Origin of the sequence: Hydrogenophaga pseudoflava, assembly GCF_031020795.1 — a bacterium.
GTDB lineage: Bacteria > Pseudomonadota > Gammaproteobacteria > Burkholderiales > Burkholderiaceae_C > Hydrogenophaga > Hydrogenophaga pseudoflava_A.
On record NZ_JAVHJP010000001.1, the window covers coordinates 55,732 to 111,744 of the forward strand.

52 protein-coding genes, 1 pseudogene and 1 riboswitch (2 of these 54 cut by a window edge) are annotated in these 56,013 nt (G+C 68.5%); of the genes and pseudogenes, 25 read left to right on the plus strand and 28 right to left on the minus strand.

Annotated features, from left to right (window positions below; genetic code table 11):
• The 6 genes in view from zwf to RCO38_RS00285 are tightly spaced (at most 36 nt apart) and all read left to right on the plus strand, a layout consistent with a single transcriptional unit that may run on beyond the window.
• A protein-coding gene (gene zwf, locus RCO38_RS00260) for a glucose-6-phosphate dehydrogenase (RefSeq protein ID WP_308326268.1) crosses the window boundary here: on the plus strand, positions 1-1,086 show its 3' portion. The gene continues 384 nt to the left of window position 1, outside the view; only the last 1,086 of its 1,470 coding nucleotides appear in the window; its start codon lies beyond the left edge, outside the window; it ends in the stop codon at positions 1,084-1,086.
• Between the two features lie 2 nt (positions 1,087-1,088).
• Positions 1,089-1,793, plus strand: coding sequence for a 6-phosphogluconolactonase (pgl, locus tag RCO38_RS00265; protein ID WP_308326269.1), 705 nt, complete (start codon positions 1,089-1,091; stop codon positions 1,791-1,793).
• Between the two features lie 5 nt (positions 1,794-1,798).
• Positions 1,799-3,625, plus strand: coding sequence for a phosphogluconate dehydratase (gene edd / locus RCO38_RS00270; protein WP_308326270.1), 1,827 nt, complete (start codon positions 1,799-1,801; stop codon positions 3,623-3,625).
• Between the two features lie 22 nt (positions 3,626-3,647).
• Positions 3,648-4,286, plus strand: coding sequence for a bifunctional 4-hydroxy-2-oxoglutarate aldolase/2-dehydro-3-deoxy-phosphogluconate aldolase (gene eda, locus RCO38_RS00275; protein WP_308326271.1), 639 nt, complete (start codon positions 3,648-3,650; stop codon positions 4,284-4,286).
• A 36-nt stretch (positions 4,287-4,322) separates the two neighbouring features.
• Positions 4,323-5,912 carry a glucose-6-phosphate isomerase gene (gene pgi, locus RCO38_RS00280; RefSeq protein ID WP_308326272.1) on the plus strand — a complete coding sequence of 530 codons (1,590 nt, stop codon included), beginning with the start codon at positions 4,323-4,325 and terminating at the stop codon, positions 5,910-5,912.
• Positions 5,912-6,280 carry a methylglyoxal synthase gene (locus RCO38_RS00285; RefSeq protein WP_308326273.1) on the plus strand — a complete coding sequence of 123 codons (369 nt, stop codon included), beginning with the start codon at positions 5,912-5,914 and terminating at the stop codon, positions 6,278-6,280. Before pgi ends, RCO38_RS00285 begins: the two co-directional genes overlap by 1 nt.
• A gap of 31 nt (positions 6,281-6,311) precedes the next feature.
• On the opposite strand, the gene RCO38_RS00290 is transcribed toward RCO38_RS00285, so the two are convergent.
• The 4 genes and pseudogenes from RCO38_RS00290 to RCO38_RS00300 all read right to left on the minus strand — a co-directional run bounded on the left by RCO38_RS00290 (position 6,312) and on the right by RCO38_RS00300 (position 8,782).
• Complete coding sequence (locus tag RCO38_RS00290; RefSeq protein WP_308326274.1) at positions 6,312-6,686, minus strand: putative quinol monooxygenase; 375 nt, start codon at positions 6,684-6,686, stop codon at positions 6,312-6,314.
• Positions 6,687-6,744: 58 nt separating this feature from the next.
• Positions 6,745-7,362 carry an HD domain-containing protein gene (locus RCO38_RS24230; protein ID WP_374694512.1) on the minus strand — a complete coding sequence of 206 codons (618 nt, stop codon included), beginning with the start codon at positions 7,360-7,362 and terminating at the stop codon, positions 6,745-6,747.
• A 501-nt stretch (positions 7,363-7,863) separates the two neighbouring features.
• Positions 7,864-8,055, minus strand: a pseudogene (locus RCO38_RS24235) (VOC family protein); the annotation flags it as partial.
• Between the two features lie 10 nt (positions 8,056-8,065).
• Entirely contained in the window at positions 8,066-8,782 is a 717-nt protein-coding gene (locus RCO38_RS00300; RefSeq protein WP_308326276.1) for a hypothetical protein, read from the minus strand.
• A 33-nt stretch (positions 8,783-8,815) separates the two neighbouring features.
• A riboswitch (FMN riboswitch) is annotated at positions 8,816-8,991 on the plus strand.
• Positions 8,992-9,093: 102 nt separating this feature from the next.
• Here RCO38_RS00300 and ribBA point away from each other — a divergent pair.
• A complete protein-coding gene (ribBA, locus tag RCO38_RS00305) occupies positions 9,094-10,203 on the plus strand; it encodes a bifunctional 3,4-dihydroxy-2-butanone-4-phosphate synthase/GTP cyclohydrolase II (RefSeq protein ID WP_308326277.1) in 1,110 nt (369 codons plus the stop codon).
• 6 nt (positions 10,204-10,209) lie between these two features.
• Here ribBA and phhA read toward each other — a convergent pair whose 3' ends face one another.
• Positions 10,210-11,088, minus strand: a complete 879-nt coding sequence (gene phhA / locus RCO38_RS00310) for a phenylalanine 4-monooxygenase (RefSeq protein ID WP_308326278.1) — start codon at positions 11,086-11,088, stop codon at positions 10,210-10,212.
• Between the two features lies 1 nt (position 11,089).
• Positions 11,090-11,398 carry a 4a-hydroxytetrahydrobiopterin dehydratase gene (locus RCO38_RS00315; protein WP_308326279.1) on the minus strand — a complete coding sequence of 103 codons (309 nt, stop codon included), beginning with the start codon at positions 11,396-11,398 and terminating at the stop codon, positions 11,090-11,092.
• Between the two features lie 145 nt (positions 11,399-11,543).
• Here RCO38_RS00315 and RCO38_RS00320 point away from each other — a divergent pair, with 145 nt between their 5' ends.
• Entirely contained in the window at positions 11,544-12,014 is a 471-nt protein-coding gene (locus RCO38_RS00320) for an Lrp/AsnC family transcriptional regulator (RefSeq protein ID WP_374694513.1), read from the plus strand.
• Between the two features lie 73 nt (positions 12,015-12,087).
• On the opposite strand, the gene creD is transcribed toward RCO38_RS00320, so the two are convergent.
• From creD to RCO38_RS00335, 3 genes are all read right to left on the minus strand, one after another.
• Complete coding sequence (gene creD, locus RCO38_RS00325; RefSeq protein WP_308326281.1) at positions 12,088-13,431, minus strand: cell envelope integrity protein CreD; 1,344 nt, start codon at positions 13,429-13,431, stop codon at positions 12,088-12,090.
• 87 nt (positions 13,432-13,518) lie between these two features.
• On the minus strand, positions 13,519-14,880 hold the full coding sequence (locus RCO38_RS00330; protein ID WP_308326282.1) for an MATE family efflux transporter: 1,362 nt from the start codon (positions 14,878-14,880) through the stop codon (positions 13,519-13,521).
• Complete coding sequence (locus RCO38_RS00335) at positions 14,873-15,343, minus strand: MarR family winged helix-turn-helix transcriptional regulator (protein ID WP_308326283.1); 471 nt, start codon at positions 15,341-15,343, stop codon at positions 14,873-14,875. The genes RCO38_RS00330 and RCO38_RS00335 overlap by 8 nt, the downstream gene beginning before the upstream one ends.
• Positions 15,344-15,395: 52 nt before the next feature.
• On the opposite strand from RCO38_RS00335, the gene RCO38_RS00340 reads away from it, so the two are divergent.
• Entirely contained in the window at positions 15,396-15,950 is a 555-nt protein-coding gene (locus tag RCO38_RS00340) for a PaaI family thioesterase (protein ID WP_308326284.1), read from the plus strand.
• Positions 15,951-15,969: 19 nt separating this feature from the next.
• On the opposite strand, the gene creC is transcribed toward RCO38_RS00340, so the two are convergent.
• From creC to RCO38_RS00380, 8 genes are all read right to left on the minus strand, one after another.
• Positions 15,970-17,409 (minus strand): two-component system sensor histidine kinase CreC, encoded by a 1,440-nt coding sequence (gene creC, locus RCO38_RS00345; RefSeq protein WP_308326285.1) that lies wholly within the window; start codon positions 17,407-17,409, stop codon positions 15,970-15,972.
• A 4-nt stretch (positions 17,410-17,413) separates the two neighbouring features.
• Entirely contained in the window at positions 17,414-18,112 is a 699-nt protein-coding gene (creB, locus tag RCO38_RS00350) for a two-component system response regulator CreB (RefSeq protein WP_308326286.1), read from the minus strand.
• A 34-nt stretch (positions 18,113-18,146) separates the two neighbouring features.
• A complete protein-coding gene (locus RCO38_RS00355; protein ID WP_308326287.1) occupies positions 18,147-18,440 on the minus strand; it encodes a hypothetical protein in 294 nt (97 codons plus the stop codon).
• 100 nt (positions 18,441-18,540) lie between these two features.
• Positions 18,541-19,389, minus strand: a complete 849-nt coding sequence (gene aroE, locus RCO38_RS00360; protein WP_308326288.1) for a shikimate dehydrogenase — start codon at positions 19,387-19,389, stop codon at positions 18,541-18,543.
• A gap of 103 nt (positions 19,390-19,492) precedes the next feature.
• A complete protein-coding gene (locus RCO38_RS00365) occupies positions 19,493-20,506 on the minus strand; it encodes a TRAP transporter substrate-binding protein (RefSeq protein WP_308326289.1) in 1,014 nt (337 codons plus the stop codon).
• 35 nt (positions 20,507-20,541) lie between these two features.
• Positions 20,542-21,834 carry a TRAP transporter large permease gene (locus RCO38_RS00370; protein ID WP_308326290.1) on the minus strand — a complete coding sequence of 431 codons (1,293 nt, stop codon included), beginning with the start codon at positions 21,832-21,834 and terminating at the stop codon, positions 20,542-20,544.
• 4 nt (positions 21,835-21,838) lie between these two features.
• The gene (locus RCO38_RS00375; protein WP_308326291.1) at positions 21,839-22,345 is read right to left on the minus strand and encodes a TRAP transporter small permease; all 507 of its coding nucleotides are present in this window, start codon (positions 22,343-22,345) and stop codon (positions 21,839-21,841) included.
• Entirely contained in the window at positions 22,342-22,869 is a 528-nt protein-coding gene (locus RCO38_RS00380; RefSeq protein ID WP_308326292.1) for a gluconokinase, read from the minus strand. The genes RCO38_RS00375 and RCO38_RS00380 overlap by 4 nt, the downstream gene beginning before the upstream one ends.
• Positions 22,870-23,019: 150 nt before the next feature.
• Here RCO38_RS00380 and RCO38_RS00385 point away from each other — a divergent pair, with 150 nt between their 5' ends.
• The 8 genes from RCO38_RS00385 to RCO38_RS00420 all read left to right on the plus strand — a co-directional run bounded on the left by RCO38_RS00385 (position 23,020) and on the right by RCO38_RS00420 (position 31,578).
• On the plus strand, positions 23,020-24,057 hold the full coding sequence (locus tag RCO38_RS00385) for a LacI family DNA-binding transcriptional regulator (protein WP_308326293.1): 1,038 nt from the start codon (positions 23,020-23,022) through the stop codon (positions 24,055-24,057).
• A 320-nt stretch (positions 24,058-24,377) separates the two neighbouring features.
• Positions 24,378-25,580 (plus strand): ABC transporter substrate-binding protein, encoded by a 1,203-nt coding sequence (locus RCO38_RS00390; RefSeq protein WP_308327297.1) that lies wholly within the window; start codon positions 24,378-24,380, stop codon positions 25,578-25,580.
• Positions 25,581-25,660: 80 nt separating this feature from the next.
• On the plus strand, positions 25,661-26,533 hold the full coding sequence (locus tag RCO38_RS00395; RefSeq protein ID WP_308326294.1) for a carbohydrate ABC transporter permease: 873 nt from the start codon (positions 25,661-25,663) through the stop codon (positions 26,531-26,533).
• Positions 26,534-26,540: 7 nt separating this feature from the next.
• The gene (locus RCO38_RS00400; protein ID WP_308326295.1) at positions 26,541-27,371 is read left to right on the plus strand and encodes a carbohydrate ABC transporter permease; all 831 of its coding nucleotides are present in this window, start codon (positions 26,541-26,543) and stop codon (positions 27,369-27,371) included.
• Positions 27,372-27,391: 20 nt separating this feature from the next.
• The gene (locus tag RCO38_RS00405; protein WP_308326296.1) at positions 27,392-28,435 is read left to right on the plus strand and encodes an ABC transporter ATP-binding protein; all 1,044 of its coding nucleotides are present in this window, start codon (positions 27,392-27,394) and stop codon (positions 28,433-28,435) included.
• 4 nt (positions 28,436-28,439) lie between these two features.
• Entirely contained in the window at positions 28,440-29,174 is a 735-nt protein-coding gene (locus tag RCO38_RS00410) for an SDR family oxidoreductase (protein WP_308326297.1), read from the plus strand.
• A gap of 25 nt (positions 29,175-29,199) precedes the next feature.
• On the plus strand, positions 29,200-30,603 hold the full coding sequence (gene dalD, locus RCO38_RS00415; protein WP_308326298.1) for a D-arabinitol 4-dehydrogenase: 1,404 nt from the start codon (positions 29,200-29,202) through the stop codon (positions 30,601-30,603).
• A 39-nt stretch (positions 30,604-30,642) separates the two neighbouring features.
• Positions 30,643-31,578 (plus strand): AraC family transcriptional regulator, encoded by a 936-nt coding sequence (locus tag RCO38_RS00420; protein WP_308326299.1) that lies wholly within the window; start codon positions 30,643-30,645, stop codon positions 31,576-31,578.
• Here the strand turns inward: RCO38_RS00420 and RCO38_RS00425 are convergent.
• On the minus strand, positions 31,562-34,621 hold the full coding sequence (locus RCO38_RS00425) for a transglycosylase domain-containing protein (protein ID WP_308326300.1): 3,060 nt from the start codon (positions 34,619-34,621) through the stop codon (positions 31,562-31,564). The two genes, RCO38_RS00420 and RCO38_RS00425, sit on opposite strands and share 17 nt — an antisense overlap.
• Before the next feature lie 111 nt (positions 34,622-34,732).
• Between RCO38_RS00425 and RCO38_RS00430 the strand changes: the two genes are divergently transcribed.
• The gene (locus tag RCO38_RS00430; RefSeq protein ID WP_308326301.1) at positions 34,733-37,015 is read left to right on the plus strand and encodes a penicillin-binding protein 1A; all 2,283 of its coding nucleotides are present in this window, start codon (positions 34,733-34,735) and stop codon (positions 37,013-37,015) included.
• A gap of 12 nt (positions 37,016-37,027) precedes the next feature.
• On the opposite strand, the gene RCO38_RS00435 is transcribed toward RCO38_RS00430, so the two are convergent.
• The 4 genes from RCO38_RS00435 to RCO38_RS00450 form a co-directional block, all read right to left on the minus strand.
• The gene (locus RCO38_RS00435) at positions 37,028-38,008 is read right to left on the minus strand and encodes an NAD(P)H-dependent flavin oxidoreductase (protein WP_308326303.1); all 981 of its coding nucleotides are present in this window, start codon (positions 38,006-38,008) and stop codon (positions 37,028-37,030) included.
• A gap of 29 nt (positions 38,009-38,037) precedes the next feature.
• Positions 38,038-39,828, minus strand: a complete 1,791-nt coding sequence (locus RCO38_RS00440; RefSeq protein ID WP_308326304.1) for an acyl-CoA dehydrogenase — start codon at positions 39,826-39,828, stop codon at positions 38,038-38,040.
• A gap of 73 nt (positions 39,829-39,901) precedes the next feature.
• A complete protein-coding gene (locus tag RCO38_RS00445) occupies positions 39,902-40,831 on the minus strand; it encodes an electron transfer flavoprotein subunit alpha/FixB family protein (RefSeq protein ID WP_308326305.1) in 930 nt (309 codons plus the stop codon).
• A 12-nt stretch (positions 40,832-40,843) separates the two neighbouring features.
• A complete protein-coding gene (locus RCO38_RS00450) occupies positions 40,844-41,593 on the minus strand; it encodes an electron transfer flavoprotein subunit beta/FixA family protein (protein WP_308326306.1) in 750 nt (249 codons plus the stop codon).
• A 394-nt stretch (positions 41,594-41,987) separates the two neighbouring features.
• Here RCO38_RS00450 and RCO38_RS00455 point away from each other — a divergent pair, with 394 nt between their 5' ends.
• The 3 genes from RCO38_RS00455 to RCO38_RS00465 all read left to right on the plus strand — a co-directional run bounded on the left by RCO38_RS00455 (position 41,988) and on the right by RCO38_RS00465 (position 44,874).
• A complete protein-coding gene (locus tag RCO38_RS00455) occupies positions 41,988-43,004 on the plus strand; it encodes a TRAP transporter substrate-binding protein (protein ID WP_308326307.1) in 1,017 nt (338 codons plus the stop codon).
• Positions 43,005-43,090: 86 nt separating this feature from the next.
• Positions 43,091-43,582, plus strand: coding sequence for a TRAP transporter small permease (locus RCO38_RS00460; protein ID WP_308326308.1), 492 nt, complete (start codon positions 43,091-43,093; stop codon positions 43,580-43,582).
• Positions 43,579-44,874 carry a TRAP transporter large permease gene (locus RCO38_RS00465; RefSeq protein WP_308326310.1) on the plus strand — a complete coding sequence of 432 codons (1,296 nt, stop codon included), beginning with the start codon at positions 43,579-43,581 and terminating at the stop codon, positions 44,872-44,874. Before RCO38_RS00460 ends, RCO38_RS00465 begins: the two co-directional genes overlap by 4 nt.
• A gap of 13 nt (positions 44,875-44,887) precedes the next feature.
• Here the strand turns inward: RCO38_RS00465 and RCO38_RS00470 are convergent, their stop codons facing one another.
• From RCO38_RS00470 to RCO38_RS00480, 3 genes are read right to left on the minus strand one after another with little or no spacing between them, the layout of a single operon-like run.
• On the minus strand, positions 44,888-46,168 hold the full coding sequence (locus RCO38_RS00470) for a mechanosensitive ion channel family protein (RefSeq protein WP_308326312.1): 1,281 nt from the start codon (positions 46,166-46,168) through the stop codon (positions 44,888-44,890).
• Positions 46,162-46,935: an enoyl-CoA hydratase gene (locus tag RCO38_RS00475; protein ID WP_308326314.1), complete on the minus strand. Its 774-nt coding sequence runs from the start codon at positions 46,933-46,935 to the stop codon at positions 46,162-46,164. The genes RCO38_RS00470 and RCO38_RS00475 overlap by 7 nt, the downstream gene beginning before the upstream one ends.
• A 9-nt stretch (positions 46,936-46,944) precedes the next feature.
• Entirely contained in the window at positions 46,945-47,898 is a 954-nt protein-coding gene (locus RCO38_RS00480; protein WP_308326315.1) for a histone deacetylase family protein, read from the minus strand.
• A gap of 26 nt (positions 47,899-47,924) precedes the next feature.
• Between RCO38_RS00480 and RCO38_RS00485 the strand changes: the two genes are divergently transcribed.
• The 4 genes from RCO38_RS00485 (at position 47,925) to mltB (ending at position 53,147) form a co-directional block, all read left to right on the plus strand.
• Positions 47,925-48,854: an AAA family ATPase gene (locus RCO38_RS00485; RefSeq protein ID WP_308326316.1), complete on the plus strand. Its 930-nt coding sequence runs from the start codon at positions 47,925-47,927 to the stop codon at positions 48,852-48,854.
• Entirely contained in the window at positions 48,851-49,843 is a 993-nt protein-coding gene (locus tag RCO38_RS00490) for a DUF58 domain-containing protein (protein ID WP_308326317.1), read from the plus strand. The genes RCO38_RS00485 and RCO38_RS00490 overlap by 4 nt, the downstream gene beginning before the upstream one ends.
• A 98-nt stretch (positions 49,844-49,941) precedes the next feature.
• Positions 49,942-51,951 (plus strand): transglutaminase family protein, encoded by a 2,010-nt coding sequence (locus RCO38_RS00495; protein WP_308326318.1) that lies wholly within the window; start codon positions 49,942-49,944, stop codon positions 51,949-51,951.
• Entirely contained in the window at positions 51,948-53,147 is a 1,200-nt protein-coding gene (gene mltB, locus RCO38_RS00500; RefSeq protein ID WP_308326319.1) for a lytic murein transglycosylase B, read from the plus strand. Before RCO38_RS00495 ends, mltB begins: the two co-directional genes overlap by 4 nt.
• A 13-nt stretch (positions 53,148-53,160) precedes the next feature.
• Here mltB and RCO38_RS00505 read toward each other — a convergent pair whose 3' ends face one another.
• The 3 genes in view from RCO38_RS00505 to RCO38_RS00515 are tightly spaced (at most 45 nt apart) and all read right to left on the minus strand, a layout consistent with a single transcriptional unit that may run on beyond the window.
• On the minus strand, positions 53,161-53,997 hold the full coding sequence (locus RCO38_RS00505; protein ID WP_308326320.1) for a transglutaminase family protein: 837 nt from the start codon (positions 53,995-53,997) through the stop codon (positions 53,161-53,163).
• 45 nt (positions 53,998-54,042) lie between these two features.
• Positions 54,043-55,002, minus strand: a complete 960-nt coding sequence (locus tag RCO38_RS00510) for an alpha-E domain-containing protein (RefSeq protein WP_308326321.1) — start codon at positions 55,000-55,002, stop codon at positions 54,043-54,045.
• A 12-nt stretch (positions 55,003-55,014) separates the two neighbouring features.
• Positions 55,015-56,013 carry the 3' portion of a circularly permuted type 2 ATP-grasp protein gene (locus RCO38_RS00515; protein ID WP_308326322.1) on the minus strand. The gene runs 441 nt beyond the window's last position, so only the last 999 of its 1,440 coding nucleotides appear in the window; the start codon falls outside the window, past its right edge; it ends in the stop codon at positions 55,015-55,017.

Below are 56,013 nucleotides of genomic sequence, written 5' to 3' on the forward strand. Positions count from 1 at the left end.
ATCTGCGCGAACCTGCACGGCGCCGGCCTGATCGACGAACGCGCCCGCGTGGTGCTGGAAAAGCCGCTGGGCCACGACCTGGCGTCGGCGCGCCAGATCAACGACGACGTGGGCCGGTACTTCCAGGAACAGCAGATCTTCCGCATCGACCACTACCTGGGCAAGGAGACGGTGCAGAACCTGATGGTGCTGCGCTTCGGCAACAGCATCTTCGAGCCGCTCTGGCGCAGCCCCTACATCAAGAGCGTGCAGATCACCGTGGCCGAGAGCGTGGGCGTGGGCAGCCGCGCCGGCTTCTACGACGGCACCGGCGCCATGCGCGACATGATCCAGAACCACCTGCTGCAGCTGCTGTGCATCGTGGCCATGGAACCGCCGGTCTCGCTCGACCCCGACGCCGTGCGCGACGAGAAGCTCAAGGTGCTGCGCTCGCTGCGCCCGATGACGGTGGCCGACGTGGCCAAGGACACGGTGCGCGGCCAGTACACCGCCGGCGCCTCCAACGGCGAGGCCGCCGTGGGTTACCTGCAGGAAGCGAACATCCCCGAGGGCAGCACCACCGAAACCTTTGTCGCGCTCAAGGCCCACATCAACAACTGGCGCTGGGCCAACGTGCCGATCTTCCTGCGCACCGGCAAGCGCATGGCCGCGCGCCAGTCGGAGATCGTGATCGAGTTCGCCGACCTGCCCTTCACCATCTTCAGCGACTCGGCCCACAAGTCGGTCAACCGCCTGATGATCCGCCTGCAGCCGGAGGAACACATCCAGCTGCAGATGATGGCCAAGGAGCCCGGCAGCGGCATGAAGCTGCGCCCGGTGAGCCTGAACCTGGACCTCGAATCGGCCTTCACCGAGCGCCGCGCCGAGGCCTACGAACGCCTGCTGATCGACGTCACCAAGGGCCGCCTGACGCACTTCATGCGCCGCGACGAACTGGAAGCCGCCTGGGCCTGGGTCGAACCCATCATCGACGGCTGGCAGCAACTGGGCGAGAAGCCCAAGGCCTACACCGCCGGCAGCTGGGGCCCGGCCGCCTCGTCCGCGCTGATGGCGCGCGAAGGTTCCGCCTGGGTGGAGGAAGCCTGAGCATGGCCGTGACCGAACACGCCGGCGCCACGCCCGCCGCCATCGCCGCCCACATCGCCGATGCGCTGCGCGCCGCCATCACCGCGCGCGGCCAGGCCAGCCTGGCGGTCTCGGGCGGCAAGTCGCCCATTCCCATGTTCGAGGCCCTGCGCGAGCAGGACCTGGATTGGTCCAAGGTCTGCATCGTCCTGGTCGACGAGCGCATCGTCCCGCGCGACCACGAAGCCAGCAACACCGCCCTGGTGGCCCAGCACCTGCTGCAGGGCCGGGCCGCGGCGGCGCGCTTCCTGCCGTTTTTCCGCGAGCTGGCACCGCCGTTCAACGCCGAGGTGCTGGACGCCCTGGTGGAAGACGCCACCCGGCGCATCGAAGCCCTGCCCTGGCCGCTGGACGTGGCCGTGCTCGGCATGGGCGAAGACGCCCACACCGCCTCGCTGTTCCCCGGTGCGCCCGGCTACGCCCGCGCCATCGCCACCGACGCGCGCCTGGCCTGGGTGGTGCCCGAGCAGGCCCCCGTGCCCGCGCCCCACGCCCGCCTGACCTTCACGCTGCACGCCCTGCTCGCTGCGCGGGAACTGTTGCTGTCCATCGCCGGGGAGTCCAAGCTCGCCGTCTACCACCGCGCGGCGGAGAAGGCCGACGAAGCCCTGCCCGTCTCGCTGATCCTGAACCAAACACAGGCGCCCGTGAGCGTCTGGAAGGGATGACCACCATGAACGCCACCCTGCACACCACCCTCGAGCGCGTCACCCGGCGCATCACCGACCGCAGCGCCGGCCTGCGCGGCGAATACCTCCAGACCGTCGAGGCCTCGGCCCGGGCCGGCACACAGCGCGCGGGCATGGGCTGCGCCAACATGGCCCACACCACGGCCGCGCTGCCCGCCAGCGACAAACTGCGCATCCACGCCGAGAAGGCACCGCACCTGGGCGTGGTCACCGCCTACAACGACATGCTCTCGGCCCACCAGCCCTACGAGCACTACCCCGAGCTGCTGCGCGCCCACGCCCGCTCGCTCGGCTTTTCGGCACAGGTCGCGGGCGGCGTGCCCGCCATGTGCGACGGCATCACCCAGGGAGCGGCCGGCATGGAGCTGTCGCTGTTCTCGCGCGACGTGATCGCGCTCTCCACCGCCGTCGCGCTTTCGCACAACGTGTTCGACGCCGCGCTGATGCTCGGCGTGTGCGACAAGATCGTGCCCGGTCTGTTCATGGGCGCGCTGCAGTTCGGCCACCTCTCCACCGTCTTCGTGCCGGCCGGCCCGATGACTTCCGGTCTTTCGAACGACGCCAAGGCCAAGGTGCGCCAGCAGTACGCACAAGGCCTGGTCGGCCGTGACGCGCTGCTGGAGAGCGAGGCCCAGGCCTACCACGCGCCCGGCACCTGCACCTTCTACGGCACCGCCAACAGCAACCAGATGCTGATGGAGATCATGGGCCTGCACCTGCCGGGTTCGTCCTTCGTCAACCCGGGCACCGGCCTGCGCGAGGCGCTGACCAAGGCCGCGATGGACCGCGCATTCGCCAACACCGGCCGCACCGGCCAGCCGGCGATCCGCCTGGCGGACATCGTGACCGAAAAGACCATCGTCAACGGCATCGTCGGCCTGCTGGCCACGGGCGGCTCGACCAACCACACCATCCACCTGATCGCGATGGCGCGCGCCGCCGGCATCCTCATCGACTGGGACGACTTCGCCGAGCTCTCGGGCGTGGTCCCGCTGCTGGCCCGCGTCTACCCCAACGGCAAGGCCGACGTGAACCACTTCCACGCCGCGGGCGGCATGGGCTTCCTGATGCAGGAACTGCTGGCCCACGGCCTGCTGCACGACGACGTGAAGACCGTCATGGGCGAAGGCCTGGCCGCCTACACGCAGGAACCCTGGATGGACAACGGCGCGCTCGCGTGGCGCCCGGTGCCGAAGGCCAGCGCCGACACGGCCGTGCTGCGCCCGGTCAGCGAGCCCTTCAGCGCCGACGGCGGCCTGCGCCTGCTGCAGGGCAACCTGGGCCGCAGCGTGGTCAAGGTCTCGGCCGTGGCGCCCGAACACCGCGTGGTGCGCGCGCCCGCCGTGGTGGTGAGCGACCAGCAGGACCTGCTGGCCCTGTTCAACGCCGGCCAGCTGGAAAAAGACCTGATCGCCGTGGTGCGCTACCAGGGCCCGCGCGCCAATGGCATGCCCGAACTGCACAAGCTCACGCCGCCGCTGGCGGTGCTGCAGGACAAGGGCTTCAAGGTCGCCCTCGTCACGGACGGCCGCATGAGCGGCGCCTCGGGCAAGGTCCCGGCCGCCATCCACCTCAGCCCCGAGGCCCTGGCCGACGGCCCGATCGCGCGCGTGATGGACGGCGACATGATCACGCTCGACTGCGAGCGCGGCGTGCTGGAGGTCGAGGTCGATGCCGCCACCTTCGCGGCCCGCCCGGTGCAGCACCCCGACCTGGCCCACAACGGCCACGGCACCGGCCGCGAACTCTTCGGCCTGTTCCGCCGCCAGGCCTCCACGCCCGAACAGGGCGCCTCGCCCCTGTTCGGCTGACCCTCATACCACGGATTTCTCCATGACCACCACCTGCTTCACCCGCCCCGCGTTCACCTCCCGCGTCGTTCCCGTCATCGTGCTGCAGGACCCGGCGCACGCCGTGCCGCTGGCACACGCCCTGCTCGAAGGCGGCATCGACGTGATGGAGATCACCCTGCGCTCCGACGCCGCACTGAAGTCCATCGAGGCCGTCGCCAAGGCCGTGCCGCAGATGCACACCGGCGCCGGCACGGTGACCCGTGTCGCCGAGGTGCAGCAGGTGATCGACGCCGGCGCGAGCTTCGCACTCTCGCCCGGTGCCACCGACGCGCTGGTCAGCGCCGTCAAGGCCGCCAACCTGCCCTTCATCCCCGGCGTGATGACGCCCGGCGAGGTCATGCACCGCCGCGAACAGGGCTTTTCGCTGATGAAGCTCTTCCCCGCGCAGCAGGCCGGCGGCCTCGGGATGCTCAAGGCGCTGGGCGCACCGATCCCGGACGTGATGTTCTGCCCCACGGGCGGCGTCAGCCCCGAGAACCTCAGGGACTTCCTCAAGCTGCCCAACGTCGCCATGGCCGGCGGCAGCTGGCTGACCCCGGCCGACGCACTCGCGGCCGGCGACTGGGCGCGCATCACGCGCCTGGCGCGTGAGGCAACCGAACTTGCTTCGCAGGTATAAACGGGCGGCCACAGAGGCCAGAGAGGAACCACCACCATGACCAATCCCGCCGCCCTGCCCGCCTGGCAGACCCTCACCGAGTTCGCCGCCCTGCCGCAGCCGCACCTGCGCGAGCGCCTGGCCCAGCCCGGCCGCGATGCGATGCAGGCCGCCGCCGACGGCACCGGCATCCGCCTGGACTACACCCGGCAGGCCTTCGACGGCGCCATTCTGGCCGCCCTGCTGCAGCTGGCGCGCGAAGCGCAGGTCGAAGCGCAGCGCGACGCCATGTTCGCGGGCGAGGTCATCAACACCAGCGAGCAGCGCGCGGTGCTGCACGTGGCCCTGCGCGGCACGCCCGGCGCCACCGGCGACGACGCTCCCTGGGGCAGCGAGATCCAGCAACTCGTTCAGAACGAGCTGGACCGCGTCTGCGCCTTCGCCGAGCGCGTGCGCGCCGGTGAGGTCAAGGGCAGCACCGGCGCCGCCTTCACCGACGTGGTGAACATCGGCATCGGCGGCTCGGACCTCGGCCCGCGCATGGCCGCCGACGCGCTGGCCCCGCTGTGCAGCGACGGCAAGACCGGCCTGCGCGTGCACTTCGTCAGCAACCCCGACGCCTGGGCGCTGCACAGCACGCTGCGCGGCCTGGACCCCAAGACCACCCTGGTCATCGTCGCGAGCAAGACCTTCACCACGCAGGAAACCATGACCAACGCCGCCAGCGCCCGCCGCTGGCTGGAAGACGGTGGCGTCACCGGCGCGGCGCAGAGCGCGCACCTGGTCGCCATCACCGCCGCACCGCAGAAGTCCAGCGCCGCCGGCTACCCCGCCGAACACACCTTCACCTTCTGGGACTGGGTCGGTGGCCGGTACTCCGTGTGGTCCGCGCTGGGCCTGCCGCTGGCCATGGCCATCGGCGCAAAAGCCTTCCGCGAATTCCTGGCCGGCGGCCAGGCGATGGACGCGCACTTCCGCTCCGCCCCCCTGGAACAGAACCTGCCCGTCATCCTGGCGATGAGCGGCGTGTGGAACCGCAACTTCCTCCACTGCCCGACGCAGCTGCTCAGCTGCTACCCCAGCCGCCTGGTGCGCTTCGCGCCCTTCGTGCAACAGATGGACATGGAGAGTAACGGCAAGCGCACCCACAAGGACGGACAACCCGTGGAGACTGGCACCGGCCCCATTCTCTGGGGCGGCCTGGGCATCGACGGGCAGCACGCCTACTTCCAGCTGCTGCACCAGGGCACGCACCGCGTGCCGGTGGAGTTCGTCGGCGTCGAGACCGAAGACACGCCGCTGCCGCTGGCAGCCGAACACCACCGCGTGGTCAACCTCAACCTGCGCGCGCAGTCGCAGGCCCTGGCCGTCGGCCGCAACGCCGCCGACACACTCAAGGCCCTGATGGCCGAAGGCCAGACCGCTGAGCAAGCCGCCCCGCTCGTGACCCAGCGCGCTTTTGCGGGCGACGTGCCCAACAGCGTGCTCTGGATCGACCAGCTCAGCCCGCACCGCCTGGGCGCCCTGATCGCGCTGTACGAACACAAGGTGTTCGTGCAGGCCGCGGTGTGGGGCATCAATGCCTACGACCAGTGGGGCGTGGAGCTGGGCAAGACCATGGCCAAATCAATGGAAAAGCAAGGCTGATGCGCATCGCCCTCGTCGCCCACGACCGCAAGAAGGACGACATGGTGGCCCTGGCCACCGAGTTCGCTCCCTTGCTGAAGCAGCACACCCTCATGGCCACCGGCACCACCGGTGGGCGGCTGCAGAACGAGGTGGGCCTGACGGTGGAACGCCTGCTCAGCGGCCCGCTGGGCGGCGATTTACAGATTGGCGCGCGTCTGTCGGTGGGCGAGGTCGACGCGGTGATCTTTCTGCGCGACCCCATGACCGCACAGCCCCACGAACCCGACATCAACGCCCTGGTGCGCGCCTGCGACGTGCACAACGTGCCGTGTGCGACGAACATTGCGACGGCGCGGATGCTGCTGGGCGAGGTGGGACGCCGCTGAGCCTCGACGGCGGCGCCCGGCGAAACGGCGCTCAGGCCCCGCCGCTGCGGCGGATGCCCTCTTCCAGCACGAAGAACTGCGGGTTGAGGCTGGCCATCGGCCCGCGCAGCTTCTCCACCTCCGCCGCCGGCGCGTGCACCTCCAGGCGGACGATCTTCGCGATCTTCAGGGCCTCTCCGAGCAGTTCACCCACGTTCTGCAGATGGGCCAGCACAGCCGCCGCGTCGTCATAACCCTCGCGGCAGTGGGCGCTGTTCCCGTTGAAGGAGAAGGCGTAGTGCACGCAGCCGGGCTCGGTGCGGGTCTTCGCCACAAACTGCGGTCCCAGCGCCTTGAACGCGTCGAGCTGGCCGTCCTGGACTTCGAAGTACGGCACCAGGGTGCAGCAGGTATCGAGGGTGAACATCCTTGTCTCCTTGTGTCTTGACGGGCGGGTCGCCCGCAAAACATTCTGCACTCGCAAGCTATCGGCGTGTTGCCTGCGTCAGGTTCTCCCGCGCCCGCCCCTCGAACCGCTCCCTGAACCACGCCGTCCCATAGATCACCGGCCGCTTGAGAAACCCCGCCAGCACCTCCTTGCGCTTGCGCCGGTACAGCCAGCCCGGCACCCAGCGGTACTCCTCGCACACCTGCGCGTCGTACTCGGCAAAGCGCGCCGGGTCGGCACCGAGGATCGCAAGGTCGATGTCGACCAGCAGGCGCGCGTCATCGTCCACCGGCTCGGCGTCGTGGCAGGTCGCCATGATCAGCGCGTGCACCCGCTGCTGCACATCCCGGCCCGCGCCGGCCAGCGCGAGCGATTCAACGGCCCAGTCGGCGCTGCGCTGCTCGTTGCCCTTGCCTTGCGGGTCGTAGACCGCGTCGTGGAACCACAGGGCCAGCTCGACCTCGCCGGGCTGTTGCGCCAGGTCCAGCGCCGGTTCCAGCAAGGCCAGGCATTCGCGCAGGTGTTGCTGCGAGTGGTAGTGGCGATGCGGCTCGGCCCAGGCGTCCATCAGCTTCTCCCACAGGCCCTCGGGCGCGCTCAGGCCCAGCGCCGCCCAGGCGCGCCGCCAGGAGCGCTGCGGCAAGCCCTCATCGATGAGCGAGACACGCCAAAGCCCAGTGGCGGTGGAGGCGAGGTCCAGCGTGTGGGTGTGATGCCCCTCCTGGTTGGCGAGCGCGAGCCTCAGGCTGTGTTGCCCGTCGGCCCGCTTCGTGACGTGCACTGGCGGACTTGAAGAGGTCAGGGTGCGCAGCAGCGGCGCCGAGGCGGCGCGAGATGGTGAGCCGAGTTCGATCGACACAACGCTGCGGAAGCCCGCCGCCTGCTGCAGCGCGCCCTTTCGCTCATCGGGCCACTGCGCCGGGCGCTCGTTCCCGGGCGAGACGAACACCATCGGCAAGGCCGGGTCGTCACTGGCGCTCGCCACCGGAATGCCGGCTCCGGCGGGCAGGACCTGCGCCAGGTACGGCGGCCGGTAAGCCCAGGTGGGCACGCCCGCGGCGTCCAGATCGCCACGGACCGCCACCCCGAACGGACAGGCCTGCGTCGAACGCCACTGGCTGCGTTCCCACAGGCGCGTGCGGGCGACGTGCGCACTGCGCGCCTCGGTCTCGCTGGTGAGCCAGAGCAGTTCGAGGTAGAGGTTGTCGAAGGCGAAGCAGGCGTTGGCCGTGCCCTGCCCCGGGTGCGCGCGACGGTAGGTTTCACTCAGGCCCAGTCGCCTGAGCGCGCCGATCTCCGAGCCTTCAGGGTCAATGAACAGGAAGATGTGGTCGATGGCCAGGGTCATCGCAGGCCGTTCAGAGCAGCGCCTTGGCCGCTTTGATGCGCAACTCCATCGCCACCGACGGGTCGTTCATCACGTCGAGCAGGAACTGGCGCGGGTCGTCGTGGCGTCGCATCGCGCTGGCCGGTGCGGCCGCCGGGGTCACGACCGCGGGCACCGGCGCCTGCACCGCCGGCAGGAAGGGCGAAGGTTCGGGCGTCAGCCGCGCCACGGCAATCTGGAACTCGGCGCGGGTGACCGACTTCAGGCGCGCAAGCTGGTCGGCCTGCGCCTCCTCGCCCGGCGGAACGTCGAGCGAGGGGTCGTCGCCAAACACGGCGGCCAGGTCGGGCGCGACGAAGGCCGACCAGCGGCCGGTCTCTGCCTGCAGCTGCGGCACACGCGACGGTTCCACCTGCAGGCCAGGGTCGGACGACGGCCAGCAGCGGCGGCGCGCCGGCGCCACCTCGCCCAGGTAGCGGTCGCACAGACCGTCGAGGAAGGCGGCCGCCGTGTGGGCCGGCACCGGATCGGCGAGCGAGAACCAGAGTTCGAAGGCGTCCACGCCGTTGACCGCGATGGCCGGTGCAGGCAGGTCCAGATCGGCCTGCACGCCGCGCCAGACGGCCGACAGCGGCGCCCAGTCGGACGGGCCACAGAGGGCGAGCACCAGGTGGCGCACCCGGCCTTCGGCGGCCGCGTCGGGATCGGAGGCGAAGAGTCGCTGGCGTTCGGTGTCGAGTCGGTTCATGCGGGCAATGGTAGCCGCGGGCATAATTCACCCCGACGTTCTCAGGGCGGGGTGAAACTCCCCACCGGCGGTGTCCGAGGCTTCGGCCGAGGGAGCCCGCGAGCGCCTGCTGGCTCATGTCGGCAGGGTCAGCAGACATGGAAGGCCATGCCCCGCGCAGCGCCGAAGCCATGGCCGACGGTCACAGTCCGGATGAAAGAGACACGCAACCCAACCCAGCCACGCGCTCGTGCAGCGCCGGGGCTGGCTTGGCTTTGTCGCGCCCTGCGAGCGGTGTTCCTGCAACCCGTTCAACCCTGACGACCGAAGCCATGTCCGAATTCCAGCTCGCCCCCATCCCCGAACTCGTGGCCGACATCGCGGCCGGCCGCATGGTCGTGCTCGTCGACGACGAGAACCGCGAAAACGAAGGCGATGTCATCATCGCCGCCGACAAGATCACGCCCGAGGCCATCAACTTCATGGCCCGCTTCTGCCGCGGCCTGATCTGCCTGACGCTGACCGCCGAGCGCTGCGACTTCCTGCAGCTGCCGCCCATGGCCTCGCGCAACGGCACCAAGCACAGCACCGCCTTCACCGTCTCCATCGAGGCCGCCACCGGCGTCGACACCGGCATCTCGGCCGCCGACCGTGCGCGCACCATCCAGGTCGCCGTGGCGCGCGAGAGCGCCCCCACCGACCTGGTGCAGCCCGGTCACGTGTTCCCGCTGCGCGCCGCGGCGGGCGGTGTGCTGATGCGCGCCGGGCACACCGAGGCGGGCTGCGACCTTGCCGCGCTGGCCGGCCTGCAGCCGGCGGCGGTGATCTGCGAAATCATGAAGGACGACGGCACCATGGCGCGCCTGCCCGACCTGGTGGAGTTCGCCCAGCAGCACGGCATCAAGCTCGGCTCGATCGCCGACCTGATCCGCTACCGCAGCCAGAACGAGCGCCTGGTCCGCCAGGTGGCGGTGCGTCCGGTCGCCACGCCCTACGGCGAGTTCGACCTGCACACCTACCAGGACGAGTTCGGTGGCGCCCACCTGGCGCTGACCTTCGGCCAGTGGAACGCCGACGAACAGGTGATGGTGCGTGTGCACGAGCCGCTGTCGCTGATGGACTGGCTCGACACCGCCAGCAGCCCGCACTCCTGGCCGCTGCAGGCTGCGCTCGGCGCGATCAAGGCCGAGGGCAAGGGCGTGGCCCTGCTGCTCAACCCCACCGAGTCGTCCGAGGACCTGATCGCCGCAGCCCGCCAGCCGCGCGCCGCCAAGCAGCGCAGCGAGCCCGGCAACGACGCCGACCTGCGCACCTATGGCCTGGGAGCCCAGATCCTGCGCGACCTGGGCATCTCGCGCATGAAGGTGCTGGGCAACCCGCGCCGCTTCCCGAGTATGGGCGCCTACGGCCTCGTCGCTGAAAGCTTCGTCTCGCCGGCCTGATCAGGCCTAGCGCGCGCGGTGGTAGCTGCCATCGCCGCGCTGGAACAGCACGTCGTCGGGCAGCAGGTCGCCGGGCTGCAGCTCGCGGGCGTTCAGCGCGCGCTGGTACAGCGGCGCGAAGTCGACGCGGGTGAAGTCCAGCAGCTCGTCGAGGTCGCGGATCACGAAGTAGCTCTCCTGGAAGTCGTCGATGCGGTAGTGCGTGCGCATCACGCGTTCCAGATCAAAACGCACCCGGTTGGGCGAGGGACTGTCGAGGCAGAACACCGATTCGGTGAACGACGAGGCGATGCCCGCCCCATAGATGCGCAGGCCGTCGCGCTGCTGCAGCAGACCGAACTCGATGGTGTACCAGTACACCCGCGCCAGCTGCGGCAGGCAACCCAGCTGCTGCGCGCGCAGCCCGCCCTGACCGTAGGCCTGGATGAAGTCGGCAATGGCCGGGTTCATCAGCATGGGCACGTGACCGAACACATCGTGGAACACGTCGGGCTCCTCGAGGTAGTCCAGCTCGTGCGGCTTGCGGATGAAGTGGCCCGCGGGAAAACGCCGGTTGGCCAGGTGTTCGAAGAACACGTCGTCGGGCACCAGGCCCGGCACGGCCACCACCTGCCAGCCGGTGCGCTGCATCAGCACGTCCGAGAGGCGCCGGAAGTCGGGGATCTGCTCCGGGCCGATGGGCAGGTCCTTCATGCCCTGCACGAACTCGTCGCAGGCGCGGCCGGGCAGCAGCCTGGTCTGGCGCTCGAACAGGGTCTTCCAGGTGGCGTGTTCGGCGGCGCTGTAGTGGTCCCAGCCCTGGTCGATGGTCCAGTCGGCGTTGGCGGGGCGGCCGGCCTCGCCGGCAGCCAGGCCGTGTTTGGCGGCAACGGGTTCGGCCAGCATCTCAACCTCCGTTGCGCTGGAACGCGGCGTAGGCGCCGTCGGCGGCCTTGGCCCAGGTGATGTCGCGCACGGACAGGCCGTCGGCGTCGTGGGTCGTGAGCGTCACGTCCACGCGGTTGTAGACGTTGAACCACTCGGGGTGGTGGTCCAGCCGCTCCGACACCGCGGCCATCTGGGCCATGAAGCCGAAGGCCTCGGCGAAGTTGGCGAAGCGGAAGCTGCGCGAGATGGCGCCGCGCTCGGGATGGTGGGTCCAGCCGGGCAGGCCGGCGAGGTGGTGCTTCAGGGAATCGGCGTCCAGCGGTGTCATGGTCTGTCTCCTTTTGACGGGCTCTGCAAGGCCCGAGAGCTGTGCAGTTTGCGCCGCCTGGCGGACAATTTGCTCTCGTTTGTGCCCACGATCACCCGCTTTCACGAGAGACCCTTTCATGAACGAAGACATCGGCAAGGATTCCTTGCACGCCGCCGCCCTCGACCGCCTGGACCGGCGCATACTGGCCGCGCTGCAGGCCAACGGCCGCATCAGCAACCAGGAACTGGCCGGCCTGGTGCACCTCTCACCGGCGCAGTGCAACCGGCGCCACCGTCGGCTGGAGGCCATGGGCGTGATCCGGCGCTACGAGGCGCGGCTGGACGCCGACCGGCTGGGCCTGGGCGTCACCGCCTTCGTGCACATCTCGATGGAGCGCGGGCAGCACAAGGAGGTGCTGAAGTTCCAGCGCACCGTCGGCAAGATGCCGCAGGTGCTGGAGTGCTACGCGGTGACCGGCGACTTCGACTACGTCTGCAAGGTGGTCGCGCACGATCTCAAGGGCCTGTCCGACTTCCTGCTCGGCACGCTGGCGCAGCAGCCCGGCGTCAGCGGCGTGCGCTCGAGCATCTGCCTCAACGAGCTCAAGTGCACGGGCGCGCTGCCGCTGGAGTGAATCCAGGCGGCGCCCGAGCCAGGCGCCGGCCAGCAGCGCCATCGCGGCGCGGCGGTGCGAACGCTCGCAGGTTTCACGCATGGGCGCCCGGCTCGCGGCCGCCCATCACGCTGTACCAGTCGATCTTGCGCGTGGCGACCATGACCGCGGCCAGCACGCCGAACAGCAGCAGCGAGCCCATCACCAGGGCGTTGTCCTCGGATTGCAGGATGCCGTAGAGCACGCCATAGAGCGCCACCAGCAGGCCGCTGATGCCCAGCGCGGGGCGCCAGCCGCCGAGCACGTGGCGCAGGTAGTGCGTCAGCAGCGCGATGCAGGCGGCGCTGGCGGCCAGGTAGGCGACGAAGAAGCCCAGCTGTTCCGACAGCGAGAGCAGCAGCAGGAAGAACAGCACCAGGGCCGCGCCGATCATCAGGTACTGCATCGGGTGGATGCGCCAGCGCTTGACCATCTCCAGCACGAAGAAGGCGGCGAAGGTCAGCACGATGAACATGAGGCCGTACTTGGTGGCGCGCTCGGTCAGGCGGTAGACGTCGACAGGGTCACCCAGCGACACCGAGAAGCTGTCCATGGTCACCCGCTCCTTGCCCTGCGACAGGAACTGCTGCTGGGCCTGGGTGGAGAGCGACGGCACGCTCCATCGGGCCTCGAAGCCGTGGGCGTTCACCGTGCGCTGGCGCGGCAGGAAGTCGCCACCAAAGCTCGGGTGCGGCCAGGCGGAAACCAGGCTGACCTTGTTGTCGTCGGCCAGCGGCACGAAGCCGATCTGCCCAGTGCCGGCCAGGTCCGTGCCCAGGGTGAAGTCCAGCGTGGCGCCGGGCTGCAACAGCTCGGCGCCGAGGGCTGCGGCCAGGGGGAGCGGCAGATCCGCATCGGCGGGCGCCGCGGTGACCGTCAGCGTCTGCCCCGCGAGCGTCAGTTCAGGCTGGCCCTGCAGCCCGCGCAGGTCGCTCACGCCGAAGGTCAGCCAGGGCTGGCCCAGCGTGATCTGGCCGCCCTTCTCGCGCGGCGCCACACCGTTCCACACCAGACGCCCGGCGCTGTCGTGCCGGCTGTTGTAGACCGTGACCGGAAAGATGCTGCGCCAGCGCACCTCGGTCGTGAGACGGCTGCGCGTGTCCATGGTTTGCGGGAACACCGTCGCGACGCGGTGTTCCTTGACTGTCTCTTCGCGCTCGATGTGGCGCGCCACGTCGACCACCACCTTCCGGGTGAAGGTCTCGGTGTAAGGCACGTGCAGCACCGGCCCGGTGAGGGTCTGCGTGCCGGCGTGGGCCCGGGCCACCTCCTGCGCGGCGTCGTGGCGGTTGGCCGTTCGCTCGGCGATGACCTCGCGCACCATGGACAGGGGAATCAGCAGCAGGACCATCAGAAAGCCGATGACGGCGGTCTTGCTCAGCAGGGGAAACCGGTTCACTTCTCGCTCCTTGTGTTGGGATGGAGCGATTCTTCAAAGCGCCTGTGCGGCGCCCACGCAGCCTGTGTGAAGCGAATGTGAAACGGATCAGGCCTTCTCCACACCCCAGGGAGTGAGGCGAACGAAGACCACTGAACTCACGCCGTACACCGCCATGCCCGCCGACAGCAGCGCGAAGATGGTCCAGGTGGGTGTCTGCCACATCGCCAGCAGCAGGCCACCGCCGGCCACCATCACCAGCCGCAGCGTGCCCGCCAGCACTGGCCCCACCGCCTTGCCCGCGCCCAGCGACGAGAAGTACAGCGACAGGCCCAGGCCGAACAGGCCGTAGACCGGGCCGGCCCACCGGAAGTAGCCGGCCGCCGCGTCCAGCACCGCCGGGTCCTGGGAGAACAGGCCGGTCCAGAGGTTCGGCGCCAGCGTCACGATCAGGCCCAGCCCGCCCAGGATGGCCGTCGCCAGAGCGGCGGCCGTCCAGGCCGCGCGGCGCGCGCGGGCGATGCGGCCGGCGCCGATGGCCATGCCCACCAGCGGCACCGAGGCCACACCCACGGCAAACGCCACCGGCACCAGCAGGAATTCGAGCCGCGTGCCGATGCCGTAGCCCGCCAGCGCGTCGGTGCCGAACTGCGCCACCAGCCGCGTGAGGATGAGGATGGTCAGCACGGTCTGCAGCGGCGAGATGCAGGCCACCGCACCCACGCGCAGGATGTCGGCGAACAGCGCGCGCTCGAAACGCGTGGCGCGCATGTCCAGCGCGATGCGGGCCCGGCCCGAGGCCAGGTGCCACCACAGCCAGGCGGCCCCGGCCCCGTAGGCAACCACACTGCCGGCCGCAACCCCCGCCATGCCCAGGCGCGGGAATGGCCCCCAGCCGAGCCCGAGCACCCCGCCCAGCGCCACCTGCAGCAGCGCCACGGCAAACAGCGTCACCGAGGGCGTGGCCATGTTCCCCGCGCCCCGGATCACCGAGGCCAGCGTGTTCACCAGCCAGACGAACACCGACCCGAGAAACGCCACGTGGGCATAGGCCATGGCCTGGGCCAGCGCCTCGCCCTGCCCACCCAATGCCGACAGCAGGGCCTCGCCCAGCGTGAGCATGGCCACCATGTAGACCACACCGGCGGCCAGCGCGATCCACACCGCGTACACCGCCAGCGCGTTGGCTCGCGCGGCGTCGCCCGCACCCAGCGCACGGCTCACCGCCGAGGACACGCCGCCCCCCATGGCCCCGGCCGACAGCATCATCTGGAACATCACGAAGGGAAACACCAGCGCCATGCCGGCCAGCGCGGGCGAACCGAAGCGGCCGACGTAGGCGGTTTCGGCAATCGCCGCCAGCGCAGTCGCCAGCATGGCCACCATGTTGGGCAGCGCGAAACGCAGCAGCGTCGGCAGGATGGGCGCGGTGAGCAGGGGATTGGGCGCGGCCGCGCCGGGTTCACTCATCGCCTTCACCCCCGGCCGCTTCGGGTGCAAGCTTGTCCATCGACGCGTCGATCAGCGCGTGCAGTGCGACCACCTGGTCCTCGCCGAGCAGGCGGTTGATGCCCGTCTGGGCCACCTTCCAGCGCCGCTTGGCCTCGGCGCGCTTCTCGCGGCCGGCGGGCGTGAGGCTGACCCGGCGGCTGCGCGCGTCCTCGCCGGCCTCCACCACCACCCAGCCGGCGTCCACCAGCGGCTTGAGGTTGCGCGTGAGCGTGGAGGCGTCCATCTTCAGGCCTTCCGCCAGTTCGCCGGGTCGCACCGGCCCGAGCTTGTCGACGTAGGAGAGCAGCGAGTACTGCGTGGTCTTGAGCCCCACCTGCGCCATCTCGGCGTCGTAGAACTGGCTCACACGGCGCATGAACTGGCGCAGCTTGAGGTTGGTGCAGCCCTGCGGCAGGGTTTTGGGGGAGGTGCTTGCGGTCATGGAATGATTGTATCTACAATGATTGCATATGCAACTGTTTTGAGGACATGCCATGGACACCGAAAACATCCGCCTGCGCTGGGAGCAGGAAGAAGCCGCCGTTCGTCAGCGCATCGAAGCCGGTGGCGGCAAGGCCGGCGTGGCCCGGCCCGAACAGATCGCCGGCAAGACGGGGCTGGAGATCATGCAGGCACTGCTGTGCGGCGAGCTGCCCTACCCGCCCATCAGCGAAACCCTGGGCTTCTTCCTGATCGAGGTCGGCGACGGCCATGCGGTGTTCCAGGGCGAACCGCAGTTCAAACACTACAACCCGCTGGGCACGGTGCACGGCGGCTGGTACGCCACCCTGCTGGATTCGGCGCTGGGTTGCGCGGTGCAGACCAAACTGCCCGCCGGCACCGGCTACACCACGGCCGAACTCGGCCTGAACATCGTGCGCGCCGCCAGCGACCGGACCGGCCCGCTGCGCGCCATCGGCAAAGTCATCCACAGCGGCCGGCAGATGGCGACCGCCGAGGCCCGCATCGTCGGCCCCGACGGCAAGCTCTACGCCCACGCCACCACCACCTGCTTCATCTTCGACGCGGCGGCGCGCGCCGGCCGCTGAGCCGCGGGCCGGCGGCGGGTCAGACCGGCAGCGTCCAGCTCGCGCGGCAGCCGCGCGGATGGTCCACGTTCTCGATGCGCAGCGCGCCGCCGTGCAGCTCGCTGACCTCCTTCACCAGGCACAGCCCCAGGCCCGAACTTTTTTCCTGCGTGTCGGCGCGCGGCAGCGAGTAGAAGCGCTCGAAGATGCGGTCGGCCGCGTAGTCGGGCACACCCGGCCCCTCGTCGCGCACCGACCACGCCACCTGCCCGTCCACCCGCCGCGCCGACACCGCCAGCGCGCCACCCTGCGGTGAAAAGTCGATGGCGTTGTCCAGCAGGTTCTGCAGCGCCTGCGCGATCAGGAAGCGGTCACCGCGCACCGTGGCGCCCTCGTCCAGCGAGGTCTGAATCTGCAAGCCCTTGCGCCGCAGCCGCGGCTCGGCCGTGTGCAGCAGCTCGCGCGTGAGCGCCGTGATGTCCACCGGCTCCACCGTGCGCAGCTGCCGCAGCTGCTCCACGTCGGCCAGCGCCAGCAGCCGGTCGATCAGCTGCTGCAGGCGCTCGGTCTGGCGCTGGATGTTGCCGGCGAAGCGCTCGCGGTCGGCCTCGGGCATCGGCTCCTGCAGCAGCTCGGCCGCACCGCGGATCGCTGCCAGCGGGCTCTTGAGCTCGTGCGTCAGCGTGTGCACGTAGTTCTCGACATAGGCCTTGTCTTCGAGCTTCAGGCGCATGCGCTCCACCGCCTGCGCAAGGTCGGCGAACTCGGTGTTGCCCGAGAGCCGGCCCATGCGCGGCAGCTCGGCCCGCTCGCCGCGCGCCACCGCGTTGGCGTAGCCGCGCAGCCGCGAGAGCGAGCTCGCAATCCACCAGGTGAACAGCAGGCCGATCGCCAGCGACAGCCCCAGCAGCACCCAGGACCAGTGGAGGATGCGGTCGCGGCTGCGCTGGATGTAGGGCTCCAGCGTCTGGTTCGGCCGCGAGACGGTGAGCACGCCGATGATGCGCGCACCATCGCGCACCGGCGCCGCCACGTGCATCACCGTGCGGTCGGCGTCGTAGGCGCTCTCGCCGCTGGAACGCGCGCCGTACTCGCCGCGCAGCGTGCGCAGCACGTCGTTCCACTGGGAATGGTCCTTGCCCACGTCCTGCCCGCGGCTGTCGAACACGACGATGCCGCGCGCATCGGTCACGGTGACGCGGTAGTCGATGCGCGACTTGCGAAAGCCCCAGATCGTCGCGCCCGGGTCCACGGTGGGCAGCTTCGACAGGGCCTGCGCGAAGGGGCCGCTGGCGATGGTCCCGGCATTCAGGTCCGGCGCCGCCACCAGCGCCAGCGCGTTCGCCGCATCGACCAGGCTGTCCTCCATCGCCAGCCGCGTGCCGGGTTTGACCTCCTCGACGAACACGCGCAGCACAACGAACAGCGACAGGCCGAGCACCAGGAAGAAAGCGAGCAGGAGGCGGAGGCCGATGCGCATGGGCTCAGACCGGCAGGCTCAGCGAATACCCCATGTTCCGGTGCGTCTGGATCAGCTCGGGCGACAGGCCGCGCTCGCGCAGCTTGGCGCGCAGCAGCTTGATGTGGGCATCGACCGTGCGGTCCAGGGTGTCAGGCGCATCGGCCCAGACCAGGTCCATCAGCTCGGCGCGCGAGAAGATGCGGCCTGGGCGCCGCAACAGCGTCGCCAGCAGCAGGTACTCGTAGCGTGTGAGCGCGAGGTAGCCACCGCCGCAGGCGATGCGCTGCGCCGTCTCGTCCAGGCGGAGCGCGGCAGCCCCGGCGGTGGCCGGCGCAGCGCCCTGCTCCGCCGCCTTTCCGTTCGCCGTGCGCCGCAGGATCGCCTTGACCCGCGCGCAGACCTCGCGCGGCGAAAACGGCTTGCTCACGTAGTCGTCCGCACCCAGCTCCAGACCGAGCACACGGTCGATCTCCTCGCTGCGCGCGGTCAGGAAGACGATGGGCAGTTCGCTGGTCTTTCGGATGGCGCGGCAGACGTCGAAGCCGTTGCCGTCGGGCACGCCGACGTCGAGGATGGCGAGGTCGGGCGGTTGGTTCGCAAACGCTGCCAGCGCTTCACGCGCGAGGGTGACGTGGGTGACCTCGAAGCCCTCGCTGCGCAGTGTGTAGAGCAGCGTGTCGGCGATGGCGGGTTCGTCTTCGAGCAGAAGGATGTTGAGCATGAACGCAACGGGGCAGGCCATCAGTTCCGAGTGGTCACTGTTTGGCGACGCATTTGAAATGCAATGATGCTCTGGCGGGACGCACAAACGGAATGCCGTTTTCAGGATTTGCGGTGACTGTCTCTACAGCTTGACCTGTCTTTGAGCAGTGCTGATTGGCCTCCTCGTACAGCTCAGCAAGCAGTGCCTGAGAACTCCCGAATGCACCGCCTGCACTGGTCTTTGACGTCATGTAGGCCCCTTTGTCGGTAGCCACGACACCAGTGGCGCATCCCGCGAGAGCGACAACTGAAAAGAGAACCCCAAGTCGCGATTGCATGAGAAGCATGTCAAACCCTCCGTTTGGTCATCTTGAATACGGACGCACTTCAGAACGAACTGCGAGCGGTCAAGAAGTCTAACGGCGGACGATTGCGCTGCTGCGCTGCTCACACCACCCCCAGCACCCTCTCCAGCTCCCGGCGCATCACCCCCCGGTCCACCTCCACCCCGCTCCACAGCCGGATCGCGACCGCGCCCTGGTTCACCAGCATGCCCAGGCCGTCGAGCACGGTGCAGCCGGCGGCTTCGGCGGTGCGGATGAGGTGGGTGCGCGGCGGGTTGGGGATGGCATCGGCGACCACCGTGCCGGGGCGCAGGGTGGTCCAGTCGATTTCGAGCTGGTCTTCCACATCGGGGAACAGACCGATGGAGGTCGCGTTGACCACGACGCCCGTGCCGGCCGGGACCGGCATCGCCGGCTGCCAGTGCAGGTACTCGGCGGTGGCGCTGGTCTTTGCCGTGATCAGGTCGGCCAGCTCCTGGCCGCGCAGCCGCCCGCGGTTGACCACGGTGATGTGCGCTGCACCGGCCAGCGCGAGTTCCACCGCCACGGCGCGCGCCGCGCCCCCGGCGCCGAACAGCAGCACGCGCTGGCCTTCGATGGTGCAGGCCGGGCGCAGCGCCTCCACAAAGCCCTGGCCGTCGGTGTTCTCGCCCACCAACAGGTCCCCCTGCAGCACCACGGTGTTGACCGCACCGATGATCTGCGCCGACGGTGCCAGGCCATCAAGGTGCTCGATCACGGTCATCTTGTGCGGCAGCGAGCAGTTGAAGCCGGCCCAGCCCATGGCACGCGCGCCGCGCACGGCGTCGGCCAGCCTCTCGGGCGGCACCTCGCAGTTGACGTAGCGCCATTCCATGCCGTGGTGCCGGTAGGCGGCCTCGATCATGGCCACCGTCGGGTTCTCGGCGGCGGGCTGTGCGAAGGAACCGGTGAGGGTGTGGAGGAAGTTCATGGCGGCACCCGTCGAATGAGGGGCCCCATGAAAACAAAAAAGCCGGTCTGGGGCAAGACCGGCTTGGGAAAAACGCCCGCCGCCTGGCGGGCGCCGGAGACATTCACTTGCGCGCAGCGGCCACGGCAGCCTGCGTGTCCTTCCACAGCGCCTCACCCACGTTGGCGGCGATGCTGGCGTTGACGGCGCCCAGCTTTTCGCGCATGCGGTTGGCTTCGGCCGGGCTGAGTTCGTTCACCTGCATGCCCTTGGCCTTGAGGTCGCCCAGGGCCTTGGCGGCTTCGGCGCGCGTGTCCTGGCGCTCGAAGTCGCGGCTCTTCTTCGCGGCGTCGGCCAGCACCTTCTGCTCGTCCTTGGACAAGCCGTCCCACCACTTCTTGCTCACGGTGACGATCCACGGGCTGTAGACGTGGTTGGTCACGGTCAGGTACTTTTGCACCTCGTAGAACTTGCTCGACAGGATGGTGTTGTAGGGGTTCTCCTGGCCGTCGACGGTCTTGGTCTCCAGCGCGGTGAACAGCTCGGAGAACGGCAGCGGGATGGCGTTGGCGCCCAGGGTCTTGAAGCTGTTGAGGAACACGTCGTTCTGCATCACGCGCAGCTTGATGCCGTTCAGGTCTTCCAGCTTGGCCACGGGCTGCTTGTTGTTGGTGAGGTTGCGGAAACCGTTCTCCCAGTACACCAGGCCCACCAGGCCTTTTTCCTGCAGCTTGTCCATCACCTTCTGGCCCACCGGGCCGTCGAGCACCGCATCGGCTTCCTTGGCGTTGTTGAACAGGAAAGGCGTGTCCCAGATCGCCATTTCCTTGGTGATGCCGACCAGGGTGGCGGTGGAGCCGACCATCATTTCCTGCGCGCCGCCGATCAGGGCCTGCTGCATCTGCACGTCCGAGCCGAGCGCGGCGGCGCCGATGGCGCGCACCTTCATCTTGCCGCCGGAGGCCTTCTCGACCTCCTGCGCGAACAGCTTGACGGCGCGGCCCTGGTTGGAGTCTTCGTTGAGGCCGTAGCCGAAGCGGATCAGGCGCGGCTTGATGTCCTGGGCGAAGGCGGCAAGCGGAGCGGTGAACGCGGCCACGGCGGTGGCGGCGATCAGGGTGCGGCGGAAGATGGACATGGCAGTCTCCTTGGGTGAAAAAGCGAACGAATGAATCAGCGCATCCACGCCACGGGGGCGGTGACGATCTGCGGGAACAACACGAACAGGGCCAGCACCAGCACGTAGCTGAGCAGGAAGGGGTTCACGCCCTTGATGACCTGGTGCATGGGCAGGCGGCCCACGCCGGCCACCACGTTGAGCACCGTGCCCACGGGCGGCGTGATGAGGCCGATGGCGCCGTTGAGCACGAACATCAGGCCGAAATACACGGGATCGATGCCGGCCTTGACGGCGATGGGCAGCATCACCGGCGCGAAGATCAGGATGGTGGGCGTGAGGTCCAGCGCGGTGCCGATCAGCACCAGCACGACCATCATCACCGCCATCAGCAGGCGCGGGTTCTCCACCAGGGGCCCCAGCCATCCGCCCAGCACGCCCGGCAGGTCGGCCAAGGTGATCATGTAGCTCGCCACCTGCGCACCGGCACAGAGGAACATCACCACCGCAGTGGTGCGCGCGGCGCGCACCAGCACACCGTGCAGCTGACCGATCTTCATCTCGCGGTGGATGAACAGCGACACCACCAGCGCGTAGAAGGCGGCCACCACGGCGGCCTCGGTGGGCGTGAACACGCCGCTCTTCATGCCACCGATGATGATCAGCGGCATCAGCAGCGCCCAGAACGCGCGGGCCGTGGCGCGCAGCCGGCCGGCCATGGGCACGGGCGGGTTGTCCTGCAGGTCCATGCCCTTGAGCACGATCTTCCAGGTGACGATGAGCGCCGCGCCCATCATCAGGCCGGGCACGATGCCCGAGAGGAACAGCGCCGAGATCGAGGTGTTGGTGGTGACGCCGTAGATGATGAACGGCATGGACGGCGGGATGATGGGCGCGATGATGCCGCCCGAGGCGATCAGCCCGGCCGAGCGGTGCATGGGGTAGCCGTGCTCGCGCATCATGGGCAGCAGGATGGTGGCCAGCGCCGCGGTGTCGGCCAGGGCCGAGCCGCTCATGCTGGCCATCAGCACCGCCGCGCCGATGGCCACGAAGCCCAGGCCGCCGCGGATGTGGCCGACCCAGGTCTGCGCCATTTCGATGATGCGCCGGCTGATGCCGCCGCTGTTCATCAGCTCGCCGGCCAGGATGAAGAAGGGCACGGCCAGCAGCGGGAAGCTGTCCACGCCGGCCACCATGTTCTGGGCCAGCAGCTGGGTGTCGAAGAAGTCCATCACCCAGGCCATGGCGGCGCCGGTGAGCAGCAGGGCGAAGGCCATATTCATGCCGATGCCCATGAGCACCAGCATGCCGAGGACGAAGACGATGAAGGCTTGTGCTTCGAGGCTCATCGCATCACTCCACGTCCACGTTGTGGCCAAGATCGAGCGGCCTGGCCTTCACGATTTCCCACACCACCATGGCACCGATGGCGATGGCGCACAGCAGCGCCGGCAGCGGCAGCAGCGCGGCCGGTGCCTTGAGCACCACCGAGTGGCTGTCCATGCCCACCACCACCTGCTGCCAGGCGCCTCGGCCCAGCAGCACGCAGGCCAGCAGCACCAGCAGGCGGATCAGCAGCGTCGCGGCCTTGAACGCCAGCGGGCGCTTGCGCAGCAGACCGACCAGACTGGTGAAGGCCATGTGTTCGCCGGCCGGGTAGGCCGCGGCGGCGCCGAGAAACACCATCCAGACGAACAGCAGGCGCGAGAGTTCTTCGCTGGCGGCGATGCCGCTGCCGAAGCCGTAGCGCAGCACCACGTTGAGAAACACGGAACAGGCCATCACCGCCAGACAGGCGGCCATCAGGGTCTGGGCCACGCGCTGCGCGGGATGCGCTCTGGAGTTGTCGGACGTGCTCATGCGGCCTCCTGGCTCGGGGAAGGGGCGGCGGCCCAGGCGACCACCTGGTCCAGCAGCCGCGGCAGGGGTTCGGCCGCGTCCACACGCAGTACGCCGGACTCGCCCACCGGCGATTCGAGCGTGGCGAACTGGCTGTCCACCAGCGCGGTGTTGAAGAAGTGCGCCGAGCGCGCGGCCACGCGCTCGCGGGCCAGCGCCGGCGCGATGTCGATGAAGACAAAGCGCAGGCCCGGAGCCGCGGCGCGCAGCTGCTCGCGGTAGGCGCGCCGCAGCGCCGAGCAGGTCAGCACCACACCGCCGGGCGAGCGGGCCAGCAGCCCGGCCAGCGTCTCCAGCCAGCCGGCGCGGTCGGCGTCGGTCAGGGCAACACCCTCGCGCATCTTCTGCCGACTTGCGGCGCTGTGGTGGTCGTCGCCTTCAATCAGCGGCAGCCCGAGGCGTTGTGCCAGTCCGGCGCCCAGGCTGGACTTGCCGCAACCGGCCACGCCCATCACCACCAGCGACGCATTTTGAACCGTGTTCATGTTTGAGATAGCGCTATCTTTTGTCGGAAGAAAAAACGGCCTGTGGCCAGGCCGGGCTTCGGGACGGCTCGGGTTTTCGAGGGTGTCCGTCCGCTAAAGATAGCGCTATCTTACGGCTATCATTCTTCGCCGACACCCGGACAAACCCTGATGCCACCCGCCCCACCGCCGCTACCTTCCCGCCCCCGAGCCACCGGCCGGGTGACCCTGGCCGACGTGGCCGCGCTGGCCGGCGTGAGCCCGATCACCGTCTCGCGCACCCTGCGCGGCGAGCGCACCGTGGACCCGGTGCTGGCGGCGCGGGTCAAGGAAGCGGCCCAGCAACTGCGCTACGTGCCCGACCCCGCGGCGCGCGCCCTGGCCTCGCGCCACGGCTCGCACGTCGCGGTGCTGATCCCGATGCTGTCCAACGCCCTGTTCGTCGACCTGCTGGAGGCGGTGCAGCGCACGCTGCGACCGGCCGGCTACCAGACGCTGATCGGCATCACCCACTACAGCCCCGACGAGGAGGAGCAGCTGCTGCGCGAGCAGCTGCAGCACCGGCCGGCGGGCCTGCTGGTGACCGGCATCGACCAGAACGCCGCCACGCGCGAGCTGATGGCGCACAGCGGTGTGCCCTGCGTGCACCTGATGGAGCTGTCCACCGACCCGGCGCTGTACTGCGTCGGCTTCTCGCAGCGCGACGCGGGCGAGGCCATCACGCGCCACCTGCTGGCGCGGGGCCGGCGTCGCATCGCCTTCGCCGCCGCCCAGCTCGACCCGCGCACCCTGCAGCGCGCCGAGGGCTACCGCCGTGCGCTGCAGAGCGCGGGCCTGTACGACCCGGCGCTGGAATGGCTCGATCCGCGGCCCTCCTCGATGGCGCTGGGCGGCGAGCTGCTGGAGCGGCTGCTGCGCGAGCAGCCCGGCTGCGACGCCGTCTTCTTCTGCAACGACGACCTGGCCCAGGGCGGGCTGCTGGCCGCGCTGCGCCTGGACGTGGCCGTGCCGCACCGGCTGGCGGTGGCCGGTTTCAACGACCTCTCGGGCAGCGACCAGATGCTGCCGCCGCTGACCACCGTGGCCACGCCGCGCGGCGCCATCGGAGAGGCCAGCGCGCAGATGCTGCTGAGCCTGATGCGCGGCGACACGCCTGCCCGCCATTCGGTGGACCTGGGTTTCGAGTTGCGGCTGCGCGCCTCCACCTGAGCCTTTCCGATACCTTGCTGCACCCGCGAAGTACCCTTTTGCGGGCTTCACATACTTTTTGCCGATACATAGGGTTAATCCCAGCCCTATGGCGCAAACAAGTACATATCCGACCGATTTGCGTACAAACCGCGGGTCAGAAGGTGCCCAGAATCCGCTCCACGGTTTCAGACACCGTTGAACCCAAAACACCTCCCATCCACCTCAGGAGACAAGCTGTGAATTTCCGACTTGCCACCGTGTGCGCCGCCGGCCTGCTGGCCGCCGCGGGCGCCCACGCCGCCACCGAACTCGTGATCGCGACCGTGAACAACGGCCACATGATCGAGATGCAGAAGCTCTCGAAGAACTTCGAGGCCGCCAACCCCGACATCAAGCTCAAGTGGGTCACGCTGGAAGAAGGCGTGCTGCGCCAGCGCGTGACGACCGACATCGCCACCAAGGGCGGCCAGTTCGACATCATGACCATCGGCATGTACGAAGCGCCGATCTGGGGCAAGAAGGGCTGGCTCACCGAGCTCAAGACCGACGCCGCCTACGACGTGAACGACCTGCTGCCCGCCGTGCGCGGCGGCCTGACGGTGGACGGCAAGCTGTTCGCCGCGCCGTTCTACGGCGAGTCGTCCATGCTGATGTACCGCAAGGACCTGGCCGACAAGGCCGGCATCAAGGTCGCGGACAATCCGACCTGGCCCCAGATCGCCGACCTGGCCAAGAAGATCCACAACCCGCCCAACACCTACGGCATCTGCCTGCGCGGCAAGCCGGGCTGGGGCGACAACATGGCCTTTCTGTCCACCCTGGTGAACACGCACGGCGGCCAGTGGTTCGACATGAGCTGGAAGCCCCAGCTGGAGAGCAAGCCCTGGAAGGACGCCATCGGCTTCTACGTCGACCTGCTGAAGAACTACGGCCCGCCCGGCTCGTCGAACAACAGCTTCAACGAAATCCTGGCGCTGACCAACTCGGGCAAGTGCGGCATGTGGATCGACGCCACCATCGCCGCCTCGTTCGTGAGCGACCCCAAGCAGTCCAAGGTCGCCGACCAGATGGCCTTCGCCCAGGCCCCCACCGCCGTGACGCCCAAGGGCGCGAACTGGCTGTGGTCCTGGAACCTGGCCATCCCCGCCGGTTCGAAGAAGGTCGACGCCGCCCAGAAGTTCGTGACCTGGGCGACCAGCAAGGAGTACATCCAGCTGGTGGCCAAGACCAACGGCTGGGCCAACGTGCCGACCGGCACCCGCAAGTCGACCTACGCCTCGCCGGAGTTCCAGAAGGCCGCCCGCTTCGCCGCGGCGGAGCTCAAGGCCATCGAATCGGCCAACCCGACCGACTCGACCCTGCCCAAGAGCCCGTACGTCGGCGTGCAGTTCGCCGCCATTCCGGAGTTCCAGTCCATCGGTATCGCCGTGGGCCAGCAGATGAGCGCGGCGCTCGCCGGCAAGACCAGCATCGACGACGCCCTGAAGGCCTCGCAGGTCGCCGCCGACCGCGAAATGAAGAAGGCCGGCTACTACAAGTAAGCCGCCGCAGGCCCCGACCGGCCTGACCGCCCCCTCTCCCGCCCGCGGGAGAGGGGCTTTCCCCTCTCACGCCCATGGCCATGAACCGCCCCACATCGCGCACCCTGCCGCGTCTGCTGCTGACGCCCGCGGTGGCCACGCTCTTCCTGTGGATGATCGTGCCGCTGGTGATGACGCTCTATTTCTCCGTCATCCGCTACAACCTGATGCAACCCGACCAGAGCGGCTTCGTCGGGCTGGAGAACTTCGAATACTTCGTGACCGATCCCTCGTTCACGACCTCGGTGATCAACACCATCCTGCTGCTGGGCAGCGTCATCCTCATCACCGTGATCCTGGGCGTGGCCATCGCCCTGCTGATCAACGAGCCCTTCGCCGGCCGCGGCATCGTGCGCGTGCTGCTGATCTCGCCCTTCTTCGTCATGCCCACGGTCAACGCGCTGATGTGGAAGAACATGATGATGAACCCCATCTACGGCGTGCTGGCCCAGGTCTGGGCCTTCTTCGGCGCCGCCCCGGTGGACTGGCTCACCGACCATCCGCTGTTCTCGGTGATCGTGATGGTGTCCTGGCAGTGGCTGCCTTTTGCCACGCTGATCTTCATGACCGCGCTGCAGAGCATGGACCGCGAGCAGCTGGAGGCCGCGCGCATGGACGGCGCCACCTACGGCCAGCAGCTGCGCTACCTCTACATCCCGCACCTGGGCCGCTCGGTGGCCGTGGTCGTGATGATCGAGCTGATCTTTTTGCTCTCGGTCTTCGCCGAGATCTACACCACCACCGGCGGTGGCCCGGGCGACGCCAGCACCAACGTGGCCTTCCTGATCTTCAAGCAGGCACTGCTGAACTTCGACGCCGGTGTGGCCTCGGCGGGTGCCCTGTTCGCCGTGCTGCTGGCCAACATCGCCGCGATCTTCCTGATCCGCATGGTTGGGAAAAATTTGGACAAGTGAGATCGAGATGGCACGTCAATCCACCTTCACCCCCGCCTACGCGGTGCGCACCGTGGCCGCCTGGGCCGTGGCCCTGCTGCTGTTCTTCCCCCTGGGCTGGCTGCTGCTGACCGCGTTCAAGACCGAGCTGCAGGCCATCGCGGTGCCGCCCGAGCTGTTCTTCTCGCCCACGCTGGAGAACTTCCACGAGGTGCAGGAGCGCTCGGACTACCTGCACTACGCCTGGAACTCGGTGGTCACCAGCGTGGTGTCCACGCTGGTCGGCCTGGCGATTGCCGCGCCCGCCGCCTACGCCATGGCCTTCCACAAGGGCCAGCGCGACAAGGACATCCTGATGTGGATGCTGTCGACCAAGATGATGCCCGCCGTCGGCGCCCTGGTGCCCATCTACGTCATGGCGCAGAAGAGCCAGCTGCTGGACACGCAGTTGGGCCTGATCATCGTGTTCACGCTGTCCAACCTGCCCATCATGGTCTGGATGCTGTACTCGTCCTTCAAGGAGATCCCGCACGAGATCCTGGAGGCCGCGCGCATGGACGGCGCCACGCTCTGGCAGGAGGCCACCAAGGTGCTGCTGCCGCTGGGCATGGGCGGCCTGGCCTCCACCGGCCTGCTGTGCCTGGTGCTCAGCTGGAACGAGGCCTTCTGGAGCCTGAACCTCAGCTCGGCCAAGGCCGGCACCCTGGCCACGCTGATCGCCAGCTACTCCAGCCCCGAAGGCCTGTTCTGGGCCAAGCTGTCCGCGGCCTCGCTCATGGCCATCGCGCCCATCGTCGTGTTCGGCTGGTTCAGCCAGAAGCAACTCGTTCAGGGCCTCACGTTCGGTGCGGTCAAGTAATCACACACAAGAGACATCCCATGGCCTATCTCCAACTCCAAGGCATCGAGAAGTTCTTCGGTGACCACCGCGCCATCAAAGGCATCGACCTGTCCATCGAGAAGGGCGAGTTCATCGTCTTCGTCGGGCCCTCGGGCTGCGGCAAGTCCACACTGCTGCGCCTCATCGCCGGGCTCGAACACATCGACGGCGGTTCGCTGGTGCTCGACGGCAAGGACATCACCCACGCGCCCTCGTCCAAGCGCGACCTGGCGATGGTGTTCCAGAGCTACGCGCTGTACCCGCACATGAGCGTGTACGAAAACATGTGCTTCGCGCTCAAGCTGGCCAAGGTCGACCCGAAGGTCATCGACGAGAAGGTGCAGAACGCGGCGCGCATCCTCAACCTCACCCAGTACCTTCAGCGCACGCCCAAGGAGCTCTCGGGCGGCCAGCGCCAGCGCGTGGCCATCGGCCGCGCCATCGTGCGTTCGCCCAAGGTGTTCCTGTTCGACGAGCCGCTGTCCAACCTGGACGCCGCGCTGCGCGGCCAGACCCGGGTGGAGATCGCCAAGCTGCACCGAGACCTGGGCGCCACCACCATCTACGTGACGCACGATCAGGTCGAGGCCATGACGCTGGCCGACAAGGTCGTCGTGCTGCGCGACGGCATCATCGAGCAGGTGGGCACGCCGCTGGAGCTGTACGACCGGCCCGCCAACCAGTTCGTGGCGCAGTTCATCGGCACGCCGCAGATGAACGTGGTGCCGCTGCAGCAGGTGCCCGCCGTGGTAGCCCAGCAGGCGCCGGCCGGTGCCGTGGGTGGCGCCATCGGCCTGCGGCCGGAGAACGTGAGCGTGCGCAGCACCGGCAGCACGCCGGTGAGCGGCCAGGTCGACCTGGTCGAAGCCCTGGGCGCCGAGACCCTGATCTACGTGAGCACGCCCAACGGTGCGCAGTTCGTGGCGCGCCAGAACGAGCGCACCGGCCTGCACGCCGGCGATGCCGTCAGCCTGGACATCGACGCCTCGCAGGCCCACTGGTTCGACACCGCCGGCCGCGTGGTCGCCGCCCGCGCCGCCTGACGCCATGAGCCCATCGCTTCCCTTGCAAGGCAAGACCGCCGCCGTCACCGGCGCGGCCTCGGGCATCGGTTTCGCCAGCGCGAAGGCCATGGCCGATGCCGGCGCTCGCGTGCTGCTGATCGACCGCGACGCCGTCGCGCTGGCCAAGGCCTGCGCCGCCATCGGCGACAACGCCCTGCCGCTGGTGCTGGACCTGCTGGACCCGGCGCAGTGCAACAGCCTGCTGGACCGCACGCTGACACTGACCGGCCAGCTGGACATCTTCCACGCCAACGCGGGCCTCTACGTCGGTGGCGACCTGCTGGACACCACGCCCGAGGCCATCGACCGCATGCTGAACCTCAACGTGAACGTGGTGATGAAGAACGTGCACAACGTGCTGCCGCACATGATCGGCCGCGGCACGGGCGACATCCTCGTCACCAGCTCGCTGGCCGCGCACTTCCCCACCCCCTGGGAGCCGGTCTACGCCTCGTCCAAGTGGGCCATCGACTGCTTCGTGCAGACCGTGCGGCGGCAGATGTTCAAGCACGGCATCCGCGTGGGTTCGGTCTCGCCCGGCCCGGTCATCACCTCGCTGCTGTCCGACTGGCCGGCCGAAAAACTCGCCGAGGCCAAGGCCAGCGGCAGCCTGATCGAAGCCGCCGAGGTGGCCGAGGTGCTGCTGTTCATGCTGACCCGACCGCGCGGCATGACCATCCGCGACGTCGTGCTCATGCCCACGAACTTCGATCTCTGACACGCCTACTTCTCACCGACGCACCATGAATTTCATCCTGCATCTGGGCCTGGGCTCGTTCCACCGCGCCCACCAGGCCGTCTACATCCACCAGCTGCACCAGCAGGGCGATCGGCGCTGGGCCATCGCCGGCGGCAACCTGCGCCCCGACATGGCCGACACGATTGCGGCCCTGCAGGCACAGGGCGGCCGCTACACGCTGGAGACCGTCACGCCCCAGGGCGAGCGCAGCTACACGGTCATCGAGTCGATCCAGCGTGTGATCCCGTACCAGGACGACCTGGCCCCGCTGATCGCCACCGGCGCCGACCCGGCCACCCGCATCATCAGCTTCACGGTCACCGAGGCCGGCTACTACCTCGACGCGGACAACCGGCTCGACTGGGCCACCTTCCCCGACCTGCGCGCCGACCTGGAAGCCGTCAAGGCCGGCCATGCCGGCCACACCATCTACGGCGGTCTGGTGAGCATCCTGCGGGCGCGCATGAAGGCCGGCGCCGGCCCGGTGACGCTGATGAACTGTGACAACCTGCGCCACAACGGCGAGCGTTCGCGCGGTGGCCTGCTGCAGTTCATCGGCGCGCTGGGCGACAGCGCGCTGCGCGCCTGGGTGGAGGCGAACACCACCAGCCCCAACGCCATGGTCGACCGCATCACGCCGCGCCCCACGCCCGACGTGGCCGAGCGCGTGAAGGCCGCCACCGGCTGGGACGACCGGGCCGCCCTCATGGGCGAGAGCTTCATCCAGTGGGTGATCGAGGACAACTTCATCGCCGGCCGCCCCGAGTGGGAGAAGGTTGGTGTCGAGATGGTGAACTCGGTGCAGGCTCATGAGGAGGCCAAGATCCGCCTGCTCAACGCCACCCACAGCTGCATCGCCTGGGCCGGCACACTGGCGGGCTACCTCTACATCCACGAAGGCACGCTGGACCCGGAGATCCGGCAGATGGCCTACGACTACGTGACCGACGACGCGATCCCGGTGCTTCATTCACCGCAGAAGCCCTGCCCGATCGACCTGCCCAGGTACCGCGACGTGGTGCTCGACCGCTTCGGCAACCCGGCCATCGCCGACACCAACCAGCGCGTGGCGATGGATGCGTTCTCCAAGATCCCCGGCATGATCGCGCCCACCATCCGCGACCAGCTCGCGCGCGGCGGCAGCTTCGACAGCGTGGCCCTGCTGCCCGCGCTGTTCCTGGCCTACCTGCAGCGCTGGCACGCCGGCCAGATCCCCTACACCTACCAGGACCAGGCCATGGACCCGGCCGCGGCGCATGCCATCTGCGAGGCCGCCGACCCGGTGGCGGCCTATGCCGCCGACACCACGCTCTGGGGCGAGATGGCCGGCCGGCCTGAATTGGTCGCGACCCTGCGCAAGGCCTTTGCCCGCGTGCAGGCGTTCGTGAAGGAGCGCGCCGGAGCCTGAACCGGTGTACCTTAGGTGCCACCGCCGCCGGAGCCCGCCATGACCGTGAAAGTGCCCACCGCCCCACGCCAGCTCAAGCCCGAGCTGGAACACGAGTTCGTGCGCTCGCCCGACCTGGGCTACGAGCTGTCCTCCGACGTCGGCTTCGTGCGCTGTCTCTCCCACGGCTTCCCGACGCCACTGGCGCGCTGGCACTACCACGACGAGTACGAGCTGCACCTGATCACCAGCACCAGCGGCAAGGTGTTCGTGGGCGACTGGATCGGCCCCTTCCAGGCCGGCCAGCTGGTGCTCACCGGCCCGCGCCTGCCGCACAACTGGGTCACGATGGACATGCCCGAAGGCGGCGTGGCGCAGCGCGACCTGGTGATCCAGTTCACCCACGAACCCCTGACCCGCGCCGCCGAAACCATTCCAGAACTGCGCGAGGTGCTGCCCCTGCTGGAACGCGCCAAACACGGCATCGAGTTCTTCGGGATGTCCGAAGCGGCCGAGCGGCACTGGCACCGCGTGAAGAATGCGCGCGGCTTGCGGCGGCTCACCGCCTTCTGCGATTTCATGGCCGACCTCACGGCCTGCACCGACTACCGGCTGCTCTCCAGCGTGCAGCTGCAGAGCGACGACGACGACGCCTCGATCGACCAGATCCACGCCGTTGTCAGCCGCATCACAGACCACCTGGCCGACGACCACTCGGCCGGCGCGCTGGCGGCCGAGCTGGGCATGAGCGAGAGCCGCTTCAGCCGCTTTTTCCGCAAGGCCACCGGCAACACCTTCACCGACTTCGTCAACCGCGTGCGCATCAGCCGCGCCTGCCAGCTGCTGATGGACACCGACCAGCAGGTCACCCACATCTGCTACGAGGTCGGCTTCAACAACGTGGCCAACTTCAACCGGCGCTTTCTGGAAATCAAGGGCATGACGCCCACCGAGTTCCGGCGCCAGAGCCTCACGCGCTTCAAGGGCGCGGCGTGACCGGGCAGGTGCGGCCCTGGGTGCTGTCCAGATAGGGCATCAGGCCCGGCCCCATCGAGGTCAGGATCTGCACCGGCAGGCCGGACGTGAAGCGGTAGCGCGCGGCGTCCGGTCCCACCACATAGGCGGTGAGGCTGCCGAAGTAGCGCGGCCCGAGATGGAACACGAAGGTGGCGGTGCGGTTGAGCGACAGCGCGGCGCGCCCGCGCACCACCACGCGGTTGTCGCCGGTGCCGGTCTTGCCGCCCGGTGACAGGTCTTCGCCGCCCTCGGTCTTGAAGCTGCCGGAGAGGCGGCGCGCGGTGCCCCGCTCCACCACCTCGGACAGGGCCTTGCGCAGCGCCCGCGCCACCTCGGGCGCCATGACGCGCTCGCCCTGCGCCGCGCTGCGGCCCAGCGCCGTCTCCCACGGTGTGCCCGCAGCCAGGTGCAGACCGGTGATGTGGCGGGTGGGCAGGCGCACCCCGTCGTTGACGATGACGCCCATCAGCTCGGCCAGGGCCGCGGGCCGGTCGCCCGAACTGCCCAGCGCCGTGGCCAGCGAAGGCACGAGGTGGCCGAAGGGATAGCCCAGGCGGGACCAGCGGCTGTGGATCTCGAGAAAGGCCTCCACTTCCAGCAGGGTGTGGATGCGGGTGTCCTGCGCGCTTTTGACGCGGGTGCGGAACAGCCAGCCGTAAACCGCCTGTCGCTCGTCGGCGCTGTCCTCCAGCGCCTGCGACAGGCTGGCGCCGGGGTGTTGCAGGCGGAAGGCCACCAGCCAGAGTTCGAGCGGGTGCACGCCGGCCACGTAGCCGCGGTCGGGCAGGTCCAGCGCGTCCAGTGCAAAGCGCTCATGCAGTCGCTCCACGCGTGCGGCATCGGGCGCCTTCTCCCCTAGGCGCTCGCGCAGGAACACGCCCAGCACCTCGGCGCTGGCGCCGGGCTCCAGGTAGCGGAACACCGCAGCCAGCCGCTCGGGGGTGGGGCGCAGCCCGTCCAGCAGCAGGGCGCGCAGCTCGGCGGGGTTGCGCTGTTCGGCCTTGCGCCAGAAGCGGCGCAGAAAGGTCTGTCCCTCGCGGTCGGCAAAGCGCGCCAGATAAGCGCTGCGGCGCGGGTCCTGGCCGTCTTCCAGCAGGCGCGCGGTGCTGCCCGGCACCTGGTACATGGTGTGGCGCACCACCTCACGCATCAGCCGCACGAACGGCAGGTTGATCGAGGCCTGCATGGCCTCGCGCACCGTCGGCGTGCGGCCGTTGTCGTCGGCGTTGAAGTTGTTGAAGCTGTGCAGCCCGCCGCCGGTGAAGAAGCGCTCGCCCGGATCGGCCGAGAACCGGCGCTCCAGCGCCGCCTCCAGCATGGCGTCCAGGCTGCGATCGGGGTGGGTGCTCAGGTGCTGTACCGCCCAGCGGGTGAGCGAGTCCTGCCGGTCGAAGGCAATGCGGCCCAGGGTCTTGGGGTCCTGCGGCGCCAGGCGGGCGTGCAGTTCGGCCACCAGCTCCAGATAGGTGGCGAGCACCCGCAGTTTGGCGGTGGAGCCCAGTTCGAGCTTGCTGCCCTCGTTGATGTCCAGCGGCTGGTTGGTGGTGTCGGTCTGCACGCGCACCTCGTTGCCTTCGGGCGTGCGTTCAAGCAGGGTGAAGCTGTAGCGCACCGCGCCCAGCATGCCGGGTTGCAGCAGGCGCTCGCCGATCAGGCCCTGGCTGCGCGCGAACTCAGGATCGCCCAGGCGGCCGAGGTAGGCACCGACGGCATCCTGGAGCCCCGCGTTCAGGGTGGAGTCCAGACGGGCGTCGAACCGGTCGAGGTCGTAGAGCGAGGTGCCCAGCCATCCCGCCACGCGGCCGCGCGCCGCGGTGGTGCCCTTGCCCGGGCTGGCGGGCAGCTTCGGCGGCTGGCGGACCATGTCGCGGAACACCAGCCGCTGCCGCAGGGCGGCGTCGCGCCAGCCGGTGTCGATGATGCCTTCGGTCGCCAGCAGGCGCAGGTAGGCGTCGGTGATCTGGTCGAGGTCGTCACGCCCTTCGGCGAGGTACCAGGACGGGCGGCGGTGAGCCACCATCAGCGCCACCACCTGCCGCAGCACCTGGGCCCGCTCGGCCGGGTCGGCGGCCAGGCCCTGGGCGGGCGTCAGCAGCGCCCGCGCCCGCGCCAGATCGGTGCCGAACCACACCCACAGACCGTCGCCCAGCCCGTGCACCTCGCCATGGCGCGGCGCAGCCGACAGCGGCACTGTGTTCAGATAGTCCAGCAGGATCTGGCGACGCACCGGCAGCGTGTCGGCACCTCGCCGGTAGGCGCGCACCGAGGCAGAGGCCATCTGGCGCAGCTTCTCGCGCGCATCGTGGGTGATGCCGTCGGGCGAATGGCGGTACTTCTCGATCTGGGTGGCCAGCGTGCTGCCGCCGGGCGTGTCGAACCCGGGGTCGATGCGGCTGCCCAACTGGCCCAGCACGGCGCGCGTGAAGCGCACCCAGTCCACCGCCGGGTTCATCTGCGGCCGGTCGGGATCGAGCAGGTCGCGGTTCTCGATAAACATCAGGGCCTGGGTCACCACCTGGGGCACCTGCTCGAAGCGCTCGAAGGTCCGGTAGGGGTAGCGGAAGCTGTAGACCGGCGCGCGGTGACAGTCCAGCACGGTCAGGCCCGCCCTGCTCTTTTCTTCGTAGGGCGCGTACAGGCCACGGTCCAGGTGGGCCCGCAGCTCGGCGCTCTGCCGGGCCTGTTCGGTGACCACGAATCCGCGCGGTGCCAGCCGGCTCACGATGTCCGGAATGGCGGTGTAGCCCATGCGCTGGTCGAAGGGGCCGTGGGTCGGGAAGCGCGGCGCGTCGCCCGCACCCGGGGCCGTCTGGTGGCCGAGTCCGGCGGCGTAGCGGCTCAGGTAGTGGGCCTGCAGGCGGGAGGTCCCGGCTTCGTACACCAGCAACCCGCCCATGCCCGCCCCGGCCAGCAGCAGCGTCCCGCCGAGCAGCACCGCACGCCGGGACGGACGCCACCCACGCCCCGCACCGGCGGTGGCGGCACTGTGCTCTTCGGTCAATGAGGGTTCCATCTGCTGCATCGCAACAATTGTGGGCCATCAGCCCAGCCACCGGAACGACCCAGAGGGATGGCACATTCGGTTACCTGCCATTCACCTCGGGCGCATACGCCGACCGGATAATTCTGGTCCATGTCTTTGCGTCTCTCGCGCCGTCTCCTGCTGGGCCTGGCCCTCGCCGCCCCCGCCCCACTGCTGCTGACCGTGCCAGCGGCCCACGCCTCCACGTTCGACCTGCCCCCCATCGACAGGATCGTCCACTACCAGCCGAAACTGCCCCTGCAGGTGTTCACCGCCGACGGCGTGGAGCTGGCCCAGTTCGGTGCCGAACGGCGTGAATACGTGCCTCTGTCCAGGACCCCCAAGCTGCTGCAGGACGCGGTGCTGGCGGTCGAGGATGCCCGCTTTCGCGAACACTCCGGCGTCGATCCCAAGGGCATGGCCCGCGCCGCGCTGGCCCTGATCACCGGCGGCCGCAAGCAGGGAGCCAGCACCATCACTCAGCAGCTGGTGCGCACCATGCTGCTCACGCGCGAACTCACCGTGGAACGCAAGGCCAAGGAAATCCTGCTGGCCTTCAAGGTCGAAGAGGCGCTGTCCAAGGACCGCATCCTGGAGATCTACCTCAACGAGATCTTCCTGGGCCAGCGGGCCTATGGTTTTGCCGCCGCCGCGATGACCTACTTCGGCAAGCCCATGGACCAGCTCACCGTGGCCGAAACCGCCATGCTCGCCGGCCTGCCGCAGAACCCGTACTACGCCAACCCGGTGGCCAACATGGAACGTGCCACGGCGCGCCAGCGCGTCGTGCTGCAGCGCATGCACGCGGTCGGCGTGATCAACGATGCCCAGCTGGCCGCGGCGCGCGCCGAGAAGATCACCCTGCGCTCGCCCAGCCAGCGCGATGTGGACGCGGCCCATGTGGCCGAAATGGCGCGGCGGGTGGTGTTCGAGCGCTTCGGAGAAGCCGCCTATTCGCGCGGCATCCGTGTCACCACCTCGCTGCGCGCGGCCGACCAGCGCGCGGCCTACGCCGCGGTGCAGCGCGGGGTGCTCGCGCAGGACCGCCGCAACCCCTGGCGGGGGCCCGAGGCACGCGAAGACCTGCCGGCCGCGGACGATGCCGAGCTGGAACGCGCCGCCGCCGAGGCGCTCAAGGACCACCGCGACGACGACACGCTGCGCGCCGCCATTGTGCTGAGCGCCTCCACCAAGGAAGTGCGCGTTCAGCTCGCCACCGGCGAACAGGTGCGCATCAAGGGTGAAGGGCTGCGCTGGGCCCAGGCCGGCCTCTCGCCCAAGGCCAAGGACGTACTGCGCATTCAGCGGGGCTCGGTGCTGCGCGTGGTCGGCAGTGGCAAGGAGTGGTCGATCACGCAGTGGCCCGAGGCCGAAGCCGCGCTGGTCGCGCTGGACACGCGCACCGGCCGCGTGCGGGCACTGGTCGGCGGCTTCGACTTCGCTCGCCAGCCCTTCAACCACGTCACCCAGGGCTGGCGCCAGCCCGGCTCCACCATCAAACCCCTGCTGTATTCGGCCGCACTGGAAGAGCGGGTCATGCCCTCGACCCTCGTCGACGACGGCCCCTTCACCGCGCCCAACGGCTGGTCACCCGGCAACAGCGGCAGCGCCACCGGCGAGCCGCTGACGGTGCGCAACGCACTGGCGAAATCAAGCAACCTCGTGAGCGTGCGTGTGCTGCAACACACCGGCACGCAGCGCGCGCGCGACTGGCTGGGGCGGTTCGGTCTCGACGTCGCCAAACAGCCCGACAACCTCACGCTGGCGCTGGGCACCGGGCAGGTCACGCCGCTGCAGATGGCACGCGCCTACGCCACGCTGGCGAACGGTGGCTGGTCGGTCGAACCGGTGGTGATCGAGAAGATCGCCGATGCCCAGGGCAAGGTGCTGTTCGAGGCGCCCGCGGCGCCCGTGCTGACCGAAGAAAGCCGGTCGATTCCGGCGCGCAACGCCTATGTGATGAGCAGCCTGCTCAACGACGTGACACGTGTCGGCACCGCCGCCCGGGCGCAGGCCCGGCTCAAGCGCAGCGACATCTACGGCAAGACCGGCACCACCAACGACGTGCTCGACGCCTGGTTCGCCGGCTACCACCCGAGCGTGGCCGCCGTGGTCTGGCTGGGGCACGACCAGCCCCGCAGTCTGGGCGACCACGAGTCGGGCGGCCGGCTGGCGTTGCCGATCTGGACCGACTACATGGCCGCGGCACTCAAGGGTGTGCCGGTGGCCGCTGCGGGCGAAGCCCCGGCCGGCCTGACCCGAGTGGACGACGACTGGCTCTACGCCGAATGGGCCAATGGTGGCGCCGTGGCCACCATCCAGGACGCGGCGGGTGCGCAGTACGCCGGACCGCCGACGATCCTCGATGCGATCCGGGAGCTGTTCAAGAACTGAACGCGGGCGGCGTCAGCCTGCGCAAATGCGGGCCTTCGCCTCGGCGTACTCGCGCCGGAAGCGCGCCACCAGATCGGCCGCCGGCACCACCTCGCGGATGGCGCCAATGCCCTGGCCACAGCCCCAGATGTCCTTCCAGGCCTTGGCCGCGTTGGCGCCTTCGCCGGTGCTGAAGTTCATCTTGCTCGGGTCGCTGACCGGCAGGTTGTCCGGGTCCATCCCGGCGTTGCGGATGCTGCCCTTGAGGTAGTTGCCGTGCACGCCGGTGTAGAAGTTGCTGTAGACGATGTCGTCCGAGTTGCACTCGGTGATCATCTGCTTGTAACCCTCTACAGCGCGTGCCTCGTCGGTGGCGATGAAGGCCGAACCGATGTACGCGAAGTCGGCGCCCATGGCCTGCGCCGCCAGGATGGCGCCCCCCGAGGCGATGGAGCCCGACAGCGCCACCGGGCCATCGAACCACTCGCGGATCTCCTGGACCATGGCGAAGGGGCTCTTGACGCTGGCGTGGCCCCCGGCACCGGCCGCCACCGGGATCAGGCCGTCGGCCCCCTTTTCGATCGCCTTGCGGGCAAACACGTTGTTGATGACGTCGTGCATCACCACGCCACCCCAGCCGTGCACCGCCTGGTTCACGTCTTCGCGCGCCCCCAGGCTGGTGATGATGATGGGCACCTTGTACTTGGCGCACAGCTGCAGGTCGTGCTCCAGCCGGTCGTTGCTCTTGTGCACGATCTGGTTGATGGCGAACGGCGCCGCCTTCTGGTCCGGGTTCGCCTTGTCGTGCGCGGCCAACGCCTCGGTGATCTCGGCCAGCCACTCGTCCAGCTGCGAGGCCGGGCGCGCATTGAGCGCGGGCATGGAACCCACCACCCCCGCCTTGCACTGGGCGATGACCAGTTTGGGGTTGCTGATGATGAACAGCGGCGAACCGATCACCGGGAACGGCAGGTTCTGCAGCACCGGGGGCAGGTGGCGTTGGCGTTGGGTCATGTCGTCTCCAGTCTGGTCGGTGTCGGAAATCAGAAGGCTTCGGCGGGCAGCGCGGTCACAGCCTCGGCACCTTCGACGATGGCGTCGCGCACGCCCGGGGCGCGGCTGAGCAGGTGGTCGGCGTAGAAGCGGGCGGTCGTGATCTTGGCCTGCATGAAGGGCACGTCCTGTCCCTTGGCGGACAGGTCTTCGGCCACCAGCAATGCGCGCGCCAGTTGCCAGCCCGCCATCAGGTTGCCGGCCAGCATCAGATAGGGCACGCTGCCGGCAAACGCAGCGTTCGGGTTGCTCCTGGTGTTGGCGGCGATGAAGTCCACCACGTCGATGAAGGCCTGGCGCGCAGCCGCCAGGCGCTTGGCGACGGCGAGCGCGTTGGCGCTGCCACGGGCCTTGAGTTCGGCCTCGGTCTTCTCGATCTGCGCCGCGATGGCTTTTGCCGAGGTGCCGCCGTCGCGCGCGGTCTTGCGACCCACCAGGTCGTTGGCCTGGATCGCGGTCGTGCCTTCGTAGATGGTCAGGATCTTGGCGTCGCGGTAGTACTGCGCCGCACCGGTCTCTTCGATGAAGCCCATGCCGCCGTGCACCTGCACGCCCAGCGAAGTGACCTCCAGGCTCATCTCGGTGCTGTAGCCCTTGACCAGCGGCACCAAGAATTCGTAGAAGGTGGCGTTCTGCTTGCGCACCTCGGCGTCCGGATGGTGGTGGGCGGCGTCGTAGGCCGCCGCGGCCACACTGGCCATGGCGCGGCAGCCTTCGGTGGCGGCGCGCATGGTCATGAGCATGCGCTTGACGTCGGCGTGGTGGATGATGGGCGCGGCCGTGGTGAAGCTGCCGTCCACCGGGCGGCTCTGCACGCGGTCCTTGGCGTACTGCACCGCCTTCTGGTATGCCCGCTCGGAGACGCTGATGCCCTGCACGCCCACGGCGTAGCGGGCGGCGTTCATCATGATGAACATGTACTCGAGGCCCCGGTTTTCTTCGCCGACCAGGTAGCCGATGGCGCCGCCGTGGTCTCCGTACTGCAGCACGGCGGTGGGCGAGGCCTTGATGCCCATCTTGTGCTCGATGGACACACAGTGCACGTCGTTGCGCGCGCCCAGAGAGCCGTCGGCGTTCACCAGAAACTTGGGCACCACGAAGAGGCTGATGCCCTTGACACCCTCGGGCGCGCCGGTCACGCGGGCCAGCACCAAGTGGACGATGTTCTCGGCCATATCGTGTTCACCGTAGGTGATGAAGATCTTGGTGCCGAACACCTTGTAGGTGCCGTCGGGCTGCGGCTCGGCGCGGCTGCGCACGGCGGCCAGGTCGGAGCCGGCCTGCGGCTCGGTCAGGTTCATGGTGCCGGTCCACTGGCCGCTGACCAGTTTCTCCAGGTAGGTCTCCTTGAGCTGGTCGGAGCCGGCCGTCAGCAGCGCTTCGATGGCGCCGTCGGTCAGCAGCGGGCACAGCGCAAAGCTCATGTTGGCGCTGTTGAGGATTTCGCCGCACGCCGCGCCGATGGTCTTGGGCAGGCCCTGGCCGCCGAAGTCCACCGGATGCTGCAGGCCCTGCCATCCGCCTTCGGCGTACTGCCTGAAAGCCTCCTTGAAGCCGGGCGTGGTGGTGACGTTGCCGTCCTTGAAGAACGACGGGTTTTTGTCGCCCTCCCAGTTCAGCGGCGCGATCACGCCTTCGTTGAGCTTGGCGCACTCCTCCAGCACGGCCTGCGCGGTTTCCAGACCGGCGTCTTCAAAACCGGGCAACTGCGCCACCTGGTCGATGCGCGCCAGGTGCTCGATGTTGAACAGCATGTCCTTGAGGGGGGCGGTGTAGCTCATCTTGGGTCTCCAAATGGGAATGCAGGTGCAAAAAAAGGGCATCGCATGCGATGCCCTTGTGCGTGCCGTCGGCTTACAGCTTCGACACCAGTTCCGGCACGGCCGTGAACAGGTCGGCCTCCAGACCGTAGTCGGCCACGCTGAAGATCGGGGCCTCAGGGTCCTTGTTGATCGCCACGATCACCTTCGAATCCTTCATGCCGGCCAGATGCTGGATCGCGCCCGAAATGCCCGCAGCGATGTACAGCTGCGGCGCCACAATCTTGCCGGTCTGGCCGACCTGCAGGTCGTTGGGCGCGTAACCGGCGTCCACCGCGGCCCGGCTGGCGCCGATGGCCGCGCCCAGCTTGTCGGCCAGCGGGGTCATCACTTCGTTGAACTTCTCGCTGCTGCCCAGCGCACGGCCACCTGAGACGATGATCTTGGCGGCGGTGAGTTCGGGGCGGTCGTTCTTGGCGATCTCGCTGCCCAGGTAGGCGCTTTTGCCGTTGCCCGCGGCGGCAGCGACGGTCTCCACGGCGGCCGAGCCGCCCTGTCCCGCAGCGTCGAAGCCGGTGGTGCGCACGGTGATGACCTTGGTGGCGTCGCCGCTCTGCACCGTGGCAATCGCATTGCCGGCGTAGATCGGGCGCTCGAAGGTGTCGGCGCTGATCACCTTGGTGATGTCGCTGATCTGGGCCACGTCCAGCTTGGCGGCCACGCGGGGAGCCACGTTCTTGCCGCTGGCGGTGGCGGGGAACAGGATGTGGCTGTAGCCAGAGGCGATGGCCAGCACCTGGGCGGCGACGTTTTCGGCCAGGCCGTGGGCGAAGCCTTCGCCGTCGGCATGGATGACTTTGGCGACACCGGCGATCTGCGCAGCAGCGGCGGCGGCGGCGGCGGCGTTGTGGCCGGCCACGAGGACGTGGACATCACCACCACAGGCAGCGGCAGCGGTCACGGTGTTGAGGGTTGCGCCCTTGATGGAGGCGTTGTCGTGTTCGGCAATGACGAGTGCGGTCATGTTGTTTCTTCCTCAGATCACTTTGGCTTCGTTCTTCAGCTTGTCCACCAGGGCTGCCACGTCGGGCACCTTGACACCCGCACCGCGCTTGGCCGGCTCGGCCACCTTCAGGGTCTTCAGGCGCGGGGCCACATCGACGCCCAGGTCCGCAGGCTTGACGGTCTCCAGCGGCTTCTTCTTGGCCTTCATGATGTTGGGCAGCGTCACGTAGCGCGGCTCGTTCAGGCGCAGGTCGGTGGTGACCACGGCCGGCAGGTTCACTTCCAGGGTTTCCAGGCCGCCGTCGATTTCACGCGTGACCTTGGCCTTGTCACCGGCGATTTCCACCTTGGAGGCGAAGGTGGCTTGCGGCAGGTCGGCCAGCGCCGCCAGCATCTGGCCGGTCTGGTTGGCGTCGTCGTCGATGGCCTGCTTGCCCAGGATCACCAGACCGGGTTGCTCCTTGTCCACCAGAGCCTTGAGCAGCTTGGCCACGGCCAGGGGCTGCAGCTCCACATCGGTCTCGACCAGGATGGCGCGGTCGGCGCCGATGGCCATGGCCGTGCGAAGGGTTTCCTGGCACTGGGCCACGCCGCAGGAGACGGCGATCACCTCGGTGGCCGCGCCCTTCTCCTTCAGACGCACGGCTTCTTCCACCGCGATCTCGTCAAACGGGTTCATGCTCATCTTGACGTTGGCGATGTCCACACCCGTGCCGTCGCTCTTGACCCGCACCTTGACGTTGTAGTCCACCACGCGTTTGACGGGGACGATGACCTTCATGTTCGGTTGCTCCTGGAGGTAAAAAAACTGACAGAAAAAGCGGAAGTCATGCACGGTTCGGCGGACCGCCCGAATTGACGTGCACGTCAATTCGGATTGTATGTCGCGCCCCGAAGACCACCAGGGCATCCCCCGGGCCTACCGGGTTTCTGGTGCGACGCGACAAAAACGAACGACCGTTCTTTTTTAGATTATAGGCCAAGGCCGCGATCTTCCCAGTCGCAGGCGCCCCGCGTCTGCCGCTGCGACGACAAAGCAAGGGATATCCCTATTAACCGACCAGTCGGTCGGCCAATTCGGGTAATTCACTAGGGGGCCGACAAGGGGATTGGCCTATAGTGAATCAGGTCTTTTTGTTTATCTTTCGTAACGATTCAAACCCAGGAGACAACGCATGAAGTTCCGTCTTGCCGCCGCTGCGGCGATCACCGCCACCCTGTTTGCGGGCACCGCCGTGCAGGCCCAGACCGTGTTCACGGCGTCGACCTGGGTACCTCCCACGCACACATTGAGCGTGGCACAGAAGGAATGGTGCGATGCCCTCGAGAAGGAAAGCACCGGCCGCATGAAGTGCAACATCCTGCCCAAGGCTGTGTCTGCCCCTCCGGGCACCTTTGATGCGGTGCGCGACGGTCTGGCCGACATTTCCTTCACGGTCGACGGCTACACCCCGGGCCGCTTCATCAACACCCAGATGGCCGAGTTCCCGTTCCTGGGCGACAACTCCATGGCCACCTCGGTGGCCTACCAGCGCATCTACAGCAAGTACTTCGCACCGCTGGGCGAGCACAAGGGCGTGAAGGTGCTGGGCGTGTTCACCCACGGCCCCGGCACCATCTTCAACAGCAAGAAACCGGTCAACAGCATCGCCGATGGGGCCACGCTCAAGTGGCGCATCGGCGGCGGCAACATCAATGAGCTGACCAAGCTGATGGGCTGGAACACCACGCTCAAGCCCGCCACCGAGGCGTTCGAACTGCTGTCCACCGGCGTCATGGACGGCACCCTGTTCCCCGACGAGTCCATCGCCTCGTTCAAGCTGAGCATGATCAAGCACGCCACCACGCTGCCCGGCGGCCTGTACAACACCAGCTTCGTGTTCATGATGAACCCGGCCAAATACGACGCCCTTGCAGCGCAGGACAAGGCCGTGATCGACAAGCTCTCGGGCGAATACGCCGCCCGCCTGTTCGGTGCCGGCTGGGACAAGGTGGACGACGCCTCGGTCAACGGCGCGCAGAAGGCGCAGAGCGTGCAGCGCATCAAGGCGTCTGATGCCTTCGTGAACGAGGTCAAGTCCAAACAGGCTCCGCTGGAAGACAAGTGGGCGGCGGCTGCGGAAGCCAAGGGCCTGAAGAACGCCAAGGCGGTGCTGGCCGAGTTCCGCGCCGAAATCGCGAAGATCAAGTAAGCCTGGTGCCAGCCTGGCACCGTCTGATGACCGGCGGGATGGCCGCGGTGGCCGCCCCGCCGGTTTGTCTTGTCTGACACCCCATCATGCTTCAGACCCTTGAAAAGCTGCTTCGCTGGACCACAGGCCTCATGGCGGCAATGGCCTTGTTTTCCATCATGTGGCTGACCCTTTTTGACGTCACCGGCCGAAAGTTCCTCAATCACTCGGTCCCAGGTGGTCTGGAGTTGACGGAGATCCTGATGGTCATCGTGATTTTCGGTGCTTTACCGCTCGTGTCGTGGCGGGGCGAACACGTGGTGTTCGACTCCCTCGACCACCTGATCCCGCCCTGGGTCAAGGAGGTCCAGAACCGGCTGATCGAACTCGTCTGCGCGGCCACTTTTGCCGGCTTGGCATGGCTGATGATGCAGAGAGCGCTGCGGTTTGCCGAATACGGCGACACCACGGTGTACCTGCAGTTTTCCATCGCTCCGGTCGCCTGGCTCATGGCTGGTCTGCTGCTGATCACGGCGCTGGTGCATTTTCTGTTCGTGTTCGTGCCTGCCTCCACGTCGGATGCCGGGGGAGCCGCATGACCGAAGCCGCCCTGGGATTTGCTGCAGTCTTCCTGCTGGCGCTGCTGCGCGTGCCGCTGGCCGTCGCCATGTCGCTGGTGGGCATTGCGGGACTGGGTCTGATGCGTGGCTGGTCACCCGCTTTTGCGAGCACCAGCCAGGTCATCTTTGAAACCGGCTTCCAGTACGTGCTGTCCGTGATCCCGCTGTTCGTGCTGATGGGCAATTTCGTTGCCCGCGCGGGCATGGCGCGGGAGCTGTTTTCAGCAGCCAATGCATTTGTCGGACACAAACGCGGGGGGCTCGCAATGGCCAGCGTGATCGCGTCCGGCGGGTTCGGCGCCATCTGTGGCTCTTCTATCGCAACCGCAGCCACAATGACTCGCGTCGCCTACCCGGAGATGAAGGCACACGGGTACAAGGACTCACTGGCTGCCGGATCCATCGGTGCCGGTGGCACGCTGGGCATCCTCATCCCGCCGTCCACGATCATGGTGATCTACGGGATCATCACCGAAACCGACATCGGCAAGCTGTTCATCGCCGGTATCCTCCCGGGCATCGTCGCCATCGTCTGCCTGTGCATGGCCGTGGTGTTCATCACCTGGAAAGATCCGTCCGCCGGCCCACCGGCGGAGCGGGCCACCTGGCGCCAGCGGTGGATTGCCATACGGGGGGTCTGGGGAGTGGTGGTGCTCTTCGCGCTGGTGATCGGAGGCATCTATGGCGGCGTGTTCACCGCCACTGAAGGTGCGGGTGTCGGTGCGGCGGGCGCTTTCATGTTCGCCCTGCTGCGGGGATCGCTCACGCCACGCGCTCTGATGGACATTTTGGTGGAGAGTGCCCGCACCACAGCGATGCTGTTCACCATCCTGATCGCCGCGATGATCTTCAGCAACTTCGTGAACTTCACGTCGATGCCGGGCGACCTGCGGGACTTCATCCTTCAGTTCAGTCCGAACCCGATCATGGTGGTCGTCATGATGATGGGCATCTATGTGGCACTCGGCCTGGTGATGGAGGAACTCTCGATGGTGCTGCTGACCATCCCGGTGTTTTTTCCCGTCATCACCGGCCTCGGTTTCGACCCTGTGTGGTTCGGCATCCTGATCGTGACCATCGTCGAGATCGGCATGATCTCGCCACCGGTGGGCATGAACCTGTTTGTCATCAACAGCCTGCTGCCCGATGTGAAACTCAATGCGATCTTCCGGGGCGTCTGGCCCTTCGTGATGGCCGACATCGTGCGACTAGCCATTCTGATCGCGTTCCCGGCCATCTCGCTGTGGCTGCCCAGCCTGATGCGCTCCTGACGCTTCGCCTGGCTCACCCTCCCGCGCGCATGTGCACCACGCGCTGGGGGTAAGGAATCTCGATGCCGTGCAAGCGCAGCGCGGCCAGCACCGCCAGGTTGATGTCGGAACGCAGGTTCAGCTGACCGTTCTCGGGGTCGGCGATCCAGTACCCCAGGGTGAACTCCAGGCCGTCGGCCCCGAAGGCCGACAGCGCCGCGTTGGGTGCCGGCTCGCGCAGCACCCGCGGTTGTGCCAGTGCCGACTCCACCAGCACGCGGCGCACCGCGTCGACGTCGCTGTCATAACCCACCGACACCACGGTGGACTGCCACACCTTGGGGTCCGCCAGCGACAGGTTCTCCACGCGGCTGGTGATCAGCATCTCGTTGGGCACGATCGACTCACGCCCCGCCGCGGAGCGGATCAGGGTGTAGCGGGTCGTGATGTCGGTGATGCGGCCTTCAAAGTTGTCGACCCGGACGTTGTCGCCGATGCGCATGCTGCGCTCGGCCAGGATCACGAAACCGCTCACGTAGTTGGCCGCCAGCTTCTGCAGGCCAAAGCCGATGCCCACGCCCACCGCACCGCCCAGCACCGACAGCGCGGTCAGGTCGATGCCCACCGCCGACAGCGCGACGATGAGGCCCAGGAACATCAGGATGGCGCGGGTCGCGTTGCTCAGCGCCTTGCGCAGCGACAGGTCGCTGCCGATGGCCGCCTTGAGCAGGCGCGCTTCGATTGCCGCGGAGATCCACAGCGTCACGATCAGCATGGCGCCCGCGGTCAAGGCCCCTTCAATCAGGGTGCGCAGGCTCACCGTGCTGGACCCCATCTTCCAGGTGATGCGCTCCATCTCGTCCAGCACGATGGGCAGCAGGCCACTCACCCAGAGCACCATGAAACCCCAGGCCATCCAAGAGATGGTGCGCTCCATCACCCGCACCCAGGGCGCCGACGAGAACGCCGCCTGCAACACCTTCACGCCGACCCGGATCACCACCAGAGACACCAGCACTGGAATCGCGACCTTGAACACCGCCAGCGGAACCTGCTGGGCCAGCGCGCTGCGGGCCATGTACGCCAGGGTCAGCAGCAGCACGGGGAACAGCACCCCGTCGACCACCTGATGGCCGAACAGGATCGATGACCTCTCCTGCTGCATGTTCAGGCCGCGTCGCAGCAGGCTCCCCAGTCCCCAGGCCACCACGACGCACAGCGCCAGCACGCCCAGCTCGATCCACACGGTGGTCTGCTGGAAGCCGGACAGCCAGGCATCGAAATCCTGGATGGGCGGTGTGTCGTTGCTCACCATCGGGGCGCCCTCTTCTCGATGAAGGCCTGCACGCCTTCCTGCGCCACCTCGTGCACCATGTTGCAAGCCATGGTCTGGCCAGCCAGCTGGTAGGCCGATTCCATGCCGGTCTCCAGCTGCCGGTAGAACAGCGCCTTGCCCATCGCGAGCGCCTCGCGCGGCTTGCCCAGGATGCGGTCCACCAGCGCGGCCACTTCGGCGTCCAGTGCGTCGGCCGTCACCACCCGGTTGACCAGCCCACGGGCCTTCGCCTCGTCGGCCGAGATGAAGTCACCCGTCAGCAGCATTTCCATGGCCTGCTTGGGCAGCATGTTGCGCGACAGCGCCACGCTCGGCGTCGCGCAGAACAGGCCCACGTCAATGCCGTTGACGCCGAAGCTCGCCTCCTTCACGGCCACCGCCAGGTCGCACTGCGCCACCAGCTGGCAACCGGCAGCGGTGGCCAGGCCATGGACGCGCGCGATCACCGGCACCTCCAGTTTGCGGATGGACAGCATGAGCTTCGAGCAGGTCGCGAACAGGGACTGGTAGTAGGCCAGTTCCGGGCGCGCCTTCATTTCCTTGAGGTCGTGCCCGGCGCAAAAGGCCCGGCCCTCGGCTGCGATCACCACGGCCCGTGCTCCGGGGTCGGCGGCCACGGCGTCCAGCGCCCGCTGGAACGAGCCCATCATGGCTTCTGAAAGGACGTTGAACGTCCGGGGGTTGTTCAGGGTGAGGGTGTGCACGCCACGGTCGTCGCGGCTGGTGAGAAAAATATCGTCGGTCATGTTCAATGTTCAAAGCCCTGAGAGCACGCGCAGATGCGCCTCCACACTCCGCGCCAGCGCACTGAGGTCGTAGCCGCCTTCGAGGCAGCTCACGATGCGGCCCTGGGCGTGGCGCGCGGCGACTTCCTTGATGCGCTCGGTGATCCAGGCATAGTCGCTTTCCACCAGCCCCATCTGTCCCATGTCGTCTTCGCGGTGGGCGTCGAAACCGGCGCTGATGAAGATCATCTGCGGCCGGTGGGCATCGAGCCGTGGGAGCCACATCATGTCGACCAGTTCCCGAACTTCCATGCCCCTGGTGTAGGCAGGCACCGGCAGGTTCACCAGATTGGCGGCGGTGGAGTGGTCCCAGGGCGGATAGAAGGGGTGCTGGTAGAAGCTGCACATGAGGATGCGCTCGTCGCCCGCGACGATGTCCTCGGTGCCGTTGCCATGGTGCACATCGAAATCGATGATGGCCACACGCTGCAGGCCGTGGCGCTCCAGGGCGTACTTGGCCGCGACCGCCACATTGTTGACGAAGCAGAAGCCCATGGCCTGGTGGCGCGTGGCGTGGTGCCCGGGCGGGCGCACCGCACAGAAGGCGTTGGCCAGTTCGCCGGCCATGACCGCGTCGGTGGCGTCGATGGCAGCGCCTGCGGCCATCAGGATCGCATCCCAGCTGTGCACATTGATGGAGGTGTCGGGGTCGATCTGCGCGTGGTCCGGACCGCCGGCGGCGATGTCGTCGCGCAGCTGGTCGGACAGGCCGCGCAGCGCGGCCAGGTGCATGCGGCCGTGGGCCAGTTCCAGATCAGCCAGCGCGGCCGCCGTGGCTTCGCGCTTGTCCAGGGCCATGTCCAGTCCCGAGGCCAGCAGACGGTCCTGTATCGCGTCCAGTCGGGCAGGGCATTCGGGGTGTCCCGGCCCCATCTCGTGCCGCCAGCAGTCGCGGTGGGTGAAATAACCGGTGGCCTGGCTCATCACTTTTTTACGGTAAGGTTCACGGCATGCACGCCGACACAACTGACACAAAAATCAGACAGCTTCTGGACCAGCTTAACACGGTCATCGTAGGCAAATCGGCCCAGGTTTCGGACTGTGTCGGCTGCCTGCTGGCCGGTGGACACCTGCTGATCGAAGACGTTCCCGGGGTCGGAAAAACCACCCTGGCCCACGCGCTGTCGCGCTCCTTCGGGCTGCAGTTTGCGCGCGTGCAGTTCACTGCGGACCTGATGCCCAGCGACCTGGTCGGCCTGTCGATCTACGAGCGTGGCCGCGAGGGCTTCGTGTTCCACCCCGGTCCGGTGTTCGCGCAGGTGCTGCTGGCCGACGAGATCAACCGCGCCAGCCCCAAGACCCAGAGCGCGCTGCTCGAAGCCATGGAGGAAAAGCAGGTCACCGTCGAAGGACAGACGCGCGCCCTGCCGGTGCCCTTCTTCGTGATCGCCACCCAGAACCCGTTCGACCAGCTCGGCACCTATGCCCTGCCCGAGTCGCAGCTGGACCGCTTCCACATGCGCATTTCCCTGGGCTACCCGGACCGGGCCGCCGAGCGCGAGCTGCTGCGCGGCGCGGACCGGCGCGAGCTGATCGAACAGCTGCCGGCCGTGCTCACACCAGCCGACCTCGCACGGCTGCAGGCCGAGGTTCTGGCCGTGCACGCGGCCGAGCCGGTGCTCGAGTACCTGCAGGACCTGGTGGCGGCCACGCGCTCGGGCCGCTGGTTCGCCCAGGGACTTTCACCCCGCGCGGCACTCGCGGTGGTGCGCGCCGCCAAAACCCAGGCCTTCCTGCAGGGGCGGCACTACGTGGCGCCAGACGACATCGCGGCCATCCTGCCGCAGACCGCCGCCCACCGCCTGGTGCCGGTCAGCGACGCGGGCCGAGGCGCGATGGAGCAGGTGCGGGCCATGATCGACGCCACGCCCATCCCGTGAGTCCCCTGGCCCCGCTGCACGCCCTGCGCCGACGGCTGCGGCAGTGGTTCCATGCGCGGCTGCCGCGCACCGACACCCTGCTGCTGACCCAGCGCAACGTCTACATCCTGCCCACGCGCGCCGGCTGGATGCTGGCGCTCACCCTGCTCCTGCTGCTGGTGGGCAGCATCAACTACCAGCTGAACCTGGGCTATCTGCTGACCTTCCTGCTCGCCGGCAGTGCACTGACCGGCATGCACAGCAGCCACGCCAACCTGCGCGGCCTCACCCTGCACCTGAGCCCGCCTGCGCCGGTGCATGCTGGCCACGCGGCGGCGCTGGACATCCGGCTGGCAAACGACAAGGGCCGGGCGCGCCACGGCATTGGCCTCGGCGTGGTCGCCGAGACCTCTGCCGGCGAACCCCACCTGGCGTGGACCGATGTGCCGGCCCAGGGCAGCGCCCGCCTGCAGGTCGCGTCGGTGTTTCCCCGGCGCGGCCTGCACCCACTGGCGCCGCTGACCGCCGTCACCCTGTTCCCCATGGGCACCTTCCGCGTCTGGACCGTGTGGCGACCTGCGACCCAGGTGCTGGTCTACCCCGCGCCCGAAGCCCACCCGCCGCCCCTGCCGCCTGGTGAACCACAGCCGGGTTTCGCCGGCAGCGCGAGCGTGCAGACCACCGGCGAATTCGACGGTGTGCGCGCGTACCGGCGGGGCGACCCGCAAAAGTCCGTCGTCTGGAAGAAGGCGGCGCAGGCCTTTGCGGCCGGTCGCGACGACCTGGTCAGCCGCGACGCCCTCTCCAGCCAGCGCCAGCAGCTCTGGCTGGACCACACCCGCTGCGGAGCCCCGGATCTGGAGTCACGGCTCTCGCGCCTCACCGCCTGGGTGCTGATGGCCGAGCGCCTGGGGCTGGACTACGGCCTGCGCATCCCCGGCCACGAGCTGGTCCCCGACCAGGGCCCGACGCACCGCGCCCGCTGCCTGGAGGCACTTGCCCTGTGCTGACCAAGACACGCAGAAACAGCGACAGGGGTTTCGCCGCCGGGCCGCCCCAAGACGAAACGCGCCCCCCTGGGGGGCAGCGACCCGCGCAGCGGTGGAGCGTGGGGGCCAAGACATTGCCGCGGGACACCCGCGACACCCTGTTCCTGCTGGCCGTCATCGCCTGGGTGGCGATGATGCAGGTGCCGCACATCCCCTGGTGGTGCTCGGCCCTCACCGCCTGTGTGCTGGTCTGGCGCGCGGTGCTTACCCTGCGCGGCCGGCCACTGCCCGGCTGGCGCTGGCGGATCGGCCTGCTGCTGGTCACGCTGGCCGCCACCTGGTGGACCCACAAGACCCTGCTCGGCCGCGACGCGGGGGTCACGCTGATCGTCGTGCTGCTGGCGCTCAAGACCCTGGAGCTGCGGGCGCGCCGCGACGCCTTCGTGGTGTTCTTCCTCGGCTTCTTCACGCTGCTGACCCACTTCTTCTATTCGCAGTCGCTGCCCACGGCGGCCGGCATCCTGGTGGCGCTGCTGGGCCTGCTGACAGCGGTGGTCAATGCCCACATGCCGGTGGGGCATCCGCCGCTGCGGCAGAGCGCCGGCATCGCGGCTCGCCTGGCCCTGCTGGGCGCGCCGATCATGGTGGTGGCCTTCATGCTGTTCCCCCGCCTCTCTCCGCTGTGGGGTGTGCCAGGCGACGGCATGGACGGCCGCTCGGGCCTGTCCGGAAAGATGCGGGTCGGCCAGATCGCCGAGCTGGTGCTGGACGACCGCATCGCGTTGCGCGTGCGCTTCGACGGCCCGGTGCCGCCGCAGCGAGAGCTGTATTTCCGCGGACCGGTGCTCACCGATTTCGACGGCGTCGAATGGAAGCCGCTGCGCTCGGCCTTTCCGCCCCACATGGAGCTGCAGGCCCACCTGGCCTTTGCCGGCGACCCGATCCGCTACGAGGTCACCATGGAGCCGAACCACCGGCCCTGGGTGTTCGTGCTCGAGGCGGCCAGCCAGGCGCCCGAGCTGCAAGGCCTGCGGGCGTTCATGACGCCGGAACTGCAGTGGTTCGTGCGGCGCCCGGTGACCGAGCTGGTGCGCTACCGCGCCGAGAGCCACACCCGCTTTCGCCACGGCCCGCTGGAGCCGTCGCTGGCACTGCAGGACCAGATCGCGCTGCCGCCCGGCTTCAACCCGCGCACCCTGGCCTTCGCCCAGGAACTGCGGCGCGAACATGGGTCCGGGCCGCAGTCCGCCCCGGCGCTGGTCGAAGCGGCGCTCAACCGCCTGCGCACCGGTGGCTACACCTACACGCTCGACCCCGGCGTCTACGGCCAGCACACCGCCGACGAGTTCTGGTTCGACCGCAAAGAAGGCTTCTGCGAACACATCGCCTCCAGCTTCGTGATCCTCATGCGCGCGCTGGACATCCCGGCCCGCATCGTCACCGGCTACCAGGGCGGCGAGCTCAACGCCGTCGACGGCTACTGGACGGTGCGCCAGCGCGACGCCCATGCCTGGGCCGAGGTCTGGCTGCAAGGTCAGGGCTGGGTGCGCGTGGACCCCACGAGCGCGGTGGCGCCGTCCCGCATCGGGTCGTTCGAGCGCCTGGTGGCGCCCCAGGGCGCCATCGGCGCCGCCCTGGGCACCCTGAACCCCACGCTTGCACAGCAGCTGCGCGACGTCTGGGAAGCGGTGAACAACGGCTGGAACCAGTGGGTGCTGAGCTACACCCAGGGCCGGCAGCTGGACCTGCTCAAGAGCCTGGGTTTCGAGTCACCCAGCTGGACCGATCTGGCCTATGTGCTGATCGGCGTGGTCGTGCTGGTCAGCCTCGCGGGCGCCGCCTGGGCCCTGTGGGAGCGCCAGCAGCACGACCCCTGGCTGCGCACGCTGATGCGCGTGCGCAGCCGACTGGCCCGGCTGGGTGTCGAGGCGGGCGAACACGCCACACCGCGCGAGCTGGCGCGCGTCGCATCGGCGCGGCTCGGTGACGACGTTTTCACGCAGCAGCTGGGCGCCTGGCTGCTGCGCCTTGAAGCGCTGCGCTACGCGCCCCACAGCCCGGATACGCTGACCGCGCTGCAGAAACAGTTTCAACAGATGCCCTGGCCCGAACGACGGGCGCCCTCATGAGCCCACGATCCCGATCCGCCCTGCTGCCCGCCCTGCTCTGCCTGTCTCTGATGGGGCCGGCCGCCCAGGCACAGACCCCGGTGGAGACCACACCGGTTCCCACCCCCGTCGTACCGGCCACCCCGCTGCCCGCTGCTGCGCCCCCCGCAGAAGCTCCGCCGCCGCTGCCTCCTGCAGCGCTGCCCGCCCCACCGGCGGACACGCCGCCCGCGACGGACCTCACGGTGTACGCGCAGTCCCCCGCGGCCATGGCCTTTGCCGACGACCTGGCCCGGCGCCGCGGGCTCGACCCTCAGTGGGTGCGCGAACAGATCGGTGCCGCCCGCCGCCAGCCCGCCGTGATCCGGCTCTCGCTGCCGGCGCCCCGCGCCGCGTTCAAGAACTGGGCGGCCTACCGCGCCCGCTTCGTCGAGCCGATGCGCATCCGCGCCGGCCAGCGCTTCTGGGACACCCACCGCACAGCCCTGGAGCGCGCCGAGCGCGAGTTCGGCGTGCCCGCGAGCCTGATCGTCGGCGTGATCGGGGTCGAGACCCTGTACGGCCAGCACACCGGCAATTTCCGCGTGATCGACGCGCTCACCACGCTGGCGTTCGACTTTCCGGCCAGCCACCCCCGCGCCGAGGCGCGGGCCGAGTTCTTCCGCGGCGAGCTGGAGCAGTTCCTGAGCCTGGCCCAGCGCACCGGCATGGACCCGCAGGTGATGCGTGGCAGCTACGCCGGCGCGATGGGCTGGCCGCAGTTCATGCCCAGCAGCTGGGCACGCTTCGCGATCGATTTCGACGGTGACGGCAAGATCGACCTGCTCAACAGCCCGGTGGACGCTATCGGCTCGGTGGCCAACTACTTCAAGGCCTACGGCTGGCAACCCGGCCAGCCGACCCACTACGCGGTGGGCTTCGACCTGAACACACTGGACAAGGAGGCTCTGCTCGCGCCCGACATCCTGCCCAGCTTCAGCGCCGAGAGCTTTGCCGCCAAAGGCGCCGTGCTGGATGCCGAAGGGAAAAGACATATCGGCAAGCTCGCGCTGATCGAACTGCAGAACGGCGACCCGGCCAACGGCGGCACCGCCCCCACCTACCTCGCCGGCACCGACAACTTCTACACCGTCACCCGCTACAACTGGAGCAGCTACTACGCCCTGGCGGTGATCGAACTGGGCCAGGCGGTGCAGGCCCAGGTCCCGGTGCGCTGAGCCCTGGCCGCGCTCAGCCGGCCGGTGTGATCCGGATGTCCACCGCCATCTCCTCGTCGCCCCCGCCCCGGCGCAAGCCCTTGACAGGCGTGCAGGCGCTGTAGTCGGTGGCAGCCGCCAGGCGGATATGGCGCTCGTCGGTCGGGCAGCGGTGCGTCACGTCCAGGCTGAACCAGCGGCGCTGCGCCGGGTCCACACACACGTCCACCCAGGCGTGGCTGGCCAGGTCCGGCTCGTTGGCGGCGTAGAAATGGCCGCTGACGTAGCGCGCCGGCAGACCGATGCTGCGGCACACCGCCACCATCACGTGCGCCTGGTCCTGGCACACGCCCAGCTCCCAGTCGAACGCTTCCAGCGCGGTGGTCTCCACGCCCGTGCGGCCCTTGCGGTACTGCACCTTGTCGGCGACGGCATGGGCCAGGGCCACCAGGTCGGTGGTGCCCGGCACCTCGCCCCGCGCACGCGCCGCCATGAGGCCCGGCACCGCCTGCAGGGCCCACATGGCCATGCGCGGGTGCGGCTCGGCCAGCGGGGTCGAGCGCAGGTAGAAGCCCGGCGGCGGCAGCGCGTCCAGGTCGTTGAATTCGGCCACTCCGTGGGTCAGCACCGTGCCCCGGGCGGTGATGCTGTTCTCCAGCAGGTTCTTCTCAGGCCGCGCCGAGAGCGAGTAGCTGTGCACGCGGTTGCCTTCGATGTCGGGCTGGTCGCACAGCGTGCCGGGCACGCGCAGCTCCCAGTGCTCGACGCTCTGGCAGGCGCTGCTGACCGGCCACAGATGCAGCGCCTGCACGGTGTGGAGCAGCGGCTGGCTGTAGCGGAAGCGGGTGTGGTGGTGGACGACGAGTTTCATGCGGGTTCCGGTTCGCGCCGGGGACCCGCATCGTACTCGGCCCGTTCAGTGGCTTGGCACCAGGAAGTCCTGGCTGATGCGGCCGCCCAGCTCGTTCACCCGGTCCAGGAACTGCGTGAGGAAGGCGTGCAGGCCGGTCGAGAGGATCTCGTCGATGCGCGCGTACTGGAGATCGGCCTTGAGCTTGCCGGCGCGGCGCTGGGTCTCGCCCGAGATCTCGTTGGCCACCACGCTCAGGTTGGCCACCACCTCGTTCATGCTGGCGGCCAGGCTGCGCGGCATGTCCGGTCGCAGGATCAGCAGCTCCGCCACCCGCTCGGGCGTGATGACGTCGCGGTAGACCTTGCGGTAGACCTCGAAGCCGGAGACCGAGCGCAGGATCGCGCTCCAGTGGTAGAAGTCGTACTCCTGGTCCTCGGCGCTGGCGGCGCCGAAGAAGTCGCTCTGCACCGCGTGGAACTTCACGTCCAGCAGCCGCGCGGTGTTGTCGGCGCGTTCGAGAAAGGAGCCCATGCGGTAGAAGTGGAAGGCCTCGTCCTGCAGCATGGTGCCCACGGCCACCCCGCGCGAGAGGTGCGAGCGGTGCTTCACCCACTCGAAGAACGCGCCGGGGTCGCGCTCGAAGTCCTTCGACTTGAGATAGCCCGCGAGCTTGAGCCAGGTGGCGTTCTGCGTCTCCCACAGCTCGGTGGTCAGTGCGCCGCGCACCGCCCGCGCGTTCTCGCGCGCCGCACGAAGGCAGGCCACGATGCTCGACGGGTTGGACTCGTCGCGCACCATGAAGTCCATGACGTTGCGCGGTGTGATGTCCTGGCCGTACTTGGCGGTGTAGCTGGGCATCAGTTCGCTGATCGACAGCAGGCCCTGCCACCCGACTTGGGCCACGGCGGCGGACTGCGGCAGCAACGAGGTCTGGTAGTTCACATCGAGCATGCGCGCGGTGTTCTCGGCCCGCTCGGTGTAGCGGGACATCCAGAAGAGGTGGTCGGCGGTACGCGAAAGCATGTCGTGTCTTTCTCAGTTTTCCAGAATCCAGGTGTCCTTGGTGCCGCCGCCCTGCGACGAGTTCACGACCAGCGAACCCTCCTTGAGCGCCACGCGCGTGAGGCCGCCCGGCACCATCTGCACCTCTTTGCCGCTCAGCACGAAGGGGCGCAGGTCGATGTGGCGCGGCGCAATGCCTTTCTCCACATAGGTGGGGCAGGTCGAGAGGCTGAGCGTGGGCTGGGCGATGTAGCCGTCGGGCTTGGCCTTGACCACGGCACGGAACTCGTCCACCTCGGCCTTCGTGGCGGCCGGGCCCACGAGCATGCCGTAGCCACCCGCGCCGTGCACCTCCTTGACCACCAGCTCGGCCATGTTGTCCAGCATGTACTTCAGGTCGTCCGGGTTGCGACCCATGAAGGTGGGCACGTTGTTGAGGATCGGTTTTTCGCCCAGGTAGAACTCGATCATCTTGGGCACGTAGGGGTAGATCGACTTGTCGTCGGCGATGCCGGTGCCCACCGCGTTGCAGATGGTCACGTTGCCGCTGCGGTAGACGCCCAGCAGGCCGGCGCAGCCCAGCGTGGAGGTGGGACGGAACACCAGCGGGTCGAGGAAGTCGTCGTCCACGCGGCGGTAGATCACGTCCACGCGCTTGGGGCCCTTGGTGGTGCGCATGTAGACGAAGTTGTCCTTGACGAACAGGTCCTGCCCTTCGACCAGTTCCACACCCATTTGCTGGGCCAAAAAGGCGTGTTCGAAGTAGGCGCTGTTGTACATGCCGGGCGTGAGCACCACCACGGTGGGCTCGGCCGTGGTCGCGGGGCTGACCGCGCGCAGGGTCTCCAGCAGCAGGTCGGGGTAGTGCGCCACCGGCGCCACGCGGTTCTGGCCGAACAGCTCGGGAAACAGCCGCATCATCATCTTGCGGTCTTCGAGCATGTAGCTCACGCCGCTGGGCACGCGCAGGTTGTCTTCGAGCACGTAGTACTCGCCCTCGCCCTTCGCGTTCGGCGCGCGGACGATGTCGAT

Bases quoted from the DNA above. Each gene is read 5' to 3' on its own strand.
- RCO38_RS00330 (WP_308326282.1), bottom strand. From the start codon at position 14,880: ATGAGTGAACCCGGCGCGGCCGCGCCCAATCCCCTGCTCACCGCGCCC.
- RCO38_RS00335 (WP_308326283.1), bottom strand. From the start codon at position 15,343: ATGACCGCAAGCACCTCCCCCAAAACCCTGCCGCAGGGCTGCACCAAC.
- RCO38_RS00505 (WP_308326320.1), bottom strand. From the start codon at position 53,997: ATGAAACTCGTCGTCCACCACCACACCCGCTTCCGCTACAGCCAGCCG.
- RCO38_RS00485 (WP_308326316.1), top strand. From the start codon at position 47,925: ATGCACGCCGACACAACTGACACAAAAATCAGACAGCTTCTGGACCAG.
- aroE (WP_308326288.1), bottom strand. From the start codon at position 19,389: ATGAACTTCCTCCACACCCTCACCGGTTCCTTCGCACAGCCCGCCGCC.
- RCO38_RS00450 (WP_308326306.1), bottom strand. From the start codon at position 41,593: ATGAAGGTCATCGTCCCCGTCAAACGCGTGGTGGACTACAACGTCAAG.
- RCO38_RS00430 (WP_308326301.1), top strand. From the start codon at position 34,733: ATGTCTTTGCGTCTCTCGCGCCGTCTCCTGCTGGGCCTGGCCCTCGCC.
- phhA (WP_308326278.1), bottom strand. From the start codon at position 11,088: ATGCTGGCCGAACCCGTTGCCGCCAAACACGGCCTGGCTGCCGGCGAG.
- RCO38_RS00470 (WP_308326312.1), bottom strand. From the start codon at position 46,168: ATGGTGAGCAACGACACACCGCCCATCCAGGATTTCGATGCCTGGCTG.
- RCO38_RS00370 (WP_308326290.1), bottom strand. From the start codon at position 21,834: ATGAGCCTCGAAGCACAAGCCTTCATCGTCTTCGTCCTCGGCATGCTG.
- creB (WP_308326286.1), bottom strand. From the start codon at position 18,112: ATGCTCAACATCCTTCTGCTCGAAGACGAACCCGCCATCGCCGACACG.
- ribBA (WP_308326277.1), top strand. From the start codon at position 9,094: ATGTCCGAATTCCAGCTCGCCCCCATCCCCGAACTCGTGGCCGACATC.
- RCO38_RS00405 (WP_308326296.1), top strand. From the start codon at position 27,392: ATGGCCTATCTCCAACTCCAAGGCATCGAGAAGTTCTTCGGTGACCAC.
- RCO38_RS00480 (WP_308326315.1), bottom strand. From the start codon at position 47,898: ATGAGCCAGGCCACCGGTTATTTCACCCACCGCGACTGCTGGCGGCAC.
- RCO38_RS00435 (WP_308326303.1), bottom strand. From the start codon at position 38,008: ATGACCCAACGCCAACGCCACCTGCCCCCGGTGCTGCAGAACCTGCCG.
- RCO38_RS00300 (WP_308326276.1), bottom strand. From the start codon at position 8,782: ATGAACCGACTCGACACCGAACGCCAGCGACTCTTCGCCTCCGATCCC.
- RCO38_RS00290 (WP_308326274.1), bottom strand. From the start codon at position 6,686: ATGTTCACCCTCGATACCTGCTGCACCCTGGTGCCGTACTTCGAAGTC.
- RCO38_RS00445 (WP_308326305.1), bottom strand. From the start codon at position 40,831: ATGACCGCACTCGTCATTGCCGAACACGACAACGCCTCCATCAAGGGC.
- creC (WP_308326285.1), bottom strand. From the start codon at position 17,409: ATGCGCATCGGCCTCCGCCTCCTGCTCGCTTTCTTCCTGGTGCTCGGC.
- RCO38_RS00460 (WP_308326308.1), top strand. From the start codon at position 43,091: ATGCTTCAGACCCTTGAAAAGCTGCTTCGCTGGACCACAGGCCTCATG.
- eda (WP_308326271.1), top strand. From the start codon at position 3,648: ATGACCACCACCTGCTTCACCCGCCCCGCGTTCACCTCCCGCGTCGTT.
- RCO38_RS00425 (WP_308326300.1), bottom strand. From the start codon at position 34,621: ATGCAGCAGATGGAACCCTCATTGACCGAAGAGCACAGTGCCGCCACC.
- RCO38_RS00285 (WP_308326273.1), top strand. From the start codon at position 5,912: ATGCGCATCGCCCTCGTCGCCCACGACCGCAAGAAGGACGACATGGTG.
- edd (WP_308326270.1), top strand. From the start codon at position 1,799: ATGAACGCCACCCTGCACACCACCCTCGAGCGCGTCACCCGGCGCATC.
- pgi (WP_308326272.1), top strand. From the start codon at position 4,323: ATGACCAATCCCGCCGCCCTGCCCGCCTGGCAGACCCTCACCGAGTTC.
- dalD (WP_308326298.1), top strand. From the start codon at position 29,200: ATGAATTTCATCCTGCATCTGGGCCTGGGCTCGTTCCACCGCGCCCAC.
- RCO38_RS00455 (WP_308326307.1), top strand. From the start codon at position 41,988: ATGAAGTTCCGTCTTGCCGCCGCTGCGGCGATCACCGCCACCCTGTTT.
- RCO38_RS00410 (WP_308326297.1), top strand. From the start codon at position 28,440: ATGAGCCCATCGCTTCCCTTGCAAGGCAAGACCGCCGCCGTCACCGGC.
- RCO38_RS00400 (WP_308326295.1), top strand. From the start codon at position 26,541: ATGGCACGTCAATCCACCTTCACCCCCGCCTACGCGGTGCGCACCGTG.
- RCO38_RS00315 (WP_308326279.1), bottom strand. From the start codon at position 11,398: ATGACACCGCTGGACGCCGATTCCCTGAAGCACCACCTCGCCGGCCTG.
- RCO38_RS00385 (WP_308326293.1), top strand. From the start codon at position 23,020: ATGCCACCCGCCCCACCGCCGCTACCTTCCCGCCCCCGAGCCACCGGC.
- RCO38_RS00390 (WP_308327297.1), top strand. From the start codon at position 24,378: ATGATCGAGATGCAGAAGCTCTCGAAGAACTTCGAGGCCGCCAACCCC.
- RCO38_RS00440 (WP_308326304.1), bottom strand. From the start codon at position 39,828: ATGAGCTACACCGCCCCCCTCAAGGACATGCTGTTCAACATCGAGCAC.
- mltB (WP_308326319.1), top strand. From the start codon at position 51,948: ATGAGCCCACGATCCCGATCCGCCCTGCTGCCCGCCCTGCTCTGCCTG.
- RCO38_RS00510 (WP_308326321.1), bottom strand. From the start codon at position 55,002: ATGCTTTCGCGTACCGCCGACCACCTCTTCTGGATGTCCCGCTACACC.
- RCO38_RS00375 (WP_308326291.1), bottom strand. From the start codon at position 22,345: ATGAGCACGTCCGACAACTCCAGAGCGCATCCCGCGCAGCGCGTGGCC.
- RCO38_RS00395 (WP_308326294.1), top strand. From the start codon at position 25,661: ATGAACCGCCCCACATCGCGCACCCTGCCGCGTCTGCTGCTGACGCCC.
- RCO38_RS00340 (WP_308326284.1), top strand. From the start codon at position 15,396: ATGGACACCGAAAACATCCGCCTGCGCTGGGAGCAGGAAGAAGCCGCC.
- pgl (WP_308326269.1), top strand. From the start codon at position 1,089: ATGGCCGTGACCGAACACGCCGGCGCCACGCCCGCCGCCATCGCCGCC.
- RCO38_RS00365 (WP_308326289.1), bottom strand. From the start codon at position 20,506: ATGTCCATCTTCCGCCGCACCCTGATCGCCGCCACCGCCGTGGCCGCG.
- RCO38_RS00380 (WP_308326292.1), bottom strand. From the start codon at position 22,869: ATGAACACGGTTCAAAATGCGTCGCTGGTGGTGATGGGCGTGGCCGGT.
- RCO38_RS00420 (WP_308326299.1), top strand. From the start codon at position 30,643: ATGACCGTGAAAGTGCCCACCGCCCCACGCCAGCTCAAGCCCGAGCTG.
- RCO38_RS00475 (WP_308326314.1), bottom strand. From the start codon at position 46,935: ATGACCGACGATATTTTTCTCACCAGCCGCGACGACCGTGGCGTGCAC.
- RCO38_RS00465 (WP_308326310.1), top strand. From the start codon at position 43,579: ATGACCGAAGCCGCCCTGGGATTTGCTGCAGTCTTCCTGCTGGCGCTG.
- RCO38_RS00355 (WP_308326287.1), bottom strand. From the start codon at position 18,440: ATGCTTCTCATGCAATCGCGACTTGGGGTTCTCTTTTCAGTTGTCGCT.